Source organism: Paenibacillus sp. D51F, from assembly GCF_053345695.1.
Map to the genome: position 1 here is coordinate 57,672 of NZ_JBKFAO010000008.1, position 57,182 is coordinate 114,853.

Genomic DNA, 57,182 nt, shown 5'->3' on the forward strand with positions numbered 1-57,182 from the left:
GCAGTGGACGGCCGATCGGAGCTTCTCGTCGCCCGTCAGCTCGTAGAGCAGGCCAGGCGTCTTGATTCCCATCGCCACGTTGACGACATGCGTGCGGTGATCCCAGTGCTCGACCTTCCGCCAGAACGGGAAGCGTTCCAGGATGGCTGTCCAGTCCGTCGTCTGTTCCGATACCGTCTGCGACAGCTCCAGAAGAAAAGGCTCCGGGCTCCTTCTGTATGTCCAATGAAGCGCCAGCATCAGCTCCGCACCGCGCGGAACGGCCCAGTCCTTGAGCGGATGGTCTTGGATGTTCCTATGCATATACCGGAAAAATCGGATAAGGAAAGGAACGATGCGGCTGTCGCCGGTCGCTTCCTCGTACTGGATCATGACCTTCATCATGATCATGTAATGCCACCAATCCTGGCTCTTGTCTATATCCTGATTGACAGACTCGATCCGGTCCGGGCCGAAGGAGCCGTCCTCCCTCTGGCTGGCCAAAGACCATTCGATCCAGCGCCGGGCTTTGGCGATGAGGCGCTCGTCCTGGAGCAGATAGGCGAGCGGAACGAGTCCGTCCAAGTAATAGGGTCCTCGTTCCCAGCTTTCACCCGAGCCTCCGATCCAGCCGTTGCCCGGACCGACATCGTCCCAATGCTCCTCCAGATGACCTGTCAGGCCATCCGCTTGCAGCAGCAGCTGATCCTTCATCCAGCCAAGCGGCACAATGCGGCCAAGCGGCAGCGTTTCATAAGCCGATCCGTTCAAGCTCATATCCGATTCCCCTTTCGGTTGCATTACCCAGGGAATATATCACGGCCGGCGTCATGCGGATAAGATCGAATCACGACCTGCTTTTGTCCGATCTGGACTTTAGCGCATCCATAATGTTCTAATAGAATGAGACTTCAATTCTAAGAATTGATTAAACCGTCAGGAGCCGAACCTAAATGTCGGAAATACGTTTTGTCGCGCCTCCGCTGCCTCATTACATCTTCAGCGGCGAAGATACCTACGGATCCGGGCGCACGCATCCCGCGCGGAGGGACATCGGCGTGTTCGACCTCCTCGTCGTCACGAAGGGCTGTCTCTATGTTGCCGAGGAGCAATCGACGTTTGATGTCGGTGCCGGTCAATACTTGCTGCTGAGGCCGGATCGCGCTCACCGCTCCTATAAGCCGTGCAGCAGCGATACCCATTTCTTCTGGGTCCATCTGCATACGCTGGGTGCCTGGAGCGAGACGGCGGACAGTGCGGAGCCGCATGCCCGGACGGCCGACGATCCGTTCATCCGCATCCATCAATTCGCCTTTCAGCTTCCCCGGTTCGGCAGCATCGTCCAGCCCGATTCCGTCTACAGCCTGCTGCGCCAGCTGAACCATCTGCTGGACGCGCCTTCCGCGCTCGACCGTCTGAAGCAGCAGAACCTGTTCCAGGACATGCTGCTGACGCTGCTGCAAGGCGCCGTTTTGCAGCCGCCCGCGAACCCTCGTCTTGCGATCGCGGAGCATGCGGCATCCTATCTTCGCCAACACTACCGTGAGCCGATCTCCTATGCGGATCTGGCGGAGGCGGTCCACTTCCACCCGAACTACATTTCCCGCTGCATGCGCAGCGTGTTCGGCTGCACGCCGTTGTCCTATTTGACCCGGTATCGGATCGAGCAGGCCAAGCTGCGCCTCATCCATACCGACGAGCCCATCGGCTCCATCGCCGAGGAAGCGGGCTTCGGCTCCTTCCCCTTCTTCGTGCGGACTTTCGCCAAGCATACCGGCTTTCGGCCTCGGGAATTCCGCAGGAAGCACCGGACGATCGACCATAGCTGAGCCGCAGGCGCACGCCGTTTGCCGTCCAGCAGGTAGCAGTTCTCCTCGAGCTTCTCGATTTCCCGGAGTTCAGCTGCCGGGCGCAGCAGCGGTCAAGGTCTCTTTTCGAGACTGGATACCCTGTATCCCCGCGGAGTGACGCCGAAGAATTTCTTGAACTGGCGCATGAAGTGGGTGTCATTGTCGTATCCGCATATTCCCGCTATCTCCGCTACAAGCAGGCTGCTGTTCACGAGCAGATACTGGGCGTACTCCAGTCTTCCTCTGATGATGTCGGCCATGACCGACACCCCGAAAAACTGCTTGTACACATGCTGGAAGTACGATTTGCTCATATTGACGCGCGCTGCGAGCTCTTCCACGGAGACTCGCGTCTGGGGAGAATTATGGAGCTCGCTCCTCAGCTCGACAAAAGCGCCGTAGTAATGGTTCTGCCCTTCGGGAAGCGTCCATGCTTCCTTGGAATTGCAGATCTTCATGAATAGGCTTCGGAGTTCAAGATCCAGTATGGACGCTGCGAGCTGACCTCCGTGGCTGCTGATTCTCTGCAGCTCGATGATGCATCTGGAGATGAGATGGGCATCCATCGCCTTTACGGGCTCGTTGATCGGGTACTGGATGTCCCGCAGCCAGTCCTCCATCCCCGCGCCCTCGCAGTGGAGCCAATCGTTGACGAAAGGCGGCTCGATTCCGGCATAACGATGGGAAGATGCGGGATGGAACAAAATATGGGTGCCGGACGGCACGACTGTGCGGACTCCTTCCACGATGACTTCCGACTTGCTGCGGAAGAAGACGAACGCGAAATTGCCCGCTCCGCGAGGACGGTCGATGGCGAGCCCGCCTGGATGAACGTAATGGTATCCGCAGCTGACCAGATGGAACAAGGCTGGCATTCTCCTCTCTCAGCACGATAGGTCAGTTTTTTGAAGATTTTAATGGATGGATTGAAGCCGCTCGGGACCGATATAATCATACCAGAACGGTTGAGAAAGCGCATACAGAAAGGGAGGCTGGAAGCTTGTCGGAGAGCTTGTACGCCAGGGACCGAAGCATCGCCCGAAAAGCCGATAGAGCAGCTGGCAGCGATAATCCGTGCAAAGGCTGCCGCGAGAGCGTCGCCGTTCCGGAATCGCAGCTGGCGAGGTTCTTGTCCAAGATTCGTCCTGAAGACAGCGTGTCCGACCGCCTGTACGAACAGCGGCTGTCGGCTTGCGGCTCATGCGAGAGCTTGTCCTACGGCACGACTTGCATGCACTGCGGCTGCCTCGTCGCCATCCGGGCCAAGCTGAAGTCCAGTCATTGCCCGCACCCTTCGGCCGCCAAGCGCGCAAGCTGGGAAATTGCCGTTCAAGCAGGAGCAAACGCTCAAAATTGAGAGGAGAATCCGCATGTTGAAAGCCGTCGTACATACCGATTGGACAACAGGCACGATCAACCGCAATCTATACGGGCATTTCGCCGAGCATCTCGGACGCTGCATCTACGAAGGCCTCTGGGTCGGAGAAGACTCTCCCATCCCCAATACGGACGGAATCCGCAACGATGTTCTGGAAGCTCTGCGGGAGCTCCATATTCCAGTGCTGAGGTGGCCCGGAGGCTGCTTCGCCGACGAATACCATTGGCGGGACGGCATCGGTCCCCGCGAGTCGCGCAAGCGGATGATCAACACCCACTGGGGCGGTGTCGTCGAGACCAATCACTTCGGGACGCATGAATTTTTCCGTCTATGCGAGCTGATCGGAGCCGAGCCATATATATGCGGCAATGTCGGCAGCGGCACGGTTCAGGAAATGTCGGAGTGGCTGGAGTACATGACGTTTGACGGCGAGTCCCCTCTCGCCAACCTGCGCAGGCAGAACGGCCGGGACAAGCCTTGGAAGCTCGCCTACTTCGGCGTCGGCAACGAGAACTGGGGCTGCGGCGGCAATATGCTGCCGGAGCATTACGCCGACCTGTACCGCCAATACCAGACGTACTGCCGCCAATACGGGGACAACAAGCTGTACAAAATAGCCGGCGGAGCGAATTCCGACGACTACCGCTGGACCGAGGTGCTGATGCAGAAAGCCGCCGGTCACATGGACGGCCTCAGCCTGCATTACTACACCGTTCCGGGGACGTGGCAGGAGAAAGGCTCGGCAACCGAGTTCGGCGCCGAGGAATACGCCCGTACTCTCGGCAGGGCCTTCCATATGGATGAGCTGCTGACGCGCCACAGCACGGTAATGGACCGATACGATCCGCAGAAGCGGGTCGGTCTGATCGTGGATGAATGGGGCGACTGGTTCGATGTGGAGCCGGGAAGCAATCCAGGCTTTCTCTTTCAACAGAATACGATGAGGGACGCTCTCGTCGCCGCCATACATTTTCACCTCTTCCATAAGCATTGCGATCGGGTCCAGATGGCCAACATCGCCCAGATGGTCAATGTGCTGCAGGCCGTCGTTCTGACCGAAGGCGAGCGCATGCTGCTGACGCCGACTTATCATGCGTTCCAGCTGTATGCCGTGCACCAGGATGCCGAAGCGCTCGCCTTGCACGGAGAGTTTGGATCGTATGAGGCGGGCTCCAATCAGCCAGCGATGCCGCAGGTCGGCGCAACGGCTTCCCGCAAAGACGGCGTCATCCATGTGAGCCTGTACAATCTCCATCCGGAGAAGCAGGCGGACATTGCGCTGGAGCTGCGCGGGTCGAGCGGTCGGTACGAATGCAGCGGACAGCTTCTGGCCGGAGACTCCATCCATGCCGCCAATACGTTCGCCAATCCCGGACAGGTCGTCCCGAAGCCGCTCGACAGCATCGAACAGGATGATTCCGGCTTTGCGGTGAAGCTTCCCCCTGCATCGGTTGCGACGATCCGGTTCACGCTGTAAACTCGGAGCAGCAGCTCGTGAAGATGGAAACGCCAATAAAAAGCGAGCCGCGCCTGCGGCTCGCTTTTATTTTTGCTCGGCAGCATTCATCCTTAATCCCGACAAGCCAGGAGGTATCGAACCATGATCATCCAGATGAAATCGGAGCTGCCCATCTCCCCTGACGTCTTATGGAATCATTTGAAATCCCCTGCCACCTTTCAACTCGTCGCCTCTCCATTCATGGGCTTCAAGCCGCTGGGCAAGGATCGGCTGCCCGAACAGTGGTCGACGCGGTCATATCCGCTCCGAATGGATCTGTTCAAGCTCGTTCCGCTCGGCCGCCATACGATTTCGTTTCTCTCCATCGATGACCGCAGCCGGGTCCTGTCGACGGATGAGACGGGTACGATCATCAAAACATGGAGGCACACGATGATCGTGCAAGCCGGTTCGTCGGGTACAACAGCCGTTTTTCAAGATAGCTTCATTTCAGAAATGGCCTTCTGACTTGGCCTACCTATATCGGCGTGTATTTGTTTTTCGTCTTCAGACATGCGCGCATGGGGCAGCTGATCCGCAGCGGGAGGCTGAATGAACTCTCCTCTTCCCGCGGTTAGAAATGGCGTTGCTTCCACCCGCTCAGCTTGGCGAGAGCCTCCACGAAGAAATAATCGCCGTAGATCAGGCCGACCCGGATGTTCTCGCCATTCGGCTTATGTCCGGTCCCATCCCGTAAAATCGCTTCGTTCGTCGAATCGAACGAAGCGTAGTTCCGTGCCAAGGAATCCAGGATGCGGATGGAAGCCTGCTTGTACAAGCCGGCATACGCGGCAGGAACGAGCGCGGCGATCTCGAGCAGGCCGGATGCCGCGCAAGCCGCTGCCGAAGTGTCTCTAGGCTGCTCTTCATCTTGGCCGGTGCGGAAATCCCATAACGGAACGTCATCCTCCTCCAGCGAAGCGATGAAATAATGAGCCACGCGCTGTGCGGCATGCAAATACCGTTCGCAGCCGGTATGCCGGTACACATTGGCCAAGCCGTACAGCGTCCATGCCTGACCGCGGCTCCATGCGGACTCGGAGGAATGCCCTTGTCCGCCGAGCGCCTCGAGGAAAGCTCCCGACTCCGGATCAAAGGACACAATATGCCTGACGGAGCCGTCCTCGCGTATGAAATGCTCCAGCACCGTGTCCGCATGAGCGGCAGCGACATGACGGAAGCGCGGATCACCAAGCTCCTCCGACGCCCAGAGCAGCAGCGACAAGTTCATGCAGGAGTCGATGATGGCCCATCCCGTCTTGTCTTGATTCCAGGCCCGCAGAAACCGGCCGGCCGGGTTGAACCGTCCCGCCAGGAAATTCGCGGCGGCCAGTCCCCTGCGGCGCCCGTCGGGATCGCCCGTCAGCTTATACTTGGCAACGGCGGTAGGAAGGAACTGAAAGCCGACATCATGATGCAGATTCGACTCCTGGACCATGCACCGTTCGATTTTCTCATCCCAATTCCAGGCCTGATCCCGAAACTTCCCGTCCCCGGTCATCCCGTACATGATCCAGAGCATGCCCGGCCAAAAGCCGGATGTCCACCAGTCAAGCCGCTTGTCGTCATATATTCCGTCAACAGCGACATGAGGCGACCTCTCCCCGATCCTCTCCAGCATGAGATGAGCTTTCGCCTCGACATCACGCCAGATGTTGACTAGATCCAATGCAACCAATGAAACCGACCTCTCTTCTGCCGGGGAGGATTCAGCCTTTGACAGATCCGTTCGTAAGCCCCGAAATAAACGATTTGTTGGTAAAGAAATAGACGATCAGGATCGGCAGCATCGACAGCATCGAGCCCGCCAGCATCAAGTTCCATTCCGCGGCCGCGTTGGCGGAATACTTGAGCGCCACGACGCCGACCGTGAGCGGCTGCTTGTCCGGCTGCGTCATCGTGAAGATAAGCGGCAGCACGTACTGGTTCCATGACTCCCGGAACGAAAACAGCCCGACGACTCCCAAGCCCGGACCGAGCAGCGGCAAAATGATCCGCCAGTAGATGCCGAAGAAACCGGCACCGTCGATCGTAGCCGCTTCGTCCAGATCTTTCGGAATGGAATGGACGAACCGCTCCAGCAGGAAGATATTGAACGATAAATGAGTGCCTACGAATATAAGCACGACGCTCCATAGCGACTTGTGCATATGGATGTCCTTCATCAGGTCGTAGAGCGGACGGAATGTGATCGCCCCGATCGTGATGAACATCGTGGCGGCCAGCAGAAATAGAATCGCTTTGCGGCCGGGGAAATGCCTGCGTGCCAGCGCGTAGGCGCCCATCGAGCATACGAGCAGATTGAGAGCCGTCGAGGTGACGGACAGGAAGACGCTGTTCCACGTATAGCGGGAAAAATTCGCCCTCTGCCAGGCTTCCGCGTAATTGCCCCATCTCCAGTCCGCCGGAAGTATGCTCGCGCTGCCCAGCAGCTCGTTGTTCGTCTTGAAGGAACCGAACCCGGTGAACAGGACCGGATACAACACACAGACAAGGACGGCGATCAAGAACAGCCAGACAACGGCCCACCCGGCCAACGAGCCGAGCTTCAGAGGCCGCCTAGCTTCTTGTCGCGTCGCAGTGGCGCTATTCATGCGTCAGCCTCCTCAATGGACCTTGCTTGATTGGCGGGACCCGTACAGATAGAGTCCCGTAATGATTCCTACAATGACTGCGGATACGAATCCCGCCGCTGCGCCATAGCCATACTGCTGGACGACCGCCTCCCCCTCCGATACCGGGAAGAACAGCCGGAACAAATACAGATACATGACCTCGGTCTTGCCTGCAGGCCCGCCGGCTGTCAGCACCATGATGCTTTCGTAGCTTTTGAGCGTGTTCACAATCGCCAGCATGACGATGATTTGCATGACCGGCCCTAGCAGCGGGATCGTGATGTGGACGAATTGCTGCCTTTTGTTCGCGCCGTCGATGGACGCGCTCTCGTACAGGTCGTTCGGTATGCCTTGCAGTCCGGCCAGGAACAACACCATATAATTGCCGACGGCTCCCCATATCGCGACCATGATGACGGTTACCATCGAGTATTTGACGCCCAGCCACTCGATCGGCGACTGGATGATGCCGAGCTGCAGCAGCATGTTGTTCACGATTCCGTTATAGGAGTTGAACATCAAGTAGAAGACGAGGGAGATGACCGCGGTGCTGATGATCGTCGGCATGAAGATGACCGCCCGGAACATATTGCGGCCGATGATGCGATGATTCAAGATGAATGCGAGCAGCAGCGCGAGCGGGAGGGTAACGACGAGCTTGCCCACGGTGAAGATCAAGGTGTTGACGACGGAATCCCAGTACTGGGTATCCCGGGTAAACAAACGGACGAAGTTCTCCAGCCCGATATATCGCGCAGGCGTAAATCCGTCGTAATCGTAGAACATATACTTGAACGCCCAGCCAAGCGGATAGATGGCGAAGACAGCCAGCATCGCGACGCATGGGAAGACCATCAGATAAGGGCCGGCATAATAGCTCCATTTCTTTTTACCAGGCACGCAGCCCAACTCCTTTCCCGGCGGACGAACGAGAGGACAGGCTGCTCCCGGATTGACGGATGCCGCCTGCCGTCTTCGGCCGCCTATTCCTCCAGATCGTTACTTCTTCAGCTGGCTGGCTGGATCCCAATCCGGAATGACGATTCGTTTCGTTCCTCCTGCCTGGTCTTCCTTGTCGAGGCTGTCATTGTAGCGCTTGTTCAAGTCCGCGATGGCCTTGTCGATGGGCTGGAATCCGAGGATCGATTCCGCGATCACGTTCTGCCAGGCTTTTCCTTCCACATTCAGGGCGAGATACGGCGGCCACATGACATCCTCTTTAGGCGCGAACTCCTGGAAGTTTTTCAGCTCCGGAGCTTTGGCCTTGCTGATGACGCTCGGCACGACGCTTACCCCTTTGCCCTGCTCGTAATAAGGAACGAGAACCTCGTCGCTGTACAGGAATTTCATCACTTCCCAGGTTTCTTTCTTGTGCTTGCTTTGGGAAGACATATAGAGCCAGGATGCGCCGCCGTTGATATAGTTGGCTCCCTTCGGCGCTCCGCCGTCCATGGTCGGCACCTGGGCCACTCCCCAATTGATCTGGGTCGGGAACTGCGACTTATAGACGCCAGGCTCGGCCGACAGGGAGAAATACATGCCGATTTTGCCCGCCGCGAACTGGTTGCGGAGAGGATCGATATCGAGGGATTCGAAGCCGGGCATCATGCTCTTGCTGTCGACGATCTTTTTGAGAGCTTCCACATAGGGCTTCAACGATTCGAACGTATACTTTCCCGTGCGCCAATCGTAAATATCCTTGCCGTCGAGACGAACCATAGGCAGCAAGCCGCGCTCGAAGGCGGACGACGGCGTTTTCATATTGATCGCGAATCCATAAGCTCCGTCCGCTTTTCCAGCCTCCGTTATTTTGCGGGCGTCATCGACCAGCTCGTCGAGCGATCGGGGAGCTTCCTTGATTCCCGCTTTGTCGAACAAGTCCTTGTTGTAGATGAGGCGCCATGTCGTCCCGTAGTTCGGCAAGCTGTACGTCTTGCCGTCGAGGAAGTTTTGCCGATCCATCTTCAACAGATCGCCGAAGCGCGCTTTCTCGTCGTCGCCGATGTAGCTGTCCAGCGGTTCGATCGCTTTCATCTTGATCAGATCCTCGAATTTAAGCTTCATCTTGGCATTCATGATGTCCGGCGCTTCTTCGGCCTGAATGGCCGTCTGCACCGCTTGTTCATAATTGTCCGTCATGATCTGGTATTCCACTTCGATATTGCTTTTGTTGCTCTCGTTGAACTGCTTGATCTTTTCCTGCATCAGATCCGCATCATGCCGGGCATTGGTCCAGAAGGTGACTTTCACCTTCTCCTTCGGCGTGCTGGCAGCGCTTCCATTTGAAGCCGAGGAAGACGGAGCCGGCTCCTCTCCGTTGTTGCTGCTGCATCCGGCCATGACGGCGGACGATAAGGCTCCGAACAGAAGCAGCGACATGTAGCCCTTTCGTTTGGTCAATGGAATGATCCCTCCAGGGTAGAAGTGAGTGGCGATGTTGATACAAGAAAAGTGTATCAAGCTCCGATGGAAGGATTAAGGGTGGCAAATCTCTTAAAGAGGAGGGAAAATTCTACACTTGGCCCCCATTCGGCGCTGCTAGCCGGTCGCGGTATTCGGAGGGCGTCATGCCTGTCTTTCGTTTGAACATTTCGCGGAAATACTTTTTGTCGAAGTACCCGAGCCGCTCGGCGATTTCACTGACCGGCTGATTGGGGTTGTCGAGCCACTCCTTGGCCTTCGATATTTTGCGATCCGTCACATACTCCACGAAGGAGACGCCTGTGTCCTTCTTGAATACGCTGCTCAAGTAGTTCGGACTGACATCCGCCTCCTCCGCGACTTCCCGCAGAGAAAGAGGCATCAGCAGCCGTTCTTCGATGATCGCCTTCGCCAGATCGGCGATGGATCGGGATCCTGCCCGCATGGAAGCTCCATTCTGTTCCGTCAGCTGCTGGATCCATTTTTGAATATGGAGCTGCAGGTCATCCAGAACCATGTTCTGGCAGGCATCGAACCAGCTGGACGCGATCCGCTCCATTCCTTGCTCGGCCCAATCGATGGCGGTCAGGCTGCTTTGTAGGTCGACGAGCAGCTGGATGCAGGAGATCCGGATCGCCTGGGGCGTCCACCCTTCTTGCCGGAAGGAGGCGAAAAATACGTCCGCCGCTTCGCCGACGGCTTCCGGCTGTCCCTTTTTCACGAGAGAAAGCAGGCGGCCGGCGGCTTCCGCGGGATAGGAGATCCAAGTTTTGCTGGCGGGAAACACATCCTCGCAATGCACGATCCGGTTGGGACCGAAAAAGGAGGTATGCTCGATCGCTTCGCTTGCTTGCCGGTAAGCTTCCGGCAGATTGCCAAGCTCCGGGCATGCCGAGCTTACTCCGATCGACACGGTCAGCTTCGAGTGGAGATGGACAGCCTCCCGGCAGCGTTCGGCCAGCACTAACAGCTCGTTCTTGATTTCCTTTTCCGGCTTGGCTGGATCGCAGTTCACCAACACCGCCAGCTTGCCCCACTCCGTATAAAAAGGAAGTCCGTCGATGCCCTCGGAAAGGCAATCTCCGATGATATTTTCGACGATGAACCGTGCCAATTCGATTTCCGCAACAGGCAGCTTGGAAATATCGGAGAACCGGTCGATGGTCAAGACAAGCAGGCCGAATCCGGATGCGCGCAGGGGAAGCTCCGCAAACTGCCATTTCTCCTTCAGCCGATGCTCGTCATGGCTGCCGAACAGCATCATCTCGGTCAAATATTGCTGTCTTAGAGCAGGAAGACTCCGCTTGACCGTCTGCTGAAACTTCAGCTTCTGCTCCTCTTCCCGCTGCTCTTGGCGCAGATCCTCAAGGACGTCCGCGATGAGCTCGGACAATTGCCGGATATCTACGGGCTTCAGCACGTAGCTCGATGCTCCAAGCGCGACCGCTTTCCGAGCGTACTCGAACTCCTCGTATCCGCTCAGGACGATGAAGCGGATCGGACGCTCCTCTCCCCGAAGACGCTCCATCAGTTCGATTCCGCTCATATTCGGCATTCTGATATCGGTGATGACCAGATCGGCAGGAGCGGCCGCATGCTTCCCGATCGCTTCCTTGCCGTCCAGCGCCGTATCCACGTTCTGGACGCCAAGCTGCGCCCATGCGATATGCCTGCGCATGCCTTGCACGACGCTCTCCTTGTCATCCACGAGCAGCACTCTCAAGTCCACTCCTCCTTCCCATCGATGGGGTTGATCGGGATGATGATTTCAATGACGGTTCCTGCAGAATTCGCGCTCTTCATCCTGAATTCTGCCCGGTCGCCGTAGCAGGTCTTCAAGCGCTCCTTGATATTCCGGATCGCGTATCCTCCGTCGGAGACCGGCTCGCCCGACCCGGAATCGTCTAGCCTGTTGATCCGCTCCAGAAGGTCTGCGCTCATCCCACTCCCATTATCTTCTACGCGCAAAACAGCCGTATCGGGATGCCGCCATTCGCCCGCGACCTTGATGAAGCTGTCCTTGTATTCATTTCGTTGGAAGGCATGCAGGATGCTGTTCTCCACTAGGGGCTGAATAATGATCTTCGGGACCGTGCATTCCGTCAGCCTGGGATCCAGCGCCACTTCGTAGGAGAACTGCTTTTGATATTGGTAGTGGACAAGCTTCAGGTACTGCTCGGCATGCTCGAATTCCTTCGCCAGCGTCGTCATCTCTTCCCCTTTGTTGAGACTCAGCCGGAAAAATCGCGACAAGGACAAAATCATTTCGCTGGCGGACTTGTCCTCGACCTCGAGCAGCTTCCAGTACAGCTCATCAAGGGTGTTGTAGAGAAAATGGGGGTTGATCTGCGCCTGCAAGGCGCGCATCTCCGCTCTCTGCTTCGCCTCCGTCTCCTCCACGACCTGATGCAGCAGCTGCTGGATCTGGTGGAGCATGTCGTCGAACCTGCTGCCGAGAACCCCGATCTCATCCTGGCTGCTGGATGAAAAGCGGACGTTCAGGTCCCCTTGCTTGACGCGGTTCATCAGCTTCATGAGCTTGCGCAGCGGCCTGGTGATCAGACGCACGAACCATCGGTTGAGGAGAAACGACGTGACGAGCAGGATGGCGGTCAAAATGACGGTGAAGTATTTGATATAACTGATCTTCTCGAACAAGCGGTCCTTCGGCTGCACCACCACGGCTTCCCAGCCTGTGAACGGAATGCTGCGGTGGTTGACCAGCAGCGAGGCGTTGTCGACCTTCGCGTCGAAGCGGGATGGCTGCTCTCTTATCCGATCCAGAGGAACGGCGTTCAGGAACGACTGCATGACCGGCGTCGACGACGAAGCCAGGACAGGCTGTCCGGAACGGTCGACGATCATGGAGAAGCCGCTCGGAACGAGCTTGATGCTCTGGAGGTTCTTCACATATTTCTCGGCGGTAAGCGTAATGGCTAAGTAGGCGTTCTCGTCCTGTCCGCTGAAATCGCCGACAGGGCGCGTCACCAGCGTGATGACGTCGCCTGTGCCCTCGAACATCGGATCTTCGCGGCTATACACCCATTTGTTCGTAGGAGAGCTCCGGATCGCCTCGTAATAGGGGGTCTCGAGGAAGGAGACGTTCTTCTTCTCGTAGGGGATGCCTTCGTAGAACTCTCCCTTGGGCGTATACATATAGATCGTCCGAATGCTGCTGGAATTGACGCGCATGCGGGAGAACAGAGAGAACATCTCGTTGAACAGGACCGCATACGAGACATCGGACTTGTTCTGGCTCCAGTCCATCACCCTTTTCATCGACTCGCTCGCATTCATGACGTACAGCTTGTCGCTTACGTTCTTCAGTTCGTTGTTCATATACCCGCTCAATTGCGTGACGGTCTGATCCGCCGCGTTGTACGCATAATCCTCCAATATTCTTGAAGCCTGGTAATAGGAGAACGTGCCCGTAATCGGCACGGCCAGGAAGATGACGATCGAAGTCAAGAGATAGAGCTTGCGCTCGAGCGTAAAAGGGCGAAATCCGGCGGGCAGCCCGAAAAATCCGTTCATCCGGGTATTCTTCCGTACGCCACAGGTCAGGCTTTGCCGAGAAAGCGCCAGAAATTCTGATGGAACAGGTCGTTCAGATCCCTTTCGATCTCCTGCTCGCTGAGAGTCCAGCCGCTGTCTTGCAGCCGTTCGTATTTATCGGCCATAACGTTCCCGATGATCGTTCGGGAATATCCCCACTTGTAGATCAGCTGCTCAAGCACCCGGCAATCCGAATGCTGGGGGATGACGGAAGTGCCCAGCAGCTCGATCCGCATCCGGGTCATCTCCTCCACCATGGAGTCGATATGGAGGAACCACCAGCATCCGAATATCATCAGGTTTCTGAATTTGCGGGCCAGCACGGCAAGCTCATGCTGATTTTCCCTTGCGAGCATCGTGACGAGAAACTTCTGGCGGGGATATTTCCGGCATAACGCCTCCACAGCTCCGCTGTCGGAACGCATGCTCATGTCGCCGGCCGACTGCAGCTGCGGATTCACCCGTCTGCGGACACCGATCATGAGCGCGAACGGAATGCCCTTGTCCGTGCAGACCGGAATCATCGCTTCATCGATCATCCGGCTGCGATGATCCTCGGCAGGATAAGCGAAATCGCCCGGCATGGATACAGCCAGATACAGCGCGCTCATCCGGTCCACCCATTCCGACAGGAAACGTCTGGTCTCCTCTTTGGTCCGCTCCGTCCATTCCTCCTGCACGTCATAATCGAGACTGCGCAGCTGGATCACCGCATTCGGCCAATCATTGAGCAGAGTGTCTACCCGAAGGGCGGCCAGGAAGCGGTCATCCTCGGCGCCCTTTCCGGCAAGCCACACCTCCCGTTCGACCGGGTCGAACGGATCGTTGGTCATGACGATCTTGCTGATGCCGGCAATCCGCATGACGATGTCCGTCTGCTCACTCGCCGTCCGGTCCGCGAAGGCTTGCCTATACTCGTCCAGATTGCGGGAAGCGACCGGGAGGCCAAGCTCATGCAGGACAGAAACGACTCCGCTGGCGGCTTCGCTTACGGGCGAATGATCGACGAACAGATGCTGCCAGATAAAGTCGGCCTGCTCTTTCTTGGACTTGGACCAGAATGCGTCGTAGTCTTCATCCGACCAGCGGAACGATTCCGAGATCAGGTAATGATAGATCAACAGCTCGTCGATACCCCATAACAGCAGTTCCCCGAATTGAGGTGCGTATAGATGCGTGTGCATGTCCGTTACCGGCATCGTTCGGGCCAGCCGCATGACGGTGGCGCGCACGGAGGAAGCTTGCTGCTGAGATGCAGTCGTCATCGTGGTCGCTCTCCTTTAAATTAGAAATCTCTCGCATTATGGCCAGTGTATCATTGCAAGCGCTTGCCAGGCATGTTCTTCATTGGCTTGCTCGGCTCATCATTTATACCTGATTGGTGTCATGAGACGGAAACTATGCTACGTTAATAGGAAACTCTCCACATAAGGAGCCGTCCAAAAATGACGCTGAGCGAGCAATTCCAGCTTCCTATTGAAGCGCTTCATAATACTTCGAGAATACCTGCCACCTTCCATTCCCATCTGGATTACGAAATCTATTATTTCCACAGCGGCAAATGCACCTATCTGATCGGAGACAAAATCATTGATCTGGAGCCCGGGGATCTGATTCTTCTCAACGGCACGACGCTGCATTATCCGAAAGTGGATCCGCAGGTCGACTACGTCCGGACGATCATCCACTTCAATCCTTCGTTTGCCGGCCAGCTGCTGCGGCCTCCATTCATCCAGAGCGACATTCTGAAGCCGTTCGAAGAGAGCGACAACATCCGTCTCTCGCTGGAGCGATCCGATCAGGAAAGGCTGGAGCCGCTGCTGCAGCGGCTCTGCCTGCTCTATGCCGCCAGCGATACGCTCTCGCATGACCGGTTTCTCGTTTCCTTCACCGAGCTGCTGCTGCTCATCCATGAAATTTCCTTGAAGCCGCAAGCAGAAGGCTCCTTTTCTTCCTCGGCCAAGCAAGCCAATGCGCAGCGGGTCATCTCGTATATCGAGGCGAACTTCGCGGAAGACATCACGCTGGACGGCATGGCCGCGGAGCTGCATGTGAACAAGCACTATTTGGCGAAGCTGTTCAAGGAAGTGACGGGCATCACCCCGTTCCACTATTTGTACCAACGACGTGTAAATGAAGCCAAGGTGCTGTTCGCCTTGAACGGGGAGCGGCCGGTCACCGATATCGCCTACCGGGTCGGCTTCAAGCATGGATCCCACTTCAGCAAGACGTTCAAGAAATACACGGGCATGTCTCCCGATCTGTACCGGAAGGGGATCCGCCCCGATTATTGATGGCAATCTACTTCATAGGGAAGAGAGCCGCGTCTCTATGGACTGATTCTATATTTCTTCGTTCCATCTAGTTATATGGTCCAGGTCAACCTTTTCTATCGCGAATATAGTTGAGTTGAAGACAATCTGCAACGGAGGGATCCTGTGCCTTATTGGAACAACAAGTATGGCAAACATCGGATTATGATGAAGAAGGAAGAGCTTGCCAAGCATTTGCCGCCTACGGCAATTGCCACGAAAGAATCCGTCCGGCGAATGGCAAAACGGCATGGTTCGGTTTATTTGAAGCCCATCCTCGGTACAGGAGGCTTCGGCATCTTCAAGCTGTCCACGGAAAACGGCAAGTTCCGGCTTCAAAACGGCACGCGAAGCCGCCTATTCGGACAGTACGAAAAAGCTTATGCCGCATTCGCTTCCGCGTCGCAAAAAAAACGGTATCTGGCCCAGAAAAGCATTCCGCTTCTGCGCGTTGAAGGAAGGCCTTTCGATCTTCGAATCATGGTGCAGCGCAATCCCCGGCATGAATGGGAAGTAACGGGAACGGTCGCACGGCTTGCCCTTCCCCGCAAAATCGTGACCAATTATCATAGCGGAGGCAAGCCGATGCCGCTGTGGAATCTGCTCGGTACCCAGGTGCCAAAGGCGGACCGCCCCGCATATGAGAAGCGGCTGAAGCAGCTCGCTCTGAAAGCAAGCAGCCATATTGGGACATACTTTCCGCGCTTCCGTGCCTATGGGGTCGATGTCGGCATCGACAAGGAGCTGCGGCCTTGGATCATAGAAGTAAACTCCAAGCCGGACAAATCCATCTTCAATGCGCTGTCGGACAAACGGATGTACCGCAAAATACTGCGGTACGGCCGCCTCGCAGGAACGTCCCGAAAACAACGGTTCACAGTGAAAAAATAACGAAACAGATTGATGGTGTTTCCGTTTCCATTTCTGCTGACGTCTCCGGACATGGTCCCAACACAAAGCCCCTGTGCAAAGTACGGTTGTACCTTGCACAGGGGCTTCGTGTTGAGCGGATCAATTGTAGAACTGCTTGTCCACATTGTATTTCGACTTGAACTTATTGACGATGTAGGTTTCGTAGATGTCCCGGTCGACCGCGTCTTCCACGACGCAGACCGAGATTTTGGCCACTTCTTCGCGATGCTTCTTCATGGGCGAGACGGAATCCTCGAAATGCTTCTTGATTCTAGGCCGCAGCTTCCGCGCCTTGCCGACGAACAGCAGCTCGTCCTGGGCATTGTAGAACATGAAGATGCCGCCTTTTTCTCTCGTGATCAGGTGGAAATCCGTAAACCCGAAAATATGGCTTTGATCGGGATTACTCTGTTTGGTAATGGTCACTTCCGGTGTCGGAATGGTGATGCTTATCAAGGCTGTTCACGTCCTTTTTCCTATCTATCAGAAGGATTATACCATGGATCATGAAGGAATTCCTTATCGGTCAGCTGCCGACGGCAATGGCTTCGATCTCTGAGACGTAAACGGTTCTGCGGGGAGTCGTCTCCTCCGTTTAAAGAGGAATCCACTCTCTGAATGCGTCATTATAGATATCCGCCCAAGCCCCGGCATCGGTCAGCAGCGGTGATTGCAACGTGCAGACTGTAGATGGATGCACTGGGAGCGGCTTGATGCATGGCTTCCGCAGAATCAAATATGCATGTTCAGGAATCATGCCGTGCTGTTCTCATTGCAGATTGAAACGATCTCGATTGATGATAACTGCAATGGCATCGGCGTCGGAAGGCTCGTACAACCGTATAGTCAGACTATCATAGGTCTGTTTCCCCTTTTCAAGGCTAGGCGTGAACTCTGTTCTATTGGGCTCGTCCAAAAGCAATATTTTCTCCTTCGGCCGCCATTCTCCCTTCCTGCCTGGCCTATCTTTCTCCGGCCAGGGGCTCTTGAACACCTTGGTTCATAGATTAAGATGATTATAGACAATGAAGATGCTATGATAGATCCATATCTGTCCTAAGATCATTAACTTGCATCCGCATAGAGAGAATTGAGGATCCGTCTTGAAGAAATTCAAAAAGTTCTATATTGAAATTACGAGCGTATGCAACCTCGCATGCACGTTCTGCCCTCCGACCAAGAGGGAGGCCAGCTTCATCAAGGTCGACGACTTCGTCAAGAGACTGGATGAAATCAAGCCCCATACCGACTACATCTATCTTCATGTGAAGGGCGAGCCGCTGCTTCATCCCAAAATCGATCAGCTGCTTGATCTCAGCCATGAGCGCGGCTTCAAGGTGAATATTACGACCAACGGAACGTTGATCATGAAAAATAAAGCCAAGCTGCTGAACAAGCCGGCGCTTCGCCAGATGAACTTTTCCCTGCACAGCTTCGATGGCCATATCGGCTCCACGAACAAAGAAGCGTATGTAACGACGATCCTGTCGTTCATCAAGGAGGCTCTGGAGTCGACGGACATTCTGTTCTCGCTCCGGCTCTGGAATCTGCGTACGGACAACGCGACCAACCAAGAGATCAAGCGCAACCGCCAGGTGCTTGAGATCATCGAGCGGGAGTTCGGTCTGGACTATCAGATCGAAGAGCAGTTCAAGCGCGGGTCGGGACTCAAAATCGCCGATCGGCTCTATCTGAACCAGGATCACGAATTCGAATGGCCGGATCTGGACGCCGAAGAAGACGACGGCAAAGGATTTTGCCATGGCCTCCGCAACCAAGCCGCGATTCTTGCCAATGGAACGGTCGTTCCATGCTGCCTGGATGGCGAAGGAGTCATCAACCTCGGCAACATCAACCAGAAGCCGTTCGCCGAGATTATCGAGGGCGACCGCGCGAACAGGCTGTACGACGGGTTTTCCCGCCGGGAAGCCGTCGAGGAATTATGCCGCAAATGCGGCTACCGCAAGCGGTTCGGAACGTAGGGATACTAATAACGTTACGTCCAGCTCCAATACGTTCAAACGGCAGCCAAAAAAGCTCATCCCCATGCAGCCGCCTCAAGCGGGCACATGGGGATGAGCTTTTGATGTTCATGTGATTTGTTTCGCCTTGGAGGAGCGGGTCGGTTCGTAATGGACATGAACCTCGAACACATCCTCGGTGCGGATCAATTCCTCTTCCACTTTCGTCGCGATATCGTGCGCCGCCTGGAAATCCGAATCCGCAGCTACGAGAATGACGATGTCGACGACCGCGTTGCTTCCGTAGTTTCTGGCCCGGATGCTCTTGACTCCGCGAACGCCTGCGACGTCAATCACGATGGCCTTGAACGATTGGATCCGGGTTTCGTCGAAGCCGTCGGATAGATGATGCGAAGCTTCGCGGAATATATCCCAGGCCGTCTTGCAGATGATGAATCCGACCAGAACGGCTGTCACCGGGTCGAGCCATGGAAGATGGAACTGGGAGCCGATAATGCCGATGACTGCGCCGATGCTGACGAAAGCATCGGACATATTGTCCTTCGCTGCCGCCATGACGGCTTGGCTGTTGATCTTCGTCGCCAATTTCTTGTTGTACCGGTACACGAAGTACATGACGGCGGCGCTGGCAAGACCTGCCCATGCAGCAGCCAGATCCGGAGATTGCTCCTTGCCTTGGAAGATCGACATGACCGCTTCGTAGAGCACCTGCAAGCCTACGGCCATCATGATGAACGATGCGACCAAGGAAGCGATCGTCTCCGATTTCCAGTGGCCGTACGGATGATCCTCGTCGGCCGGCCTTTGAGCGAGCCTCAGTCCGATCAGAACCGCGATCGAGGCGACGATGTCTGTCGCATTGTTCAATCCGTCCGCGCGCAGCGCATCCGAATTCGATGCATACCCTATGATCAGCTTGAGCGCCGAAAGGCACATATAGGCGAGGATGCTGACGATGGCCCCGCGTTCGCCCAATTTTAGATTATCGTATCTCTTATGCAGCTCTTCCATCCGTATTTATGACTCCCCTCGACTCCTCTTCCAACCAATCTGGTTATGGTAACAAGAAAAGAGCAAGTGGGTCTAGAGAAACGTTTTTTCTTAGCGCTCAATTAATTTAGGAATGTAAATAATGTTTCTTCCACGCCACTCTTTAGGACAGGTTCAAATATGCCTCTGAAAAGCATGGAAATAAAAAGAGCCGCTTCGCAAGCGGCAAAATAATGGTACCCGTAATGGGCGGCCACCTGGATCAGCAATCGGCCGATCTCTCTCGTCTCCGCTTAATTGACAGCCCAGATCGTCGCGGTCACTCTGGCTTCGCCGGTGCTGGTAAGCGCATCCGACCAGGTGACGACTTGGCCTGGCTGAGGCGAAGCCGTCAGCGAGCCCATCGCATCGTCGCCGCTCGTTCCGTCGGAATCGTTGATCTCGATGGAAATGGCGCTGCCGGCAGGAACATTGACGTAGCGGTCGTTATAGGCCGAGCTGTATTGGTTCGGGAAGGCAGCGTCCAGCGTTCCCCATGCCACGGAGAAGGATTGGCCTATCGGCGCATCGTTCTTCTTCCATAACCGGTCGTCGGAAACCCCGCTTCCGTTGGCGCGGATTTTGACATAGATGTCGCTGCTTCCTCCGAATGGATCGCGATTCGCCAAGCTGGTCATTTTTTGGACTTGAATTCGATGGGAATAATACGGATGGCGCACATATACATGCGAGAAGGTGCCGAGCCCGTTCAAATGCGTGTCCACCATATGGGCCGGGTCGCTGAGAAAATCGCCTGCGAACGTCGGGCCGTCATCCAGATCGTCCCAAACCCAAGGCATCGCGGCCGAGTCCGCCTGATAATTGTCGCCGTCGAGCTTGCCCCAGTTGCCGAAGGTGCGGCCGTCTCCGATGTCATAACGGCGGTTCCAGAAGTCGTCGAAGGAAAGCAAGTCATAGCTGTAGCGTTTGGCATAGCTTCCCGAAGCGTCCGTGACGACATCGGCTCGGGCTCCGTAATAATAGACGATGCCGTCTCCGCCAGGAGCGCCTGTGCCGTCGTAAGCGTGGTTGCCGTGTCCCCCGACCGGACTTTGGCCGTTGGATTGAATGAACACTTTGGGATGGGAGCCGTTGAACAGGACGCCTCCGTCCAGGTTGTCGGATCCGTTCGTCAAAGGAAGATTGCTGTACTGATACATTTGGTTGTGCGCCACCGTCTCCATGAGCTGGAAGGTACCATACGCGCTTCCATCCTTGCGCACGACAACCATCAAGCCCTCAAGGTCGTTTTCGTGCTTGTCCAGGCTCAAGGGGCCGTCATCGCGGGCATGGTAGTCGTAATACCCGATGAAGTAATGGGTCTCCGTCTCCACAAGTGAATAATAGATGTACGATTTCAAAGGAAAACGGTCGATGTTCTCCCAATTGTTGTTCCCTACTCAATCTCCGTCATAATTGAAATTGGTCACATAATCGGCCCGGTACCCATACGTGTCATTGACGTCCTGGTAGAACTCCGGCGCCCAATAAGCGGCAAGCTCCCGCTCCGAGGCCGCATGAGCCTTGCCCGGATTTCCCAATCCCGCCGCCGTCAAGCAAATGATGCCAGCCAATACCAGTCCTAGCCATTTGCGAAGCTGCTTCATCCCTACTACCTCCCAAATATTCTATTGCTGTCTGACATCTTGGTGTCAGACAGCTTACTCATCATAAAGGGCTTTTGTAAGGTTCGCGTTATCGGCTTCTCAAGCTTGTGTAAACAGAAGCGAGAGCAGGCTGGGCTGCAGGCTCGGGTTGGAAGCGATCAGCGTCTTGTCATGCAAGGCAAAGGGCTCGCCGCTCGCATTCGTCACGACTCCCCCTGACTCCTGTACGATCAGCAATCCCGCAGCCACGTCCCAAGGGTACAGTCCGTCATGCCAAAATCCTGTCAGGCGGCCGCTCGCAACGAGGCATAATTCCAGGCTGGCAGCGCCCAATACCCTCACGCTGCGAGAAACGCCCGCTACCCGAGCGACCTGGGAAGCGGCTACGGAATCCTTCCTCCAATCCGAGGCTTGGAATCCGGTAGCAAGCAGCGAGCAGGCCATGTCCCCTTCAGGGTCGGCTTGAAGCTGATTTCCGTTGAGATAAGCCCCTCCGCCCCTAGAAGCTTGGTACAGCTCGTCCGTCGCCGGATTGTACACAACTCCGTGAAGAGGGCTTCCGTCCTTGACGATGCCGATGGATACGGCGAAATGCGGAATTCCGTGGACGAAATTGACGGTTCCGTCGATCGGATCGACGATCCATCCGTACCCCGGCGGCGGATCGGCCATGAAGCGGAAGCAATCCCGGGATCCATCCAGCTCCTCCGAGAGGATCCAATGGTCCGGATAGCGGCAGCCGATCCTTCTCCTGATCAGATTCTCGCTCAGCAGATCGACTTCCGTCACCAGATCGCTCCGGTTGACCTTGTCTCCGAGCGTATAGGGTTCTTTCATGCGGCGCAGGATCTGCTCTCCGGCTTCTCTCGCATAAGCAATCGCGGCTGTCAGCAGCTGCTCCTCGATATCAAGCTCGTATACCCCGCTCATTCTCATCCTCCAATCCACGCTTCAATGGATCCGGAGGTCAGCCTCTTCTTCTCCATAGGCGCCGCTGCGCCTGTAAGGTGAACGGCGACCCCGCGCTGGGAGCATAGCCGGCTCCAGCGCTCCTCCAGAGGTTTCGAGCGGTCGGTCGAGATAGGGATGACGGCATGCGCCGGAAGCGCAGCCGACAGCAGCAGCTCGTCAAAGGCATCCTCCAAGCCATGATGAGGGACTTTCAGCACGCTGCATTTCAGCTCCATCCGTTCGGAGAGGCGCTCCCATCCGGCTGCCAGCAAGTCTCCTCCGAACAGGATGCCTTGCCCCTCGGTCCCGGCTTCCTCCAGGCGATAGACGGAGCTGTCGTCGTTGGAGCGGTCAAAAAACAGCTCCAGCTTCGCCAGTGTATCTTCCGCAGAAAGATATCCTTCCCTTGAGGCTTCTGTCAGAACTTCCAAGCCCGGAAGCGGGTCTCCCATCCACGGATACAAGTGGACCAGCCGGCAAGGGCCTTCCTCCCATACGGTCGAGCTGCCGGCGGAACTGTAATCGGATCTCCACCGGATTCTGGTTCCCTGCTCCCGGAGCAGCCTGACCAGCTCCCGGTAGCCGGCCAGTATTCCGATGACCCTCAACGCTTGCGGCCTCTCCGCGATGCGGCCGCTTTCGGCCGCCTCGGAGTAAAATTCGGGGATTTCATAAGGCAGCACGGCATGGACGACCGGAAGGCTGCGGGCAACATCCAGCAGCCCGTTCAAATGGTCTTCATGAAGATGCGTCAGGATCATCCAATCCAGGCGCCCGATGCGCTGTCTCTTCATCCAGGACAGCGGGTGATCCCTGCGGGGAGCTTGGAGGCTGTCTCCGCCGTCAATCAGCGTGACGCTTCCTGAAGACGTTCGGATCAAGTGGGCATCTCCCCATCCGACGTTGAGGAAGTGAACGGCAGTAGGCAATGGCAACGTAATTCCTCCTCTTTAATTATTCGTTCCGCTTCAAGGAAGAATATGAATGCGATCCGGATTCAGACGCAATCGGACACTGCCCTGCAGAAAGCCGTGCAGACTCGGGTTGGCATCATCCACAATAAAGGCCGTCGAACCGCAGCGGACCTCATACCGGATCATCCGGCCGAGAAAGCTGCTGCTCTGGATTTCGCCGCTCCAGCAAGGATCGGGTTCGGCCCCTTCTTCTCCTTGGACGTCGATCGAGATGCATTCCGGACGCACCACCATCACAATCTCTTCGCCAACCGCATAGTGCCGGCCAAGGGCATGAATTCGGATAACGAAGAGCTCGCAGCGGACGATCAGCTCATCCCCTTTCAACTCTGCTACCTGCCCTCGGATGAAATTGGCGGTTCCTACAAACGAAGCGACGAAGGCATCATTAGGCTTGAAATAGATTTCCCATGGAGTGCCGGCTTGGCGAATGCTTCCTTGCTCGAACACGGCGATCCGGTCCGACATCGACAGAGCTTCATCCTGGTCATGGGTGACGAACACAGCGGTGATGCCGGTTCGGCGCTGAAGCTCCCGCAGCTCTTGCCTGACCTCGACCCGCATCTTGGCGTCGAGATTGCTGAGAGGCTCGTCCATCATCAGAATCTTCTGTCCGGTTACGAGCGCGCGCGCGAAGGCGACACGCTGCTGCTGTCCGCCGCTCAGCTCTTTGGGCAAGCGGCTCCCGAGTCCATCCAGCCCGAACATGCCGAGCATTTCGTCCACTCTTTTCCTGCTTTCGCTCCGGGATATTTTTTGGAGCTTCAGGCCGTAGCCGATATTCTCTTCGACCGTCATATGGGGAAAGAGAGCGTAATCCTGAAAGACGAGCGGGGTTTGGCGTTTGAACGCCGGAATTCCGTTGACCTGGCGGCCATCGATCCGGATGCTTCCGCTGTCCGGCTCATCGAAGCCGGCGATCAGCCTCATCAGAGTCGTTTTGCCGCAGCCGCTCGGTCCGAGCAGCGTCGTGAAGCTGCCGGCCGGAATATCGAGGCTCACGTTGCGGATGGCGGCGAAGGAGCCGAACGACTTGGATATGTTGTCGATCTGAATATGGACTTGAGATGAATTCATCGTTTCCTCCGATCCTGGGTGAACGGGATAAGCCGCGACAAGGCCAGCACGGCGAAGGCAATCGAAATGAGGACGACAGTGAAGGCCGAGGCTCCTCCCCACGCCCCGCTCTGGACGAGACCGAGAATGGATACCGTGCCGACGGAAGTATGGGCGGAGTAAAGGAAGATGATCACGCTCAGGCAGGTGACGGACCGGAGAAACGAAACGGACATTCCGGAGAGAAACGGCCCCTTCAGCAGCGGAAGCAGAACGCCGAGCAGCGTGCGGAAGCTGCCCGCTCCGAGGTTATGCGAAGCGTCCTCCAGCGAACGGCCGATCTGCTGGAACCCGGCCGAGCAGGCGCTGTAGCATGTCGGCAAGTTCCAGAACATCAAGGCCAGAATCATGATCGAGGATGTGCCGCTGAGCTGGAGCGGCGGCTGATTGAAGGTCAAGGCGAAGCCCAAGCCGAGGAACACGCCGGGTACGGCTCCCGGCAGGATGGCCAGGAAATCGAGAAGCCGGTTGATGCCCATTCGCTTGCGATGGACGATATAGGCGAGAATGATGCCCAGCACGGCAGCTCCTATCGAAGACAGCAGCGCATAAGAGATGCTGTTGTACAGCTCCTGCTGTTTCGCCGTGACGTATTTCAGATTGTCCAACGTAAAGCTCCAGTCGTAACCCCAGGTTTTCGTGAAGGCGCCATAAACCAGAACCCCGTAGACCGCAAGGATGAACAAGGCGATCAACAGGCAGCACGCAAATAGAATCCACTTGACCAGCGGAGAGGCCGGATAAGCCTTGAGGCTGGATTCTCTTCCGGTGACGGTGATATAGGAGCTCCTTCCGACCCATAGACGGTTGGCGAGGAACAGGCCGAGAGCGGGCAGCAGCAAAGCCGTCGACAGCACGGCAGCCGAGGATAGATCGAACCAGCCGGACATCTGCATGTAAGCCTCGGTAGGAAGCAGCGTGAAGTTGCCCCCGATGATCATCGGGTTTCCGAAGTCCGCCAAAACGTTCATAGCCGTGATCAAAGCCCCTCCGGCGATTCCGGGCCTGCACAGCGGCAGAAAGACATGCCTGAACGCCTGCCATCTCGTCGCGCCAAGATTATGCGCGGCATACTCCAGATGGACGGCGGACGATTGCAGCACGCCATAGATGACGGCATAGGCGTAGGGAAAAAAAGTAATCGTCTGGACGAGCCAAAGCCCATGCCACCCGTAAATATCCACATTGAAGTGAAGCAGCTGCTTGGTGACCAATCCTTGCCTGCCGAAAAGCAGAATATAGGACAAAGCCACGATAAACGGCGGAGAAACGATCGGAAGCAGCGTCACGAATCGAAATAGTCCCTTGAGCGGCACATCCAGCCTGGCAACCGTAAAAGCGAACAGAAAGGCGATCGCCGTGCAGGAGAACGTGGACAGCACGGTCATCATCAGACTGTTGCGGGCCGCCTGCAGCCATCTGGAGTTCGTGAACAGCTGCATATAGTCCGCTGGATGCGGGTAACTGACCACCTTGGCGATCGGCCAAAGGACAAAAAAGGCGGTGATCAGCAAGACAGCGGTGATCACCGTCGCCAGAACGGGCTCTTGCTTCACTTTTTTCATTTGTTTCCATGCGTCTGTCAACGCTGTTGCAGCCATTAAGATTCACTCCGTTCCAGAACATGGCGGAAAAAGAGACGGGAACGCTCCGCTCGCCATAAGGCAGGAAGGGTTCCCGCTAGCCTTGCCGATGCGCAGTCCTTACTTCGTTCCGGCCATATCGGTGAACTGCTTCACGACATCGGCCTTCATGGCGGCCGCTTGGGCCCGATCGTAATCGACGAGATCCACTTCCGATACCGGAATCATTCCTTCCGGAGGCGCTACGTCGCTGCGCACGGAGTAGCGGTTCGACATCTTGGTGTTCAGCTCTCCTGTTTCCTTCGTCAGCAGCCAATCCATGAATTTCCGGGCGTTGTCCGTATTGGCTCCGCCATGGATAATGCCGGCTCCGCCGATCTCATAGGCGGTCTGCTCCGGCACGATGACCTTGATCGGATAGCCCTGCTTGGCCGACTTCACGATATCATGGGCCCAGGACATTCCGGCGATGAACTCGCCCGTAGCGGTCAGCTGGATGCCGTCGCCTGCTTTGGGAGTATAATGGTGGACGTTGGCGTTCAGTTTCTTCAGGTAGTCCCAGCCTTGCTGCTCGCCAAGACGGAACAGCTGGTCCGCTACAAAGATATAGCCGCCGCCCGCCGTGGCCGGGTTGGATGTGATGAATTGGCCCTTGTAGGCCGGGTCGAGCAGGTCATCCCAGGTTTTGGGCTCTTGAACGCCCTTTGGCTCCAGTTCCTTCTTGTATCTCTCGGTGTTCAGCACGATGCCGAGAACGCCCATGTACCAACCCTGCCAATATCCGTTCGGATCGTTGAACTTGGCATCGATATCGGCCGCATTCGGAGACGTGTATTTCTCCAGAATGCCCTGCTCGGCCAGCGGCTGGTAAAATTCCACGGAACCGCCTACGAGCACATCCGCCTTCGGCGAGCTTTTCTCGGCCTGCACCCGCGTGCTCGCTTCGCCCGCGCTGCCCAGGTTCAAATACTCCATCTCGATGCCCGTATCATCCTTGAACTTCTGCTTCAGCTGGATCATGTCGTCTTCGTTCAAAGCGGAATAAACGACGAGTTTGTCCGACTTCGGCGTGCCTGACTCCGCCCCGGCCTGGTTCGCCGCCGCAGCGCCTTTCAGAGGACTCGGCTCCGCGCCTCCCGCGTTGTTCTGGCCGCAGGCGCTCAGAACGGTTGCCGCGGCAAGCACGACCAGCCCCAAAGAATGCCTCTTTCTTTTCCCCCAACTGTTTAGCATGATCCATCCTCCTCATTCATCTGACAAGCTGTCTGACATCTATAACTTTAAAAAACAAATGTTTGCGGAACATAATCAAGCCGTTAAGATTTTATGAATGAAAACAAAAAAACCGCAGCGCCCGATGGCAGGCGATGCGGTCTCAAAACTATCCGTTCAATCCCGTTTGACATACAGCTTGAACGCACTGCTCTTCAAATAATCGAGCGAGTAGAAGACGGGACGGTCATCCTCTCCAAAATGAAGCTGCTTCAGCAGAATGAGGTCCCCTCCGAGCATTTCGGCAGCCTTAAGGTCCCTTTCCTCGATGGTACCGACAGGACAGATCTCGGTCAAGGCGTAGGAGATCCGGATTCCAAGCCTTTCCTGCAGGAAGTCGAAAATCGCGCCGGAGAAGCCATCCTCGAAATGACGGGCAGCGATAGCCTTCGGGAAAATGTTGTAATAGAAAGCCACCTTCTGATTGTCCGCCGTTCTCAGCCGCTCCAGCACGACGACCGGCTCCTCGCTTTGCAGCTTTTCGGACCAGTCCGGCTCCGGCTGCTGCGAATAGATTTTCACATAGGCTTCGCTGTCCTTGTAGCCGACCCGCTTGATCATCTCTCCGAGGCTGCTCAGCTTGTTGAGCGGGTTCATGATGAGGGAGCTCTGCTCGTTCACATAGGTGCCCACGCCATTTTTGCTTAGAAGCACGCCTTCTCTCTGGAGCATCTTCAGCGACTCCCTGAGTGTCGGGCGGCTTACTTCGAATTCCTTGGCCAAGGCGGGTTCGGAAGGAAGCTTGTCTCCAGGCATCAGTTCTCCGCTCTTGATTCTCCGTTCAATTTCTTCTTTGACACGAATATATAGAAGCTTTTTCTCCATGAAGAGTCGATCCTCTCGCCATAAGGAAATACCGGGCTATTTTGAATTAGGTTATCAAAATTCAGCGGAAACTGCCAGTATGGCGATTTTCTCCTGCTGTCCTCCTGGACGCCGTTCGCCAAAAGGCGGACAGCAGGAGCTCATTTCAGCCAGCGCCGGCGGCCAGGACGATCCACGCCAGATGATAAGCGGCAAGCAAGGCGTATACGACCGCAGCGAAAAGAATCAATCGGGACAGCAGGATAGAGCTCGTCCTTCCTCCCATGAGCAGAAGGAGCGAGGGCAGAACAATCTTGTACCCATAGAACAGCGCAGGATGCGTCTCGTACAATAAAGCCGCGAACGGATTGGCTTCCTGTATGGCATGCAGCCGGATGCCTGCATCGGTCGCGATGGCGTCGAAGACGGATAGAACGAGAAGAAGCCACTTCGCAATGGCGTTCCGTGATTTGAAGCCCGTTACGGACATCGATGTTCTTGCCTGCATAGAGAAACCCCCAATCATGATACATATTGTATCATGATTGGGGGTTTCTCTTCCAGCTGCGTCCTCTTGCTTCAAGGATTGAAAGCGCGAAGCATCGTATGAATTTCGGGTTATTTCTAGGCTGGCATCTCGACCTCTCCGGCCATTACTTGCCGTACCCATTCGTAGCACCGGAGCAGATCGCTGTCGCTGACCAGGTCGGAGCGATGCTCGAACATGATCGCTGCATCCGGATTCTGTTCCCGGATGATGTTCAAGTAATCGAGGATCGGAGCCCATCCTTCCGCAGCATCCTGCTCCGGCAGCACGGGCATCCGGTAGCATTCGATTTTGTCCGTGAATCTGAATGTCCATAGATGGATCAGCGCCGCATACTTCGCGTATTTTTTTACAACCTTAAGCGAATTGAACCGGGGATCGATCCGATCTTGCCGATAAAGACGCCCGGTATCGAGGCAGAGACGGATAGATGGATAACGCTGAAGGAGCTCTTCCAGCAGGCCGCCTTCGACCAAGTACCGATTCAGTGCGTCCAATTCGAGAATCGGCATGAAGCCGTGCCGCTCCCCCATGCCGGAGATCCGCTGAAAGAAAATCTCGCTATGCCGTCGCAGCTCGTCAGCCGAAAAATCGTCCTCGTGAATATATTCACTGGAGTCAGAAAATTTCCACTTGGTCCAGTCCACCCCTGCAGCCAAGATGACCGGCTTGGGATAATGATACAGGATATAGGCAGGCTTCACTCGAGCCGCATAATCGCGACACTCCTGCTCGATAAGCTGAAAGGATTGTTCTCGAATGGACGTAAGCAATGGTCCTCCTCAAGCTTTTTCAGGATAAGCTTCACGTTTCTCGTCGTGCAGCGCAGCGCTTCGGCCAGCTCTTCAAGGGCAACCTCGACCGGGGTACCAAGCGCGCTTCCTGTTGAAAACCTATCGTAGAGAATGAGGTAGCGCTCGGTTTCAATCATCGTTTACCGCTTCTTTCCCCGCTTCGCGTGCCGAATTCGGGTTTGGGTTACAATAGGGTAAAGAATTCATGAGGAGGTTTGCATCCTTGAATCAGACAGATCCAACGATACCTGCCCGCGACGGACAGCGCGTTTTTGTCGCCGTTCCTCTGCCGGGTCCCCTGAAAGATCGGATCGGAGCTTGGTCCGATGAGCTGCGTACTCTCTATCCCTTCCGAAAATGGACGGATGCGGCGGATCTGCATATTACGCTTCAATTCATCGGCGATACGCCGCCGGAGCGTGTGTCGGAGCTCCGTTCCGCACTGGCCGCGGCGATGCAGTCCGGCCGGATCAGGCCGTTCGTCTTGACTTTGGGCGGCATGGGCACATTCGGCATTCCCGAGTCGCCGAGAGTGTTCTGGGCAGGAATCGGCGGCGACAAGGAAGGCTTGCATCAAGCAAGGAACATCGTCGCGGAAGCGACTTCGGCTCTTGGATACAAGACCGAAGAGCGGGCTTACAGCCCACATCTTACGATCGCCCGAAACTACCGGGGAACGGAGCCGTTTCGGATGCCGCAGCTGCATCTGCATCCGGGAGCTTCGGTTGCCGGGAGCTCCAGGGAAACGGAAGCCTGGACAAGAGACGACTCCGAAGCCGAACTGTCCTGGACCGTCGACGAAGTCGTCTTGTACCGGACGCATATGCATCGGCTTCCCATGTACGAAACCGTGGCCCGCTTTCCATTTGGATAGAATGAGAGTGCGGCGGTTCTCGCTTGGGTTCAGATGCGGAACAGCCCGTAGCCGGCCAGAGGCACGATCGGATCGGGATCCGATTTCAAGCCGTCGGACCGGCCGTTCAGGGCGACGTCGACAAGCCAGCGCGTGAACGGGGCTACATGCATGGACTCCATTTCCTCCAGGCTGAAAAAGCCGGCCGCATCGACCTCGAGACCGTCCGGAACCGGCTCTCCGCCTATATAATCCATTGAAAAGGCTACATACACATTATGAATCTGCCGCGGCTGATCGCGCAGGGCCGCTACTGCGGTGACGACGGCCTGAATGCCGGTCTCTTCAAGCACTTCCCGCTGCACGGTCTCATGCAGCTGCTCCAGCTGCTCGGCGTAACCGCCGGGATTGGTCCAGTATCCCCTTCCCGGTTCCTGGGCACGCCGCACGAGCAGCAGCTTGCCGCCGCGCTCCACCAAGGCGCCGACTCCGATGCTGTAATGGCCCCAATGAACGAAGCTGCACGAAACGCAAGCCCTTCTCGGCGTTCCGTCGATATCCCTCGTCTCCATGGCATCTCCGCACGCGGAGCAAAAATTGACTTCCATATGTCCACTCCCCTGAGATCATTCGCGCGGCTGTTCTTCCGTCGCCTCTTTTGATGGTTTGACACCGAGCCTTCCATCCTTGAAATAACGGGCCGAAGACGTTTAATCCTTATACTATCGAACTATCGCTTCATCCGCCATCGGTATTTTCGGCCGGAGAAACGAATTCGGCGGCAGAGTCTGGAATAGTTCTTAACCGCAAATGCAGGCAAAATAAAAAGACATGCGGAAAGGAATTCCGCATGTCTGCCAAACCTGCCGATGCTTACTCCTGCGTCTCGAACTTCCAGTTGGGAACGCCTTGATCCTCGATGATGCCGATGGCGACATCCGCGATATCGGGATCGCTGAGCAGGCTGTCCCTGACCTTGAAGATGATGTCGTCCGCATTCGCCAGCGTAAGGCCCGGCTCCAGCTCGATCGTGCCGTCGACATGATAATAACGGCCTTCCTGAAGGATCCTCATCTGGAAGATGTCCAGAACTTGAGGATGCGCCAGGATGATGCGGGCGACCTTGTCCTCGACATCCCGAGGCGCGGCTACGCCGATCAAGCCGACCATGTTGTCGTAGCCGACCCGGAAGGCGACGCCGATCATGAGAAGGCCGATGAGGATGGTCGAGATGCCGTCCAGCAGCTCGAAGCTCGTCAGCGACGTCACGATGACCGCGATCAGCGCGAGCAATGCGCCAGTCGTGGCGACGAGATCCTCGTAGAAGACCAGCCGGGTCGGAGGGGCGGCCCTGCCTACGTTGCGGAAGGCAGCGGCGACGATTCCCGTTCCATTGGCTTCTACCCGGGCTTCGTGCACGATCTCCTTCATCGCCTTCACGAGTACGAATCCGTCTACGGCCAGAGACAGGAGCAGCACGATCAGATTGAGCCAGAAGCCGCTCGAATGCACCGGATGCGCAAGGAGATGAAAGCCTTCGCGGATCGTTTCGTACGCCATGACGGTGACGACAAGAACAGCGATCATGCAGAACAGATTGATGACACGTCCGAATCCGGTCGGGAACCGCTTGGTCGGTTTCTTCTCGGCCAGGACGCTGCCTGCGAACACGAACCCCTGATTGATTGCGTCGGCGATGGAATGCATCGTAGATGCGAACATGGCGCCGCTTCCCGTCGTGGCTGCAGCGATGCCCTTGACGATGGCAAGGCCTGTATTGCCGATCGCCGCTGTCGCTGACGAAGTATTTCCTTTCTTCACTAATTGCCAGAAGCCGGTTTTCGTCGAATCTGTGCTCATCGTATGCGTTTCCTCCTGTAAATTCCAAACTGAAGCGGTTATACGCAGATGCTGCCCGTTATGTTTCGGAATTTCGACTCTGTCATGCAGCCGGAATCAGGTTCCGCAGAATGTCCGGTAGGAGCCTGCGGACAGTCCGGATGAAGCAGCGAATTCGTCTTGCTCGGGACGATGGTCGTAGGGGTTTTCGAGCGCCGCCAACAGCTTTTCCGTGACGCTCAGATCTCCTTGTTCCGCAGCCGCCAATGCTTCTTCCACCCGATGGTTGCGCGGAATCACCGCCGGATTGCTGGCGCGCATCAGAGCGGCCGACTGCTCGTCCGACTGCGGCTGCCTCTCCAGTCTCCTCTGCCGCTTCGCCATCCAAGCCGAGAATGCCTGCGAATCGCACAGAACATCGCCCTGCATCCGCTTGCCGGTCGTCAGGTAGCGGAAAGTGTTCGTATAGTCGGCCTTATGCTCCTTCATCAGCCGCAGCAGCTCGTCCGCGAGCTCCTGATCCTCAGGCTCTTCATGGAATAGACCCAGCTTGGCGCGCATTCCGTCCAGCCAGTGCCTGCCATAGGCCTCAGCGAATCTTCCAAGCTCATGCTCGGCCAGCCGGACCGCCTCTTCCTCGTCGTCATGCAGCAGCGGCAGCAGCGACTCGGCCAAGCGGGCGAGGTTCCATGCCGCGATTTGCGGCTGGCTGCCATAGGCGTACCGTCCTTGCGAATCTATGGAGCTGAACACGGTGGCTGGATCAAAGGCATCCATGAAGGCGCAAGGCCCGTAATCGATCGTTTCCCCGCTGATCGCCATGTTGTCGGTATTCATCACTCCATGGATGAAGCCGGCAAGCATCCACTTCGCGATCAGCGAAGCTTGGCGGTTGGCGACCTCCCGGAGAAGGACGAGATGGCGACCGGCGTCGTCCGCCTTGCTGAGGCCGGCGTAATGCCTCTGCAAGGCATAGTCGGACAGACGCTCGAGATCTTCCATCGTTCCCCACTGAGCCGCGAACTGGAACGTTCCGACGCGCAGATGGCTGGCAGCCGTCCTCGTCAGGACAGCTCCCGGCAGCACGGATTCTCGATAAACGGCATCTCCCGTTGACGTCACGGCGAGGCTGCGCGTCGTCGGAATGCCGAGTCCGTGCATCGCTTCGCTGATGATATGCTCCCTCAGCATCGGTCCCAGAGCCGCCCTGCCGTCGCCGCGGCGGGAATATGGCGTCGGTCCGGAGCCCTTGAGCTGGATATCGATCCGATGGCCTTCAGGAGTGATCTGTTCTCCGAGCAGGATCGCCCTGCCGTCGCCGAGCCTGTTGAAATGCCCGAACTGATGGCCGGCATAGGCTTGGGCCAGCGGCTCCGCTCCGTCAGGAACGGCATTGCCGGAGAGGAAATCAGCACCCTGCCCGTTGCGGAGCGCCTGGGGATCCAGTCCCATGGCAGCCGCCAGCCGCTCGTTGAGCACGATCAAGCTCGGGGAAGATACAGGCTGGGGATAGAGCCGGGTAAAGAAGAGCTCCGGCAGGCGGGCGTAGCTGTTGTCGAAGTTCCAGCCATAGCTGGTCTTGCTATCGGTTTCTTTCATAACATCTCCATTGGAATTAGAATTTTGGCATCATTTCTTATTATACCCTGAGACGGCCCGCTTGCATCGCTTCATCGGGATTTAGGCGGAGTTTCAAATCCAGGCATCTCCGAGAACCAGCCATGCGGATAGAAGCAAAACAGCCGCGCATGCCGCGCGGCTGAAGAGGCTGCTCCCTTCAAGAAAAAATCAGATCCTGAACTTGCTCACGATTCCGGTCAGATTTTCCGCCATCTGCTGCAGCTGCTCCGAGGAGCCGGCTACTTCGCCCATGGCCGCGGATTGCTGCTCCGCAGCCGTGGCGATGCTGCCCGACAGCTTGGCTGCGGTAACCGCGATCCTTTCCAGCTCGTCGAGCGAGGCGGCGATCTCCTCGGTTCCGGCCGACATCTGCTCTGAGGAGGCGGATACCTCCTGCACCTGGCTGTTCACTTCCTGAATCGATTTTACGATGGAGCTGAACGTCAGACCGGTCTGCTGGGCGATTTCCGTTCCATACCTCGCTTCATGGGCCGAACGCTCCAGCGATTCCGCCGCCCCGCTCGTGCCGTTGCCGATTGCCGACAGAATCTCCGTGATCTGCTTGGAAGAGGTGACCGAACGTTCGGCCAGCTTGCGGATTTCCTGGGCGACGACCGAGAAGCCCTTGCCATGCTCGCCCGCGCGAGCCGATTCGATCGAAGCGTTCAGCGCGAGCAGATTGGTCTGGCTTGCGATATCCGAGATCATCGCCATGATCTCTCCGATTCTGCTGCCGTGCTCCTTCAGCTCCCGAATGATCGCTGCCGTTTCGTTCAAATCGATTTCGATCTTTCTCATCTGCCCGACGACGCGCTCCATATCGCCTTCTCCATCTGCCGCTTTTTCCGACGTTTCGGCGGCGAGCTCCGACACGATGGAGGTGGATGCGGCGATGCGCTGAATGCCGATCGCCATTTCCGTCATCGCTGTCTGGCATTCTCTCGTGCTCTGGAATTGCTGCTCGGAGCCCGCTGCCGCCTGGCCTGTCGAAGCGGCGATCTCATTTGTCGCCTCCACCGCTTGCCTCGAGTTGTCCTGCAGCCTGTTGGCGGAGCTGGATACGCTCTTCGCTGCCAGCTGGATGTTGCCGGTCAGCTCCCGCAGGCTGGCGATCATTCGGTTGAAGGCTGCTGCTGCCTGTCCGATTTCATTTTCGCTTTTGACCGGAATTTCTTGGGTCAGATCGCCTTCTGCCGCCAGCTTCGACACTTCGGCCAGCGTACGAAGCGGCTTGAGCGTGCGGTTCACGAAATAGATGATGAGCAGGAGCGCAGCTATAGTGAATCCGCCTCCGGCCAAAATATCCTTCCATAACATCCGGGACAGGCTCGTCTTGACGTCATCGTAATGGAAATCGACGCCGAATAAGGCGAGCGTCTTGCCTTGACCGTCCTTGATCGGGGACAAATACGATACCCACTCGCCCTCGGAATCGGAATAAGGAACCGTCAACGCGAAGCCGTCCTTCATCGCCTTGTTGAAGGCATCTTCAAAAACATCGGGCATCTCGTAGACGGAGCCCGGCTGAATCGCTTCGTCATCACTATTCTCCTGCAGACTGACAAGGGTGCGCTTGCCGCCGGCTTCCAGAACTTCGGGCAGCATCAGATAGGCGTTGCTGATGAAGAGATCTTCGGCGGACATGGCGACTAACTGTGACTTGAGCAGCATGAAGGCTTCTGTCGTGGCGGCTTCCTTGCGGTTCAGCACAGCCGATGCTTCCGCGATCTTGCCGGCATTGAGCTGTACTTGACCTTGCATGGCCTTGCCCAATTCGCGCAGCTGCTTGTGGAACTCATTTTTCTGGCTCTGATAGGCAAAGGCCGCGGTCAGGCTCATGACCCCGGTGAATAGGACAGCCAGCAGCAGCACGCTCGTTCGGATCAGACTTCGTTTGGGCAAGGACAGGTATTTTTTCATGCAGTAGGCAACCTCTCATGTTGGGATAGTATTATATCGACATTCATGAGGCTATCCTTTAGAACATTCCCGGCGGCGGACAACTCAGCCTCCGTCTCGGATACGCTCTTACCTCCTCCCCGTTAGCCCGCTTGCGAGGTGTTGTTGCGCCTCTTGCCGCATACGATCCGATCCTGGACGCGCATGGAAAAATAACCGACCTTTCTTACCGTTCCTTCTCCATTTCCCTTTCAGCGATCATCCGGTAATGCCTATCCGTCGGATAGTCGAGCCTGATGACCTTGAAGCCGTATCGGATCAGCAGTTCCTCCAACTCCTGCGGCTCGACCCGGCTCGGAGGCGGAATCCGGGCTTCATCCCGCTTCTTCATCCATTCGAGGATGAACAGCAGGGCGCCGGGCTTCATCACACGGGCTAATTCCTGAACGGGCTGCTCGACCGTGTCAGTCACGTGAAGCACCAGCGAGGCGATAGCCCGGTCGACGGATCGGTCCGGCAGCGGCAGCCGTTCCGCGGATGCCAGCACCGGCTGAAGATTATGAGCCTGTTCTGCGGCCGCCTTAGCCTGCATGTAGCCGATCATCTCTGCTTGCGGGTCAGCCGCGACAACTTGCCCGCTGGTCAGAGATGCCGCCGGAAAGGAGAAGTAACCCGTTCCTGCCCCGATATCCAGCACCGTCATGCCGTTCTCGATCTTCAGAGCTTGGAGCAGCATGCCGGGAGGCAGCTGCTCCCTCCGTTCCTCGCTCTCCATTCTTCCGATCAGAGAAGGACTGAACTTCTCTTTCATAGACAATTCTCTCCTTCGCACATCGATTGCGGATGATGACCGCTCCTCGAAGCCATTATCCCTCAACCCGCTGCGAACATGCAAAAAAAAGGAAGCTCCGAAGAGCCCCCTTTTTCCTGCAGCTTATTTGATCGTCAGGTTGAACCCGCTCTGGATGTAGTTGCCGCCTGCATAGGCGATGTTCCGGGTCACCAGATTGTTGAACGTCGCCGAGCCGTTGCCCGTGTACGTATAGATGGCTGCGCCAAGGTGAGGTCCCGAGAAGCGGGATGTCGATATCCCGTCGCGGCCGGTGCCGTCGATCGTGATGTTGTTGAACACGATGTTCTCGAAGCCGCCGCCGTAACCGATCTGAACGCCGTCGCGCTGGGCATTGATGATGTCGATGTTGGTGAAGGTGACGTTTTTGATGGCGTCGTTGGAAGCTTCCAGATCAATCGCCCCGCGCTCGCCGTTGTACAGATCCTGGCTTGTGCCGCTGTTGATGATCGTCGTGTCCGAGAAGGTGATGCCGGTGTTGTTTTGGAAGTGATAGCCCGGGAACACCGTATTCATCCGGATGCCGGAGCCTCCGACACAGTCGATGATGTAGTTGTGGTCTGCTTTGTGGCCGCTGCCGCCGAAGAAGGCGATGGCTGCCGCGCGCCAGTTGTTCTCGATCGTGTTGTAGGAGAACGTGTTGTTTACGCCGGCGGGAGCGCCGTTCGTGTTGCTCGTCCAGACGGCCAGTCCGTCATCGCCGTTGTTGCGGATGCTGCTGTTGCGGACGGTCGAATTGCTCGTTCCCTGCGCGAAGTTGATGCCGTCGGCTAGGTTGTTGCGGATGCGGCTGTTCTCGACGACAAGGCCGCTCGCATAGATCGCAGGAGTATGGGCATAGTCGCCGACCCACATGCCGCATTCGAAATGCTCGACCCAAACGTCATGGATCGTCGAATTGGCTCCGAAATTGTCCATGAAGCCTTTGTAGACGGCATTCTGACCGTAGCGGGAACGCAGGTTGGAGTTCATGTAGATGTTGCTGAAATCAAGCTTTCCTTTGATTCTCAGGGAGATGCCGCCTCCCGATGCATTGGGATTCGTGAACTGGATGTTCGTATACCAGATGCCTGCGCCGGTAACCGTGAAGTTGTCGATCATGTTCGCGGCCGAGCCGATCTCCCACATGCTGCTCAGATGGAAGGTGCCTTCCGGAATATAGAGGGATTTTCCGGCCGCTGCCGCTGCGGTCACGGCTGCCTTGAAGGCGGCGAGATCATCCTTGCCGTCATTCGCGATGGCTCCGTATTCGGTGACGGACACCGAATTGGCAGGACGGGCAACGGCTGCCGGAATCGGCTCGATCTCGATGAAGTCGACGCCGTACTCCAGACTGTCTCCGCCCTTCTGGACGCGGATCGTGTCTCCCGGCTTCAGTGCGGCATCCAGCTTGAAGTGGACTTCGTCGAAGCGGAAGAGCGGCCTGCCTCCGCCCGGAGCGTCAGCCGGCATGTCGCCGGAGAAATACTGCCAACTGTAATAGGAGGTCAGCGACACTGTTTTGGCTTTGGTTCCGTTGACATAGACGTCGAGCGAGCCGTTCTGGCCCATGCCGTCGCTGGTGTCAGGCATCGTGAAGCGCATCGTGACGCCCGCTCCGCCTTGTCCTTGACGGACTGTCCACTGCAGGCTGGAGCCATTGGACGGAAGTGCGGCGTATTTCTGTCCCGATGCTTCGGAAGCGATGAGCGATTGATCGAACGTTGGCGCCGTTCTCAGGACAGCTCCGCCGCCGAGCGCCGCATCCTCCGTGTCGTATCGGCTGTACGGCATGCTGGCGCCGCGCGCCGAGTAGACCGTGAGGCTCGCATTGCTCGTATTGTTGCTTTGCTTGGCCGGAATTTCGTTGCCGTCTGCGGCTACAGTCGTCGAGACGGTATAAGTGCCGCTCGCTGCGGTCCAGCTGCCCACGCTGATGTTCGTGGACGCGCCAGCTGCAAGGGAACCTGTGTAGGAGCCCGTAAAGGTTTGGAGCGTCGCTCCGGCGGAGTTTTTCAGCACCACGGTTACGGGATGGGCTCCGCCGGCTGAAGCAAGCGTACCCTGGTTTTTGAGGGCGACGGTAAAGGACACCGCCGCTCCCTGCGACGGCGTGCCCGGCGACCATGACGTCGTGGCGACGAGGTCGGAGCTGGACACCGGCGCTACGACGAGATTAGTCGGGTTCGCGTAGCTGTTGTTGCCTTCATTCTGCTCGATGACGGCGTTGCTCTCGTCGACCTTGGCGCTTACCGAATACGTTGCGGCAGCTTTGGCGCCTGCATTGATCGATACATTCGCAGAAGCTCCTGCCGCAAGCGCGCCTACCGGAGCGGTGCCGGCGAGCTCGTTGTTCAGGTAGAAATTGACCGTCGTGGCGCCTGCGCCTGCAGTCCCGACGTTCTTGACGACGGCGTTCAGCGTAATGGCGCCGCTCTCGACCGGAGAAGCCGGAGTCCAGGACATGCCGGCAATGGTCAAGTCCGGATTAGGCGCAGGCGTGCCGAACACTTGGAACTCGGCGATCTGGCCGGCCGGCGCGCCGGAGTTCGCCGTAATGTTCAGCTGGAGGCGCTTGACCGTCGCGGTGACCGGAATCGTCACACTGTTGCCGGTTGCGGGATTGAATGTATAGGACTGGGACGAGACGAGATTGCTGAAGGAGCTGGCGTTCTGATCCGCTCCAAGCACTTGGATCGTCTGCGTGCGAGTCCCCCATTCCGAAGCCGGATTCAGCTTCAGCACGACGGAGGTGATGCTCTGGTTGGAACCGAAATCGAGAGTCAGCGTGCTTGGGTTGCCGCCTCCCTCCCAATAGGTGGCCGTATTGTTGTCATTCGCATTCGCGGCTGCGTAGGTCTGCGTGCTGGAAGAGGCTGTAATCGATTTCCCTAAGGCGATGTTGCTGCCCGCCGGAGTCGGCGTCGGCGTCGCCGAAGGAGTAGGGGTTACCGTAGGCGTCGGTGTTGGTGTTGGTGTTGGGGTAGGCGTTGGAGTTGGCGTTGGAGTTGGCGCCGTCGCCCCGTAAATTTCAAGCTCCGACAGCTGGCCTGCAGGCCAGCCCGTATTGGCCGTGAAATTCAGGCGGACGTAACGGGTGCTGGCGGCGCTGAAGTTGATCGTGACGCTGTTGCCGGCTATGGATGGATTGAATGTATACCCCGCCGATCCGACGATGTTCGTGAACGTCGAGCCGTTCGCGCTGCCCTGGATCGAGAGCGTCTGCGTACGGGTCTCCCATCCGGACGGAAGCTTGAGGACGATCTGGTCGATGCTCGTGCTGGCGCCAAGGTCGACTTGGATCCACTGCGGGAAGGCGTTGTTCGTGCTTTCCCAATAAGTGCCCTGATTGCTGTCCTTGACATTGTCGGGGCTGTACGTCTGAGACTGGCCGCTGGCGGTGACGGTTTTGCCGAGCGTCAGATTCGCGCCTCCTGCTGCGGTGGCGGGAGCGATGGGACCGGCAGCCTGGAAGAAGCCGGCGGCGATCAGGACGAGCGCCAACAGCCAGTTCATATATTTAGTGCGGATACGCATTATAGTCCTCCTCGGGTTCGATTGGTTCGCGGCATAATCGCTTGAATACGACTGAAATCAATAGGTCGGCCAAAGATCCCTAATTCGAAGCGCTTTCAATTGTTGGGCTGCCACCACCTTCTTTGCTGGGATGATTGCTTGGCGATCCTCCTTTCGCGGACATGCATCCTCATTATAAAGGTTGATTTGCCAAATGATGGAGTGGCGATCTTACGGAAAAGAGGTGCGATTCTATGTTTTTTCCCGACGATGGCGCTGGAAGAAAACAAAAGGCCTCGATGCCTATGGCATCGGGCCTCTCGAAATCGTTTTTTGAATCCGTCTCTCTAGAAACAAGACGAAATCAGATCATGAAGCTGTGGCCGGATGCGCAGAATAGCGTCCGTGCGGCCGAAGTGGACCCGGTTGGTCAGCAGGACGATCTGCAGCTCCCGCTCCGGATCGAACCAAATGCTCGTTCCCGTAAAACCGGTGTGGCCAAAGGACGTCTGCGACAGCAGGCTTCCGGCCGAATTCGGACTGTCCGGATTGACGAGCTGCCAGCCCAAGCCGCGGAAATCTCCGGCGAAGGGAGTATGGTTCCGCCGAGCTTCAGCCAGCCATGATTCCTCCAAGATCGCCCTTCCTTCATGCCTTCCTCCGGCATGGATCATGGATGCGAACTTCAGCACATCCTCCGCGGTGGAGAACAATCCCGCATGCCCGCTTATTCCTCCCATTCGCTCCGCTTTTTCGTCATGGACGATGCCGCGCTTGTAAGCTCCTGCTTCCTCGGAGTATTCCGTGGAGGCATATCTGGAAGGATCGAAGGCCGGAAGGAACCCCGTATCCTTCATCCCCAATGGAGCGTAGATCTCCCTCTCCAGAAACGACGTGAACGGCTCGCCAGCCGCCTGCTCCGCGATAAGGTACAACAGAATGAAGCCGAGATCGCTGTAGACGACCTCCTTGCCCGGCGTGCTCAAGGGGCGTTCGCTCCGAACGCGCTCCAGCAGCTCCTCCCTGCCCATCGCCATGACTTCCTTCATAGGCAGCCCGGCTCGAAGGCCGGATGTATGGGTCAGCAGATGGCGGATCGTGATGGGATTCTCGGCGTTGTCTGCATAACCTCGGATATGGCTGGCTATCGTGTCGTCCAAGGAAAGCCTGGCCTCTCCGGCCAGCTTGAGGATGGCCGGCAGCGTGGCCAGCACCTTCGTCAAGGAGGCCATATCGAATACGGTGTCCCATTCCATGGCTTCCCTTTGCGGATAGACGGCTCGGCAGCCGTAGGCTTTCCTCAGGACAGGCTGTCCCTGGACGGCTACAGCAAGCACGGCTCCCGGCAAATGTCCGTCCCTGATCTCCTGCTCCATGAATGCATCTATGCGGGATTCGTCTCTCTCTCCCATGAACCTGCCTCCTCCTTTGGCCATTCGGCCGCCGCGAGCTGCGGCGAATGATGCTCCTCCTTTTATCTTCCACAATACGCGGCAGAAGGCAATGCCGACTCTGTTATAGGCGAATGTTCCCTGTCTGGCACGACTGAAATCTGCTAGTGTGAAGACAAATGAATGAAATAGGCGGTGAATTGGAATGAAGCAGAATGAACTCGAAAAATGGATTTCTCTTCGCGAGGAAGGCCGCGCCAATCAGGATCAAAAGCTGCTGGCGGAGGTCAGGCAAGGACTGAAAGCCCTTCTCCAAAACCATCCTGATGAAGCTGCGGTCCATTATCAATGCGGCATCGCCCACGACAATTCCGGGTTGGGCCGGGAGGCCGTTCCCTATTATGAAAAGGCTCTGGAGCTTGGACTCTCGGGGCCGGACCGGGAACGATGCTTGCTGGGACTGGGAAGCACATACCGGTATTGGGGGCGTTATTCCGAGGCTGTGCATGTCCTGCGCCAGGGAGTCGCGGAATTTCCCGGCAACCGGGCCTTGAAGGCGTACCTCTCCATGGCTCTCTACAATACCCGGGAATACAAGGAGAGCGTCGAGCTTCTCATCGCCAATCTGATGGAGTCGACCGACGATGGCATCTTGCAGTACTTCAAACGCGGAATTCTAGCTTATGCGGAAGACTTGGATGAAACAGCGGCGGAAGACCTGGATGAAACAGCCGCGAAAGACAGCCGCAAGTAATCGCCCGAAACGGCATCATCCTCCATGAAGCTCATAGGTACGGACAAAAAAGAACGCCGCAGTCCGCGGCGTTCTTTTCGGCATTCCTTATCCTGCTTATACCTTCACAAAGCGCCACTTCTGCGCTCCCGTTCCGTTGTCGGTCCAGATCTGCACGTTGGTTCCGTCAGCGGTTCCTGACGAGGAGACGTCAAGCGCCTTGTTGCTGCCGACGCCGATGACCTTGAAGCTGCCGTCTCCGTTGTCGATGATTCTCCAGTTCTGAGCGTTGTTGCCGTTCTGATTCGCGATCTGCACATTCGTGCCGTCGGCTGTCCCCGCCCCAGCGACATCGAGCGCCTTGCCGCTCGCCGGATTGATCAGCTTGAACGTTCCATCCGCATTGGCGACCGCCTGCCAGCGCTGAGCTCCGGTTCCATTGTCCGTGTAGATCTGGACATTGGTGCCGTCCGCGGTTCCTGCGGCGTAGATGTCAAGCGCCTTGTTGCTGTTGACGTTGATCAGCTTGTATACAGCTCCGGCTTCGATCGGCGAAGAGGTCGACGTTCCTTGCGTATAGACACGGACATAATCGACGGTCATCGTCTGAGGGAATACCGTCGAAGCGTTCGGGTTGCCCGGCCAGTTGCCGCCGACAGCGAGGTTCATGATCATGAAGAACGGATGGTCGAACACCCATGTCTGGCCCGCTCCGAGCTGGCTTTTGTTGAACGTATGATACAGATTGCCGTCTACGTACCAGCGGATCTGCGTCGGCTCCCACTCGACTCCGAATACGTGGAACGCGTCCGCGAACGAGCCGCTAGGAAGCTTGTAGGATTTGCTTATGCCTCCGGCGCCGGAGTATCCGGGACCGTGCACCGTTCCGTACACGGTGCTGGTGTCATGGCCCAGGTATTCCATGATGTCGAGCTCGCCGCTGCCCGGCCAGCCGGCCGTATCGAGGTTGTTGCCGAGCATCCAGAAGGCCGGCCAGATGCCTTGGCCGTAAGGAAGCTTGATGCGGGCTTCGAATTTGCCGTAAGCCTGGTTGAATTTGCCTTTCGTCAGCAGCCGGGCGGAAGTATAGGACATGCCGCCGACATTTTCCTTGATCGCTTTGATGACCAGATTTCCGCTGCCGTCCAGGTAGGAATTGTTGCGGCTGTTCGTGTAATATTCCAGCTCGTTGTTGCCCCATCCGCCGCCGCCGATGTCATAGCCCCATTTGCTCCCGTCCGGCGCGGAGCCTGACGCTCCGTTGAATTCATCGCTCCAGGACAGATTCCAGGTCGGAGCCGCTTGGGCTGAAGGCATGCGGACACCTCCCAGGCTGATCAGAAGAACCGCGGCCATCGCAAGCATCGCAATCGTTCTCATTCTCATTTTTGCTTTCATGTCATTTCCTCCTCTTCCATTCAATTATGAAGCGCTTTCAAAAAGGTTCAGTTGTTCGCCCTTTTGGGCCCTATGCACCTCCCTCTCGAAAAATGGAAACTAATAACGGGTGCTATTTAATTATGAACCTATCTCCCTAAAAGTAAATTCCCATTATTTCGGTCACTGGATTTCGGGTGCGGGATCGACACGGCATTGGATCCGTTGCCGGGCGGACGAGCCTCTTTCGGACCATGCCGGAATGGCGGTCGTCCTGCATTCCCCTGACAGCCAGGACGACGATGGCCTATGAGCTTGCCGCACGCGCCAGCCTTGCCGGGAAACCGCAGCGGGATGCCCAGTTCTTTGGCCGGCGTAGTTGCGGCCAATTACTCCAGAAGCTCCTATTACCAGAGCGACCTTGCGTTTGCTTTCAAGGGTTTCCTTCAATTTCGTTCAGCTCCTTGACTTGTCATAAGCTGATTATGGAGCTTTTCGAACGATGCCGTAAGTCCGCACTTCAAGGTCACTCAAGCACCTTCAGGTACCTGTCCCTGTCTTCAGCCTTCAGGTACCTGTCCCTGTTTTCAGCCTTCAAGTACCTGTCCCTGTCTTCGGCCTTCAACCGCCTCTCCCTGTCCTCGGGATTCAGCAGGCGCTGCCATCCGGATCGGCCAGCGCCGATTTTCCGGCAGGCCGCTTTCGTTCCGGCGAAGCAATAGCCGCCCAAACCGCGTACCCGAGCAGGCCTCCAATTCCGTTCAGGATGATATCGTCCACATCGAAGGTTCCCATCATGAACAGAGCCTGGGAGCTTTCCAGCAGCAAGCTTGCCACGGCCGCTGCCGCCGCAGCCCCCAAGGCATTCAGCCTCGTTCCCTGACGGACGAACCAGCCGAGCGGCATGAAGATCGCGATGTTTCCAGCGAAATTCACGAATTGATGGCTGCTTTGAAGATGATGCAGATTTTGACGGATGGATTCGAAAGGCTTCAGATTCGCCGTCAGCATGAATCGGTTCCGAATCGATTCGGCCCGCTCCGGGATATGCATCAGCTGCTCCCCCAATAACCGGAGATCGACCGGACCGTATTTGAACAAGATGATTTTGACCAGAACGTACGCATACAAAGCAAGCAGCAAGAGCATCGGCGCTCTTTTCCGTGTTTTCATGGGCATGAGCTTCTCCTCCGTCTTCGGTTGTCCGATAAGCATAAGAGAGAAAGCTTAAGCCTTGCTCGGCAAAAGATAAGGTTTTTCTTAAATCCGGTGCCCAGGATGGACCCGCTATAAAAAAGTATAGTACGTATACCGGAGATCCTTAACGTAAAACTTCTTCACTACTACCGGAATCCGCTTCCAATGCCTATAATGAAGACAAGCTTTTGCAAGCGTTTCAACCTATATTCCAGTGCTATCAATCCAGGAGGTATCATCATGCCGAAAGTGGTCATTACCGGTGGCAGCGGAATGCTTGGTCAGCATGTGCTGCGGCATTTTGTCGATCAAGGCTACGAGGTGCTCAACGTCGATGCGGTCCGTCCCAAGGAACATATCTGCCATACCCTGATCGCGGATCTCACCAACCTTGGCGAGGTCTACAGCGTTCTGGCCGGGGCCGATGCCGTCGTGCATCTGGCCGCGATCCCGGCCGCCCATATCCGGACGGCCGAAGTCACCTTCGAGAACAACGTCGTATCGACCTACAACGTTCTGGAAGCGGCTGCGGGCCTTGGCATCACCAAGGCGGTCATCGCCTCCAGCGAGTCCTCCTACGGCATCGTATTTGCCGTCAACAGGCTCGAACCGGCCTATGTGCCGATCGACGAGGATCATCCGCAGCTGCCGCAGGACAGCTACGGCCTCTCCAAGGTCGTCAACGAGCAGACGGCGGACATGTTCCACCGGCGCACCGGGATGCAAGTCGTATCCATGCGCATCGGCAACGTCATCATTCCGGAGCGCTACGCCGATTTCCCTTCCTTCATCCATGATCCGGAGCAGCGCGAGACGATCATGTGGAGCTATATCGATGCCCGGGACATCGCCGAAGCCTGCCGCCTCGCCATCGAGACGGACGGATTGGGATCGGTCGCGCTCAATCTGGCGGCTGACGATACGAGCAGCGCCATTCCGAGCCGGGAGCTGCTTGCCGCCCGGTACCCGGCTGTGAAGGATATCCGCCACCCGCTCGACGGCCATGAGACGCTGTTCAGCAATGCCAAAGCGAAGAAGCTCCTCGGCTGGCAGCCGAAGCATGCATGGAGAACTTACGTCAAGGAATCCTGATATGAACCGGTCCGTCGCGCTGTTCTTCTCGTTTTACTTCATTCTTTTCATGGGGAACGCCCTCTACAGCACCTTCATTCCGGTCTATTTCCAGGACAAGGGCTTCTCGGCCTCCCAGATCGGCACCCTGCTCAGCATCGGGCCGTTCATCGCCGTTCTGGCGCAGCCGATGTGGGGGTCGGTCAGCGACAAGTCCCGCACCAAGAACCGGGTGCTGCAGATTCTGCTGATCGGCAGCGGCGTCTCGATGCTGCTGTACCCGCTGTCGGATTCCTTCGTCTACCTGATGATCCTGATCGGCGTCTTCACCTTGTTCCAGACGTCGACCGGGGCTATCGGCGACGCCATTACGCTCGAAGCGCTCGGCAGCCAGGCTTCCAGCTACGGCATTATCCGGCTCGGAGGAACGCTTGGCTTTGCGCTGATGTCGATCGTCTTCGGATCTTACGCCAAGTCGCATGTCGACAGCATGTTTCCGGTCTATGCGGCCGTCATGCTGATCTCCCTGCTTCTGCTGCTCCGCTATCCTACGATCGGAGGCCACCAGTTCGCCGGCCGGCGGATGCGAATCTGGGAGCTGTTCAAAAACCGCAAGCTCGTGCTTTATCTCAGCATCTGCTTCGCCGTCAACGTCACGCTGGGCTACTATTATGCGTTCTTCCCCTTGTACTACAAGGAGCTGGGCGCAGACAACGGCTTGCTGGGCTGGTCGATGGTCATTTCGGCGCTCAGCGAGGTGCCGTTCCTGCTTCTGTCGTCCCGGCTGTTCAGCCGGTTCAGCATTTCATCCATTCTGCTTGTCGCATCGGGAGCCGCAGCCGTCCGCTGGCTGCTGTTCTGGATGATCGATAATCCCTATGCCATCCTGCCCGTGCAGATTCTGCACGGCATGATCTTCATCGTCGTCTCAGTGACGATGTCCGTCTTCATCAACAAGGAAGTGCCGCAGGAGCTGCGCGCGAGCGGGCAGACGCTGAACGCCCTGCTCAATCTCGGAGCGGCCCGGATCATCGGCAGCTACGCGGGCGGCTTCGTCAGCGAAGCCGAGGGGATGAAGTCCGTGTTCCTCTATTGCGCGATCGTTACGTTTGTCAGCCTCGCATTCTTTGCCGGCATGGAGATGAGGAAGAACCGCAGCTCCGTAGAAGTCCAGCCGTAAGAGAGGCATGCATTCAAAAACAAAGGGGCTGCCCGTAGTCATGTTCATGACTTCAGGGACAGCCCCTTTTCGGTTTCAAGCCTGCTTCCTTCCCGCTTCTTGCGATCTTTGCGAAAGGAAGGACATTACGGCTCCATCGGCCTCAAATCCTTTATGTACCAAGCGTCGCAGGCATAGTGCTCCGAGCCTTCGAGAGGCGCTTTCAATCCGGCGAAGCCATGCTTTTCATAAAAGCGCGCGGCCGCCTTCATCGAGGTCAGCGTCTCGAGATAACAGCGTTCATAATGGACGCTTGCGAAGTCCAGCGCGGCCTCCATGAGCTTCGCCGCCATGCCGGAGCCTCTTGCGCCGGGCAGCAGATACATCTTCTGCAGCTCGCACACCTCGCTGGAATCCGCGAATGGAGCGATTCCGCATCCCCCTTCGATGATTCCATCCTTCTCGATGACCCAATACTTGCGCCCCGGGGCATCGTAATAACCGCTCAGATTGTCCAAGCTTTTGTCCGCCCAGGCCAGTCCTTCCCTGTTCCCTCCGAATTCGATCAGGCATTGGCGGATGATCGACGCTATGGCGGCATTGTCGCGTTCTTCAAGCTCGCGGATAAACATGAGTCCACTTCCTTCTGATCGGCTGCAAGTAGAAAACCCGCAAGGACCTGCCCTGCGGGCGGCAGCGATTATTTGGTCAGCACATCCCGGAAAAATTGGTCCAGCACTGCCGGATCCGTCAGCCGGGCATTGCAGTTGTCGCTGCTCAGGCACATATAATTGCCGATCGCCTTGTAATAATCGGGCGAAGCATGAAGCGGCCGATGCTTGGTCAGCGCTGTGAACAGTGCGACCTCGCCGTGGCCCCGGCATAGGAAGCAGGTATTCTTTTTCGTGCCTGCCGGCGAGAACCTGCCTTCGACTCCTGCCGGCTTGCCGTCCAGCTCATGCACGAGGAACATTTTGCCGCTGCTGATATCGGTCCATCCGAGATAAGTGACTTTCCGGAGATCGATCTTGTCCAGATCGGGCACTTTCAGCTTTTTCGCTTTTGGGAACAGCTTTTTCAGCTGTCCTTCCGTAACGGCGGGGAAACTCATGCGGTAAGGCTCAAGCGCCTCCACACCTTGCGCGAATTGCTGCGGAGAGCTAAGTTCCGCCAGTCCCAGCACCAGCAAGCGCTGATCGGAATCGGCAGCCTGGAAAGCTTCATCCAATAAAGTATGCACGCTCATCCGCACCGACTCCACCACCTTCGGATCGGATACGGTCGTACAAGTATTCTGCAGAAGCTTGACTTGTTTTAAAATAAGATTGAATTCATGGTTTCGAATAAATGGTTGGCCCATCGCTTTTCAGCCCCTTATTTTTTGGATTCAAGCAAATAAGGTGCAAAGCCCATTTATGGAAACGATCGATCGGGCGATTGGTATTCGTTCCTTCCTCAATAGCCCCATGCAAAGAATCGCCCCTTAAACAGGCTCTGCATGGGTGAAGCTATTCCCGGCAAAGTGATTTGCCATCCCTACCAGCCTCCCTTTAAAACCAGTATAGGCGATAGCAGGCGGCCGGGGCAATGCCGCAATCGGTTAAAAAACGGCTGCAGCAATGCCGCAATCGGTTAAAAACGGCTGCAGCAATTCAGAACGGCTTGTCCACTCCGAGCAGCACATACAGCTCATTTAGCTCGCGGATGTCGTAAGTCGGTACGATGCCGGAGCCTGCCGGCTTGCCTTCCGGATTGAACCAGCAAGTATCCAGGCCGGCGTTCTGCCCTCCCTTGATGTCCGCGCTGAGCGAATCTCCGATGATCAAGGCCTCGTCCGGAACGAAGCCGGGAATGCGCTCGAACACATAATCGAAAAAAGCCTTCATCGGCTTCTGGAACCCGGTGTCTTCGGAGACGAAGACGTTGCGGAACATCGGGAACAGCCCCGAGGCCTGCAGCCGCTTGTGCTGGGTCGCAGAAACTCCGTTCGTGACGATGAACAGGTCGTACCGGGGCTCAAGGGCGGTGATCAAGGCCAAAGCGCCCTTGACCTCGTCATGGCCTTGCTCCAGAAGCTTGCGGTACTGCGCTTCCAAGGCGACCCCGTCCACTTCCCGACCGTATTCCTTGAACAGCAGCGAGTACCGCGTGTTCAAAACTTCATCCCGGGAGAGCTTTCCTTCTTCGAATGCCCTCCACAAGCCGCCGTTGATTTCCTTGTAGCGGAAATGAAGCTCCTCATCCAGCGCAAGGCCGTGCTCGGAGCATAAGAGGCCCAGAGCCATCCTTTCGGCGGCGCCGAAATCGAGCAAGGTGTCGTCCACATCGAAAAGCAGCGTTTTATATGCTTTCAATTTCAGCCCTCCATTTCGGCGGGTTCACGAACGGCGCCGCGAACGTTCCGTTTGTTGCCCGACAGCTTGAATACGGCAGCGCCTCCGATGACGACAAGCACTCCGATGAGCTGCTTCATCGTGAAATCCACCTTTTCCAGGCCGAGCCAGCCGAGCGAATCCAGCATGAGCGCCAGAATCAGCTGGGAGCTGAGAGCGACGAGCACGCCGTAGGTCGGGCCCAAAAGCTTGATTCCCTGAACCATGCAGACGACGACGCCGACTCCGAGCAGACCGCTGAAGGCGAACCAGGTTTCCATATTCCCGAGATGGAACATCTTCGTTCCCTGAGACAGCAGGCCCAGCGTCAAGGAAGCCGCGAAGCCGAGGCCGAGAACAAGCGCCGTCGTCACCCAGGTGCCTGTTTTTTCGCTGACTTTGCTGTTGAATATATTTTGCAGGCTGAGCAGGCAGCCGGCCAAAATCGACAAAGCGATTCCCGTCATCATCTTGAGTCAGCTCCTTTCATACAAGTTGCGGCTGGCGAGAGCCTCGAGCTTCCCTCGATCCAGGATCGAGATCAGACCCTTGGAGCGCTGGATGCATCCATCCGCGGCAAACTGCTTCAATACTCGGTTCACATGCCGGTAGCTCGTTCCGATCAGATTGGCGGCATCCCTCAGCATCGAAGCCCGAAGCTCCCCCTGGAACAACGGATCGGTTTCGTCGTACGATACCGAGAGCAGATAGCTGGCAAGCCTGATTTCCACCGGATACATCAGATTGAAGCTCAAGGAATTCGACTTGGCATAAAACTTTTTGGTGATGATATCGAGGAGGAACCGCAGAAACGGCGGATGATCGTCTCCATGCAGGACAAGCCAGCGGTGATGGATGCCGATCATGGCGACGGGCGATACCGCTTCGACCGTATTGAGGAAATCCGCCTTCTGCACATACTCGAGATCTCCGATCACCTCCAGCGGCGTTTTGAAGGAAAGAATGAGCGACTTCCCTTCTTCGGACGTCGTGAAGATTTTCACCTTCCCCTTGACCAGCACATATACGGTGTCGGCGGCATCTCCCTGGCTGCAGATCAATTGACCTTGATCGAACCGGCGCAAGGTGAGATGCGGCAGCAGCGGCTTGCCGAAGACGGCTTCGAGGCCGTGAAGCTTCAAGTATTCATCCAGCAGCTGCCGGTCGGGTTGTTCATGTTTCATTCCGTTGTCGTTCCTGCCTTCCATCGTCATGCTTTGTCCTTTCATTATACCCTCAAGATGAGGACGCCGGCGATCATCATGGCGATGCCGAGAAACTGGGGCAGGCTCATCGTCTGCTTCACGACGCCGAACCATCCTCTGCCGTCGATAAGGAAGGTCAAGCTGAGCTGCGCGATGAGCAGCACGGCTACTGTAATCGTAATGCCGATGGCATGGATCGCCTGCACATTGCTGAATACGATGACAGCTCCCATCGCTCCTCCGGTCAAGTAGAGCGGTTTCACTCCGCGAAGTCCAGTGCCTGCCGAGCGGCGGAAAAGGCCGAGCAGCAGCAGCGCCGCGATGAAGCCCGTCAGCTGCGTCAGCGCAGCCGCCTGCCAGGTGCCGATCGCGGCGCCGATTCTCGAGTTGGCTACTCCTTGCAGCGTAATGAACATGCCTGCGCCTGCGGCGAACAGAATTCCCTTCATCTGTATCTTCCCCTCGTGTACTCATGGCTTTCTTCCCCATTACACGATATCAGGGATGCATTTGAAAAGGACATATGTCCTTTTTAACGAGCTTCTTCGCTTTTCGGAGTCCGGAACATCGAGCAGGACGAAAAAAGCTTTTATCGGAGTGCTTCCAGGTCCGTCAATCGAACAAACGAAAACCAATCTTCTCGCGCATCTTTGATCATGACAAAAAAGAGGACGGCTTCGCCAGCCTGTCCTCTTTCGTTTTGCCTCATGCTTTGGGCAAAGCTGTCAAGCTCGGAAGCCGCTGCGCTGCTGCAGCCGATCGAGGACCCTCTCGACGGGAAACGCATGGACCTTTCTTCCCGATCTTCCGCTCGTATCCGTCCCTGCGAACAAGGAGTTGTAGACCGCTTCCTCCGTCGCATCCGCTGCGGCACGGAAGCACTCGGAGATGAGCGGACCGTCTTCGCGGACGGCTTGGACGGCAAGCAGATCCTGCTCCGGATCATGGGGCGTCAGCATGCCGTTGCTGAAGGCGATGACGATATCGCCGCTGCCGTGGTGGGCGATCGAGCCGGTTCGTCCAAGCCCGAAGGCGGCGCGCTTCGCCACCCGCTTCAGCTGCCGCGAATCGAGCGGCAGATCGGTCGCAACCACGATGATGACGGATCCGTCTTCCTTGCGGTTGTCAGCCTCGGTCTCAGCCAGCAGCTGTCCGATCGGCTCGCCCAGAATGGAAAGGTCGCTGCCGCTGCCGTAGTTGGTCAAGACGAGAACGCCGATATGGTACTCGCGCCCCGCCGCAACGACCGCCCGCGAAGAGGTCCCGATTCCTCCCTTCCAGCCGAAGCACACCATGCCGGTGCCGGCGCCGACGGCGCCTTCTCCGACCGGACTCCTCTCCTCCCAGGCTACCTTGGCCAGACGGATCGCTTCCACCGCATGCTCCGGCCGGACATGCAGGCCGCGCATGTCGTTCAAGTAGCTGTCGTTGCATTCGCCCGTTACGATATTGATGGAGCCGGCATCGGCGCCGATTCCATCGTCATGCTCCATCATGTGGCGCAGCGCGCCTTCGGCCGCGGCGGGCACGCCGAACGTATTGGTCAGCATGATCGGTCCCTCCAGCGTGCCGAGCTCGTCGACCTGGACGAGTCCGGCCGTTTTGCCGAAGCCGTTGATGACATAGGATGCCGCAGCGGCCTTCTCCCGGAACAGATTCCCCTGATGCGGCAAAATAGCGGTGACGCCCGTCCGCACGACAGGCTGCCCGCCGCCGTCCGAGCGCAGCGTCACATGGGCCGCGCTCACTCCCGGGACGTCCTCGATGCTGTTGAGAGGTCCCGTTCTCATCCGGCCGACCTTCAAGCCATAATCCTGAAATCTCCGCCGGTTCATTCCCGTCCCTCCTTCGTCCTTGCCGGAAACAGCTTGGCGAGCAGGCTCGACATCTCAGCCGGCGATTTTCTTCTCAGCACCTCGGAGTCGTACCACTCGACCTTCCCGCACTCCTCGCAGCTTGCATACATCAGGTGGATGTAATCGAGGTCGAACAGCCTGCTCAGCCCGGTCCCGTTCATCGCCGCTTCCTTGACGGAGCAATCGCGGCTGCCGCAGCGGCCGCATCGGAAGCTCGCAGCCAGCAGCTCCTCAAGCGTCATGCTTTCAATCTCTTCTATGGACAGCATGCCTGCATGGATGGCCCCTTTGTCTCGCACCATCTTTACCGAATCTTCTGCGGACAACAAGCCCGCATCAGCCGAGTGGAATTCCGGCTCCGGCACTCCGTCTTCTACAATGCCTTCCAAATGCCGAGGCAGCACTTCGTGGAGGCAGGAGGGGCATACGCGCTGTTCAAGCAGCATGTCGTTTCCGCACCAAGGACAGCTATGTTGGATTCCATCCCGCTCATTCCTTTCCGGATCGGCTGTAGGAGAGCAAAAGAAAAACCCCAGCTTTTTTCGAAATGCTTCCGAAATGCTGAGGCTGCGCTTAGCTGCTGCCGGGATTGTTTGCTTCGGCTTTGGCGGCGAGCCGAGCCGTCTTGGCCTCTTCCGCTTTTTTCTGCAAGCCTTTGCTCACATACGGCTTCGGTTTGCTTGCGGCCCGCTTGGCGCCGGCCTGCCAGCGGTTCCAGCCCTTCTTGCCCGTACCCCGGCCGGTGCCTCCGCCTTTGGATTTGCTCATGCTTCCTTCACTCCAATCGTGCTTCTATCATACTCTGTCAATCTGTTTACGGCAAATCAGCGCCTTACCAATATTTAAGCATGGGGCTGCTCTCTCTTTTTGTTTACGATGGGTGATAGACCGCCCGAAAGAGAGTTGAAGACCGATGATGAGCCTACATATACGACGATTAGCCCGAAAAGGGGCCTTCCTCCTGCTGGGAGCGGCCATAACGGCGCCGCTCTTCCCTTCCGCCCAAGCGGCTGCCGCATCTCCAGCCTTCAAGGACATCTCCGGCAGCTATGCGGAGAGCGCCATCCTGCGCCTGGCCAAGCTCGGAATCGTGTCCGGCACTTCTGCCGACCGCTATTCTCCAGCGCGAAGCGTCACGAGAGCCGAGCTTGCGACCCTGATCGCAAGAACGCTCGATCTCGAGCCGGTTCAGGCCGCCATCCCCGCATTTCGCGACTTGCCCCGCTCCTCCGCCTTCTATTCCATGATCCAGGCCGCGGTCAATCTAGGCTGGATCGGCGGACGTTCCGCCGACCGGTTCGAGCCTTCGGCAAGCGTCACCCGCGAGGAAGCCGCCGTCATGCTGCTGCGCGCCTTGAAGCGGGGCGCTCCCGTCAGCGGCCAAACCGTCTACCGGGATCAAGAGCGGATCTCCCCTTGGGCGGAAGCATCCGTACTGGAAATGAACCGGCTGTCGCTGATGGCCGGAGATCAGGGCTACTTCCGCCCCAAGGCTGCGATCAGCCGGGCGGAAGCCGCTGTGCTGCTGGACCGCATCCGAAGCCATGCGGTATGGTCGCAGCAGTTCGAGGCCGAGCCCGCAGCACCCGTCCAGATGGGCTGGCAGTACGGCTCCACGACGGAACAGTTCAAGCAGCAGGCATTGTCCAGCGGGATCAACACGCTGTCGCCCCGATGGCTGTTCGTCGGTCCGCAGGGCTTATCCTCCGATGCCTCCGATGCCAAGCTCGTCCAATGGGCCCATTCCAAAGGCAAGAAAGTATGGGTCATGGTCGGCAACCGATCCAGGCAGGAGGATACGCATACCCTGCTGAGCCAGCCGGCAAGCCGCTCGGCCGCCGTCAAGCAGCTCGCCGCCAGCATCCGCGCGAGCGGAGCGGACGGCATCAACCTGGACTTCGAGAATGTCGCTTCCGAAGACCGGCAGAGCTTGACGCTGTTCGTCTCCGAGCTGGCGAAGGCTCTTCATGCCGTCGGCGACGTGCTGTCCGTAAGCGTATCTCCGGATACAAGCAGCGATTGGACCGAAGCGTTCGATTATGCCGCCTTGGGTTCAAGCGCAGATTACATCGTGCTGATGGGATATGACGAGCATTGGAGCGGAGGCCAGAATGCAGGAGCTGTCGCCTCCCTGCCCTGGGTGGCCAGAGGGCTTGGCAAGCTGCAGGGCGATGTGCCGGCCGCCAAGACGATTCTCGGCCTGCCGTTTTATACGAGGGATTGGAGTACATCCGCGAGCGGCATCGTTGCATCGGCCGATCTCAGCCTGCCCCAGCAGAACGGCATCGTCCAATCGCTCAGCCTGCGTCCGGCTTGGAGCTCCAGCTTAGCGACATACAGCATGAGCTATTATATCGGCGTCGTGCGCCATCAGATCTGGCTTGAAGACAGCCGGTCCTTGTCGGCCAAAATGAGTCTCGCCCTGCAGAGCGGCGCTGCCGGATTCGCCTACTGGTACATGGGCGGAGAAAGCTCGGATGTATGGGCTGCCCAGCGCAATGCCATCCGTTATGCCGGGTATATATTCCCTTGAATTACAGACAACTATGCACTCTACCAGATAAAAAGGCCGTTCCAGGCGATTGACGCCGGAACGGCCTTCTTTTGGTCTTGCTGAGTTGCTGAGTTGCTGATCTCATCCTCCGAATGAATGAACGCCTCTTGAAATCCTGTCGACAGTTCCTTTACGGGCCTGATGGATAATTCGCTTTAATTAATGTCCATACATATTAATGCCATAAATAGTTCATTCCATGTATTCATTGCGGTCCGATCTGCTGATGAACCGGCATGACCCACGCGTTTCGAAAATCGACCCATCCTCTATGGCTGAGCCGGACATCCCGAAGCGAGGGATGCGTCATGGCGCTCACCGCTTTGGCGTTCAGAAAAACGATATCCCCTTCGCTTTTCAGCAGGCGTTCGATTTCATCCAGGCAATTCCAGCGCGCTTCTTCCGAGTCCGCGAGCTTGAATCGGCCGAGAATTTCTTCCGTCCGCATCCTCGTTCCCGGCGACATATGGCTCGATATGAAGCCTATCGAGGATTGCAGGTATTCCAGCAGGCGGATCGGGCCTTCGCTGAGAACCGCTTCGAACAGGATCAGATCTGCCTCGTCGACGGATCGCTGCAGCAGCATGTCGGCCCATGTGTGAAGAACGACCTCCACCCGGACTCCATATTGGAGCAGGCGGCCGGAGATCCATTCCGCATCGGGCTGATGCCTGGGGAATGTCGCCAGAAGGATGGTTTCACCGGCATAACTTGATTTTGACAGCAGCTCCATGCCGGCATCAGGATCGAATTCATCAACTCCCTTATCGTCGTTGAACCATACAAAGCCCGATGAGGGCGATATGCGCGGAAATCCGAGCTCTCCGGCCATAGCCCCCCTGTCGATCAGGACGTTCAGCGCTCTCCGCAGAAAAGGATCCTCGAGAAGTCCCGGCTTGCTGCGGTTGATCGTAAGCAGGCTCGTTCCGCTCATCATCCCGGTGTGCTTCCAGCCGATTTTCTCAGCGAGTGTCTGCTCGCCGGTCATGACATGAACGAAGCCGGCATCGTCGTTCTTTTCCAGGCTATCCGCATTCGGAAGCACGATCAGCTCAAGCTCGTCCAGATGCGGCCTATACCCGAAGTAGGAATCGAACGCTTGGAGCAGCAGGCTCCCTCTTGTTCGGCGTACCGCCTTGAACGGCCCTGTTCCGACCGGCAGCTCCGGGCTGCCGCTGCCATCGGCGCGATATAGATCCCTCGGAACGATCGAGCATGTCGAATAGCTCAGCATGCGCAGGAAATATCCGTTCCGCTCCTTCAGCGTTATCCGGATGGAATGCGACGACAAGGCATCCATGCTGCCGATGCTGCGCACGGCCCAGGCGTGTCCGGTATGCTGGAGACGCTCGTAGCTGAACTTGACGTCCTCGGCATCGAGCTCCCGGCCATGGTGGAAGCGAATGCCTTTGCGCAGATAGAAGGTCCAGGACATGCCTGCCTCATCGAACTCCCAATGATGGGCGATTCCTTGGCTGATCATTCCGCTCTCGTCATCGTCGCAAGCAACGAGCGTCCCGAAGATCAGCTCCACCAAATATCCGTCCAAAGCATAAAAAGCCTCTCCCGGGTCCAAAGCTACGATTGGCCTATAGATGGGCAGCCGCAGCTTCTCCACGATCCGGTTCGGACCGTTGTCGCTTTGATAGCCCAAGTACCGGTAAAACCAATCCATGAACTCCCGCTTGACGGAGTCCGTCTCCCCATACTCTCCGATCAGCCTGAAAGCAGCCTCGGCATCTCCGCCGCGGACCTTGTCTTCGGCCTCCTGAAGAAGCAGCGGAGCGGGATCCGTGTCCAGATACAGCCTGGATTTGTTTCCCCTGCCTCTGCCCGGCTCGAAGCGGATCCAGCCCATGGCGGCCAGCTTGCCGATGATGAGCTTGGCGTTCCGTTCGCTGCAGAACAGCGCTTCGGCCAGCTCCGCCTTCGACACGAGAACCGGAGGCAGCTTCCTTCCCCCCGGAAATGCGCGCGTCAAAAGCAGGTAATCCTCCGTTATTTTCATGCTTCTCTCCAAAAGATGAAAAAGTAGGCCTGATAAATGACCTTTTTGGCTCATTACGATGCCCCTATACTCCATTCATAAAGGATTGAGGGAGAGATGGCAAGTGAAAGGATCTGCAACCGATCGATCGAGGGATGTGCCGCTAGGCCGGAACGGGGGATTTCGGATCGTTCTGGCAGCGACCTTGCTCATGACCGCGGGGAACAAGCTGTACGAGCTGATTTTGCCGCTGATGATGTACGAGCTGACCCACTCATCCGTCGCTATGGCCACGATGAGAACCGCCGAGCTGCTTCCGAATTTGTTTTTCGCCGTCATTATCGGGGTTCTCGTGGACCGCAGCGACAAGAAAGCCTGGACGATAGGCATGGTCGCCATCCAAGGGCTGCTGCTGCTCATTCTGGTCTGGCTATACCGTACCGGCACCGTTTATTTGCCCGCCTATTATGGCATCGGTTTTTTGCTGATGACGTTCGGGTACGGATATTTCAATGTCCAAGGCAGCTTGACGAAGCTTGCCGTTC

At 56.9% G+C, this 57,182-nt stretch carries 54 protein-coding genes (2 of these 54 cut by a window edge); 13 read left to right on the forward strand and 41 right to left on the reverse strand.

Features of this window, described 5'->3' with window-relative positions:
- Positions 1-756, reverse strand: partial view of a beta-L-arabinofuranosidase domain-containing protein gene (locus ACLBWT_RS15600; protein ID WP_447664049.1) — the 5' portion only. The gene continues 1,107 nt to the left of window position 1, outside the view; the window shows 756 of its 1,863 coding nt (coding positions 1-756); its start codon is at positions 754-756; its stop codon lies beyond the left edge, outside the window.
- Positions 757-932: 176 nt separating this feature from the next.
- Here ACLBWT_RS15600 and ACLBWT_RS15605 point away from each other — a divergent pair, with 176 nt between their 5' ends.
- A complete protein-coding gene (locus ACLBWT_RS15605) occupies positions 933-1,808 on the forward strand; it encodes a helix-turn-helix transcriptional regulator (RefSeq protein ID WP_447664050.1) in 876 nt (291 codons plus the stop codon).
- Between the two features lie 92 nt (positions 1,809-1,900).
- Here the strand turns inward: ACLBWT_RS15605 and ACLBWT_RS15610 are convergent, their stop codons facing one another.
- Positions 1,901-2,704: a helix-turn-helix domain-containing protein gene (locus ACLBWT_RS15610; RefSeq protein WP_447664051.1), complete on the reverse strand. Its 804-nt coding sequence runs from the start codon at positions 2,702-2,704 to the stop codon at positions 1,901-1,903.
- 125 nt (positions 2,705-2,829) lie between these two features.
- Between ACLBWT_RS15610 and ACLBWT_RS15615 the strand changes: the two genes are divergently transcribed.
- The 3 genes from ACLBWT_RS15615 to ACLBWT_RS15625 all read left to right on the forward strand — a co-directional run bounded on the left by ACLBWT_RS15615 (position 2,830) and on the right by ACLBWT_RS15625 (position 5,173).
- Positions 2,830-3,186 carry a DUF6171 family protein gene (locus ACLBWT_RS15615; protein WP_447664052.1) on the forward strand — a complete coding sequence of 119 codons (357 nt, stop codon included), beginning with the start codon at positions 2,830-2,832 and terminating at the stop codon, positions 3,184-3,186.
- Positions 3,187-3,199: 13 nt separating this feature from the next.
- Positions 3,200-4,684 (forward strand): alpha-N-arabinofuranosidase, encoded by a 1,485-nt coding sequence (locus ACLBWT_RS15620; protein ID WP_447664053.1) that lies wholly within the window; start codon positions 3,200-3,202, stop codon positions 4,682-4,684.
- A 123-nt stretch (positions 4,685-4,807) separates the two neighbouring features.
- Complete coding sequence (locus ACLBWT_RS15625) at positions 4,808-5,173, forward strand: hypothetical protein (RefSeq protein WP_447664054.1); 366 nt, start codon at positions 4,808-4,810, stop codon at positions 5,171-5,173.
- Between the two features lie 106 nt (positions 5,174-5,279).
- Here ACLBWT_RS15625 and ACLBWT_RS15630 read toward each other — a convergent pair whose 3' ends face one another.
- The 7 genes from ACLBWT_RS15630 to ACLBWT_RS15660 form a co-directional block, all read right to left on the reverse strand.
- A complete protein-coding gene (locus ACLBWT_RS15630) occupies positions 5,280-6,326 on the reverse strand; it encodes a glycoside hydrolase family 88 protein (RefSeq protein WP_447664242.1) in 1,047 nt (348 codons plus the stop codon).
- 88 nt (positions 6,327-6,414) lie between these two features.
- Positions 6,415-7,299 (reverse strand): carbohydrate ABC transporter permease, encoded by an 885-nt coding sequence (locus tag ACLBWT_RS15635; protein WP_447664055.1) that lies wholly within the window; start codon positions 7,297-7,299, stop codon positions 6,415-6,417.
- 12 nt (positions 7,300-7,311) lie between these two features.
- Positions 7,312-8,175, reverse strand: coding sequence for a carbohydrate ABC transporter permease (locus ACLBWT_RS15640; protein ID WP_447664243.1), 864 nt, complete (start codon positions 8,173-8,175; stop codon positions 7,312-7,314).
- Positions 8,176-8,319: 144 nt separating this feature from the next.
- On the reverse strand, positions 8,320-9,720 hold the full coding sequence (locus ACLBWT_RS15645) for an ABC transporter substrate-binding protein (protein ID WP_447664056.1): 1,401 nt from the start codon (positions 9,718-9,720) through the stop codon (positions 8,320-8,322).
- 112 nt (positions 9,721-9,832) lie between these two features.
- On the reverse strand, positions 9,833-11,458 hold the full coding sequence (locus ACLBWT_RS15650) for a response regulator (RefSeq protein ID WP_447664244.1): 1,626 nt from the start codon (positions 11,456-11,458) through the stop codon (positions 9,833-9,835).
- 2 nt (positions 11,459-11,460) lie between these two features.
- Positions 11,461-13,275, reverse strand: coding sequence for a cache domain-containing sensor histidine kinase (locus ACLBWT_RS15655; protein WP_447664057.1), 1,815 nt, complete (start codon positions 13,273-13,275; stop codon positions 11,461-11,463).
- Positions 13,276-13,301: 26 nt separating this feature from the next.
- Positions 13,302-14,561, reverse strand: coding sequence for a glucuronate isomerase (locus ACLBWT_RS15660; protein ID WP_447664058.1), 1,260 nt, complete (start codon positions 14,559-14,561; stop codon positions 13,302-13,304).
- 180 nt (positions 14,562-14,741) lie between these two features.
- On the opposite strand from ACLBWT_RS15660, the gene ACLBWT_RS15665 reads away from it, so the two are divergent.
- Positions 14,742-15,590 carry an AraC family transcriptional regulator gene (locus tag ACLBWT_RS15665; protein ID WP_447664059.1) on the forward strand — a complete coding sequence of 283 codons (849 nt, stop codon included), beginning with the start codon at positions 14,742-14,744 and terminating at the stop codon, positions 15,588-15,590.
- Between the two features lie 144 nt (positions 15,591-15,734).
- A complete protein-coding gene (locus tag ACLBWT_RS15670; protein ID WP_447664060.1) occupies positions 15,735-16,499 on the forward strand; it encodes a YheC/YheD family protein in 765 nt (254 codons plus the stop codon).
- Between the two features lie 120 nt (positions 16,500-16,619).
- Here ACLBWT_RS15670 and ACLBWT_RS15675 read toward each other — a convergent pair whose 3' ends face one another.
- Complete coding sequence (locus tag ACLBWT_RS15675) at positions 16,620-16,976, reverse strand: nucleotide excision repair endonuclease (protein WP_447664061.1); 357 nt, start codon at positions 16,974-16,976, stop codon at positions 16,620-16,622.
- Positions 16,977-17,623: 647 nt separating this feature from the next.
- Here ACLBWT_RS15675 and ACLBWT_RS15680 point away from each other — a divergent pair.
- On the forward strand, positions 17,624-18,502 hold the full coding sequence (locus ACLBWT_RS15680) for a radical SAM/SPASM domain-containing protein (RefSeq protein WP_447664062.1): 879 nt from the start codon (positions 17,624-17,626) through the stop codon (positions 18,500-18,502).
- 108 nt (positions 18,503-18,610) lie between these two features.
- On the opposite strand, the gene ACLBWT_RS15685 is transcribed toward ACLBWT_RS15680, so the two are convergent.
- From ACLBWT_RS15685 to ACLBWT_RS15740, 12 genes are all read right to left on the reverse strand, one after another.
- Positions 18,611-19,513, reverse strand: coding sequence for a cation diffusion facilitator family transporter (locus tag ACLBWT_RS15685; protein ID WP_447664063.1), 903 nt, complete (start codon positions 19,511-19,513; stop codon positions 18,611-18,613).
- A gap of 272 nt (positions 19,514-19,785) precedes the next feature.
- On the reverse strand, positions 19,786-20,892 hold the full coding sequence (locus ACLBWT_RS15690) for a hypothetical protein (RefSeq protein WP_447664064.1): 1,107 nt from the start codon (positions 20,890-20,892) through the stop codon (positions 19,786-19,788).
- Between the two features lie 39 nt (positions 20,893-20,931).
- Positions 20,932-21,138 (reverse strand): hypothetical protein, encoded by a 207-nt coding sequence (locus ACLBWT_RS15695; protein WP_447664065.1) that lies wholly within the window; start codon positions 21,136-21,138, stop codon positions 20,932-20,934.
- A gap of 99 nt (positions 21,139-21,237) precedes the next feature.
- Complete coding sequence (locus ACLBWT_RS15700; protein ID WP_447664066.1) at positions 21,238-22,068, reverse strand: inositol monophosphatase family protein; 831 nt, start codon at positions 22,066-22,068, stop codon at positions 21,238-21,240.
- A 2-nt stretch (positions 22,069-22,070) separates the two neighbouring features.
- Entirely contained in the window at positions 22,071-23,024 is a 954-nt protein-coding gene (locus ACLBWT_RS15705) for a ComEC/Rec2 family competence protein (protein WP_447664067.1), read from the reverse strand.
- A gap of 33 nt (positions 23,025-23,057) precedes the next feature.
- Entirely contained in the window at positions 23,058-24,140 is a 1,083-nt protein-coding gene (locus tag ACLBWT_RS15710) for an ABC transporter ATP-binding protein (RefSeq protein ID WP_447664068.1), read from the reverse strand.
- On the reverse strand, positions 24,137-25,780 hold the full coding sequence (locus ACLBWT_RS15715) for an ABC transporter permease (RefSeq protein WP_447664069.1): 1,644 nt from the start codon (positions 25,778-25,780) through the stop codon (positions 24,137-24,139). The genes ACLBWT_RS15710 and ACLBWT_RS15715 overlap by 4 nt, the downstream gene beginning before the upstream one ends.
- 102 nt (positions 25,781-25,882) lie before the next feature.
- Positions 25,883-26,995: an ABC transporter substrate-binding protein gene (locus tag ACLBWT_RS15720; RefSeq protein WP_447664070.1), complete on the reverse strand. Its 1,113-nt coding sequence runs from the start codon at positions 26,993-26,995 to the stop codon at positions 25,883-25,885.
- Between the two features lie 156 nt (positions 26,996-27,151).
- Positions 27,152-27,859 carry a GntR family transcriptional regulator gene (locus tag ACLBWT_RS15725; RefSeq protein ID WP_447664071.1) on the reverse strand — a complete coding sequence of 236 codons (708 nt, stop codon included), beginning with the start codon at positions 27,857-27,859 and terminating at the stop codon, positions 27,152-27,154.
- Positions 27,860-28,004: 145 nt separating this feature from the next.
- Entirely contained in the window at positions 28,005-28,346 is a 342-nt protein-coding gene (locus ACLBWT_RS15730; RefSeq protein ID WP_447664072.1) for a DUF5658 family protein, read from the reverse strand.
- Between the two features lie 116 nt (positions 28,347-28,462).
- The gene (locus ACLBWT_RS15735) at positions 28,463-29,089 is read right to left on the reverse strand and encodes a hypothetical protein (protein WP_447664073.1); all 627 of its coding nucleotides are present in this window, start codon (positions 29,087-29,089) and stop codon (positions 28,463-28,465) included.
- Complete coding sequence (locus ACLBWT_RS15740) at positions 29,086-29,316, reverse strand: SgrR family transcriptional regulator (RefSeq protein ID WP_447664074.1); 231 nt, start codon at positions 29,314-29,316, stop codon at positions 29,086-29,088. Before ACLBWT_RS15740 ends, ACLBWT_RS15735 begins: the two co-directional genes overlap by 4 nt.
- 86 nt (positions 29,317-29,402) lie before the next feature.
- On the opposite strand from ACLBWT_RS15740, the gene thpR reads away from it, so the two are divergent.
- A complete protein-coding gene (gene thpR / locus ACLBWT_RS15745; protein WP_447664075.1) occupies positions 29,403-30,053 on the forward strand; it encodes an RNA 2',3'-cyclic phosphodiesterase in 651 nt (216 codons plus the stop codon).
- Between the two features lie 29 nt (positions 30,054-30,082).
- On the opposite strand, the gene ACLBWT_RS15750 is transcribed toward thpR, so the two are convergent.
- The 7 genes from ACLBWT_RS15750 to ACLBWT_RS15780 form a co-directional block, all read right to left on the reverse strand.
- The gene (locus ACLBWT_RS15750; protein WP_447664076.1) at positions 30,083-30,640 is read right to left on the reverse strand and encodes an NUDIX domain-containing protein; all 558 of its coding nucleotides are present in this window, start codon (positions 30,638-30,640) and stop codon (positions 30,083-30,085) included.
- Between the two features lie 265 nt (positions 30,641-30,905).
- Entirely contained in the window at positions 30,906-31,892 is a 987-nt protein-coding gene (locus tag ACLBWT_RS15755; protein ID WP_447664077.1) for a cation diffusion facilitator family transporter, read from the reverse strand.
- A 96-nt stretch (positions 31,893-31,988) separates the two neighbouring features.
- On the reverse strand, positions 31,989-33,470 hold the full coding sequence (locus ACLBWT_RS15760) for a protein adenylyltransferase SelO (protein ID WP_447664078.1): 1,482 nt from the start codon (positions 33,468-33,470) through the stop codon (positions 31,989-31,991).
- 189 nt (positions 33,471-33,659) lie between these two features.
- On the reverse strand, positions 33,660-35,411 hold the full coding sequence (locus ACLBWT_RS15765; protein ID WP_447664079.1) for a methyl-accepting chemotaxis protein: 1,752 nt from the start codon (positions 35,409-35,411) through the stop codon (positions 33,660-33,662).
- A 205-nt stretch (positions 35,412-35,616) separates the two neighbouring features.
- A complete protein-coding gene (locus ACLBWT_RS15770) occupies positions 35,617-36,201 on the reverse strand; it encodes a class I SAM-dependent methyltransferase (RefSeq protein ID WP_447664080.1) in 585 nt (194 codons plus the stop codon).
- Positions 36,202-36,324: 123 nt separating this feature from the next.
- On the reverse strand, positions 36,325-39,735 hold the full coding sequence (locus ACLBWT_RS15775; protein WP_447664245.1) for a discoidin domain-containing protein: 3,411 nt from the start codon (positions 39,733-39,735) through the stop codon (positions 36,325-36,327).
- A 347-nt stretch (positions 39,736-40,082) separates the two neighbouring features.
- Entirely contained in the window at positions 40,083-41,147 is a 1,065-nt protein-coding gene (locus ACLBWT_RS15780; RefSeq protein ID WP_447664081.1) for a serine hydrolase domain-containing protein, read from the reverse strand.
- Positions 41,148-41,331: 184 nt separating this feature from the next.
- Between ACLBWT_RS15780 and ACLBWT_RS15785 the strand changes: the two genes are divergently transcribed.
- Positions 41,332-41,880 carry a tetratricopeptide repeat protein gene (locus tag ACLBWT_RS15785; protein ID WP_447664082.1) on the forward strand — a complete coding sequence of 183 codons (549 nt, stop codon included), beginning with the start codon at positions 41,332-41,334 and terminating at the stop codon, positions 41,878-41,880.
- A 96-nt stretch (positions 41,881-41,976) separates the two neighbouring features.
- Here ACLBWT_RS15785 and ACLBWT_RS15790 read toward each other — a convergent pair whose 3' ends face one another.
- Positions 41,977-43,257, reverse strand: coding sequence for an RICIN domain-containing protein (locus ACLBWT_RS15790; RefSeq protein WP_447664083.1), 1,281 nt, complete (start codon positions 43,255-43,257; stop codon positions 41,977-41,979).
- A 627-nt stretch (positions 43,258-43,884) separates the two neighbouring features.
- On the reverse strand, positions 43,885-44,409 hold the full coding sequence (locus ACLBWT_RS15795; protein ID WP_447664084.1) for a VanZ family protein: 525 nt from the start codon (positions 44,407-44,409) through the stop codon (positions 43,885-43,887).
- A gap of 264 nt (positions 44,410-44,673) precedes the next feature.
- On the opposite strand from ACLBWT_RS15795, the gene ACLBWT_RS15800 reads away from it, so the two are divergent.
- The gene (locus ACLBWT_RS15800) at positions 44,674-45,525 is read left to right on the forward strand and encodes an NAD-dependent epimerase/dehydratase family protein (protein ID WP_447664085.1); all 852 of its coding nucleotides are present in this window, start codon (positions 44,674-44,676) and stop codon (positions 45,523-45,525) included.
- A 1-nt stretch (position 45,526) separates the two neighbouring features.
- Positions 45,527-46,684 carry an MFS transporter gene (locus ACLBWT_RS15805; RefSeq protein ID WP_447664086.1) on the forward strand — a complete coding sequence of 386 codons (1,158 nt, stop codon included), beginning with the start codon at positions 45,527-45,529 and terminating at the stop codon, positions 46,682-46,684.
- A gap of 125 nt (positions 46,685-46,809) precedes the next feature.
- On the opposite strand, the gene ACLBWT_RS15810 is transcribed toward ACLBWT_RS15805, so the two are convergent.
- The 9 genes from ACLBWT_RS15810 to ACLBWT_RS15850 all read right to left on the reverse strand — a co-directional run bounded on the left by ACLBWT_RS15810 (position 46,810) and on the right by ACLBWT_RS15850 (position 52,864).
- Entirely contained in the window at positions 46,810-47,295 is a 486-nt protein-coding gene (locus ACLBWT_RS15810) for a GNAT family N-acetyltransferase (RefSeq protein WP_447664087.1), read from the reverse strand.
- Positions 47,296-47,363: 68 nt separating this feature from the next.
- A complete protein-coding gene (locus ACLBWT_RS15815) occupies positions 47,364-48,023 on the reverse strand; it encodes a FusB/FusC family EF-G-binding protein (RefSeq protein WP_447664088.1) in 660 nt (219 codons plus the stop codon).
- A gap of 292 nt (positions 48,024-48,315) precedes the next feature.
- Entirely contained in the window at positions 48,316-49,017 is a 702-nt protein-coding gene (locus ACLBWT_RS15820; RefSeq protein ID WP_447664089.1) for a YjjG family noncanonical pyrimidine nucleotidase, read from the reverse strand.
- A gap of 2 nt (positions 49,018-49,019) precedes the next feature.
- Positions 49,020-49,505, reverse strand: a complete 486-nt coding sequence (locus ACLBWT_RS15825) for a DMT family transporter (protein ID WP_447664090.1) — start codon at positions 49,503-49,505, stop codon at positions 49,020-49,022.
- Positions 49,506-49,511: 6 nt separating this feature from the next.
- Positions 49,512-50,219, reverse strand: a complete 708-nt coding sequence (locus ACLBWT_RS15830; protein WP_447664091.1) for a Crp/Fnr family transcriptional regulator — start codon at positions 50,217-50,219, stop codon at positions 49,512-49,514.
- A 44-nt stretch (positions 50,220-50,263) separates the two neighbouring features.
- Positions 50,264-50,689, reverse strand: coding sequence for a DMT family transporter (locus tag ACLBWT_RS15835; RefSeq protein WP_447664092.1), 426 nt, complete (start codon positions 50,687-50,689; stop codon positions 50,264-50,266).
- Between the two features lie 276 nt (positions 50,690-50,965).
- Positions 50,966-52,075, reverse strand: a complete 1,110-nt coding sequence (locus tag ACLBWT_RS15840; RefSeq protein WP_447664093.1) for a DmpA family aminopeptidase — start codon at positions 52,073-52,075, stop codon at positions 50,966-50,968.
- Positions 52,072-52,542: a zinc ribbon domain-containing protein gene (locus ACLBWT_RS15845; protein WP_447664094.1), complete on the reverse strand. Its 471-nt coding sequence runs from the start codon at positions 52,540-52,542 to the stop codon at positions 52,072-52,074. Before ACLBWT_RS15845 ends, ACLBWT_RS15840 begins: the two co-directional genes overlap by 4 nt.
- Positions 52,543-52,669: 127 nt before the next feature.
- Positions 52,670-52,864, reverse strand: coding sequence for a DUF3934 family protein (locus tag ACLBWT_RS15850; protein WP_021881569.1), 195 nt, complete (start codon positions 52,862-52,864; stop codon positions 52,670-52,672).
- 145 nt (positions 52,865-53,009) lie between these two features.
- On the opposite strand from ACLBWT_RS15850, the gene ACLBWT_RS15855 reads away from it, so the two are divergent.
- Positions 53,010-54,629, forward strand: coding sequence for an S-layer homology domain-containing protein (locus ACLBWT_RS15855; protein WP_447664095.1), 1,620 nt, complete (start codon positions 53,010-53,012; stop codon positions 54,627-54,629).
- Between the two features lie 226 nt (positions 54,630-54,855).
- Here ACLBWT_RS15855 and ACLBWT_RS15860 read toward each other — a convergent pair whose 3' ends face one another.
- Positions 54,856-56,658: an ABC transporter substrate-binding protein gene (locus tag ACLBWT_RS15860; protein WP_447664096.1), complete on the reverse strand. Its 1,803-nt coding sequence runs from the start codon at positions 56,656-56,658 to the stop codon at positions 54,856-54,858.
- Positions 56,659-56,761: 103 nt separating this feature from the next.
- Between ACLBWT_RS15860 and ACLBWT_RS15865 the strand changes: the two genes are divergently transcribed.
- Positions 56,762-57,182, forward strand: partial view of an MFS transporter gene (locus ACLBWT_RS15865; protein ID WP_447664097.1) — the 5' end (the start) only. It continues 839 nt past the right edge of the window; only the first 421 of its 1,260 coding nucleotides appear in the window; the start codon lies at positions 56,762-56,764; its stop codon lies beyond the right edge, outside the window.

What these genes read in the sequence shown, in the direction of transcription:
- ACLBWT_RS15605 (WP_447664050.1), top strand. Translation starts at nt 933, where the DNA reads ATGTCGGAAATACGTTTTGTCGCGCCTCCGCTGCCTCATTACATCTTC.
- ACLBWT_RS15610 (WP_447664051.1), bottom strand. Translation starts at nt 2,704, where the DNA reads ATGCCAGCCTTGTTCCATCTGGTCAGCTGCGGATACCATTACGTTCAT.
- ACLBWT_RS15620 (WP_447664053.1), top strand. Translation starts at nt 3,200, where the DNA reads ATGTTGAAAGCCGTCGTACATACCGATTGGACAACAGGCACGATCAAC.
- ACLBWT_RS15625 (WP_447664054.1), top strand. Translation starts at nt 4,808, where the DNA reads ATGATCATCCAGATGAAATCGGAGCTGCCCATCTCCCCTGACGTCTTA.
- ACLBWT_RS15630 (WP_447664242.1), bottom strand. Translation starts at nt 6,326, where the DNA reads ATGCTGGAGAGGATCGGGGAGAGGTCGCCTCATGTCGCTGTTGACGGA.
- ACLBWT_RS15635 (WP_447664055.1), bottom strand. Translation starts at nt 7,299, where the DNA reads ATGAATAGCGCCACTGCGACGCGACAAGAAGCTAGGCGGCCTCTGAAG.
- ACLBWT_RS15640 (WP_447664243.1), bottom strand. Translation starts at nt 8,175, where the DNA reads ATGGTCTTCCCATGCGTCGCGATGCTGGCTGTCTTCGCCATCTATCCG.
- ACLBWT_RS15655 (WP_447664057.1), bottom strand. Translation starts at nt 13,275, where the DNA reads ATGAACGGATTTTTCGGGCTGCCCGCCGGATTTCGCCCTTTTACGCTC.
- ACLBWT_RS15660 (WP_447664058.1), bottom strand. Translation starts at nt 14,561, where the DNA reads ATGACGACTGCATCTCAGCAGCAAGCTTCCTCCGTGCGCGCCACCGTC.
- ACLBWT_RS15665 (WP_447664059.1), top strand. Translation starts at nt 14,742, where the DNA reads ATGACGCTGAGCGAGCAATTCCAGCTTCCTATTGAAGCGCTTCATAAT.
- ACLBWT_RS15685 (WP_447664063.1), bottom strand. Translation starts at nt 19,513, where the DNA reads ATGGAAGAGCTGCATAAGAGATACGATAATCTAAAATTGGGCGAACGC.
- ACLBWT_RS15695 (WP_447664065.1), bottom strand. Translation starts at nt 21,138, where the DNA reads ATGAAGCAGCTTCGCAAATGGCTAGGACTGGTATTGGCTGGCATCATT.
- ACLBWT_RS15700 (WP_447664066.1), bottom strand. Translation starts at nt 22,068, where the DNA reads ATGAGCGGGGTATACGAGCTTGATATCGAGGAGCAGCTGCTGACAGCC.
- ACLBWT_RS15710 (WP_447664068.1), bottom strand. Translation starts at nt 24,140, where the DNA reads ATGAATTCATCTCAAGTCCATATTCAGATCGACAACATATCCAAGTCG.
- ACLBWT_RS15715 (WP_447664069.1), bottom strand. Translation starts at nt 25,780, where the DNA reads ATGGCTGCAACAGCGTTGACAGACGCATGGAAACAAATGAAAAAAGTG.
- ACLBWT_RS15720 (WP_447664070.1), bottom strand. Translation starts at nt 26,995, where the DNA reads ATGCTAAACAGTTGGGGGAAAAGAAAGAGGCATTCTTTGGGGCTGGTC.
- ACLBWT_RS15725 (WP_447664071.1), bottom strand. Translation starts at nt 27,859, where the DNA reads ATGGAGAAAAAGCTTCTATATATTCGTGTCAAAGAAGAAATTGAACGG.
- ACLBWT_RS15730 (WP_447664072.1), bottom strand. Translation starts at nt 28,346, where the DNA reads ATGCAGGCAAGAACATCGATGTCCGTAACGGGCTTCAAATCACGGAAC.
- ACLBWT_RS15740 (WP_447664074.1), bottom strand. Translation starts at nt 29,316, where the DNA reads ATGATTGAAACCGAGCGCTACCTCATTCTCTACGATAGGTTTTCAACA.
- ACLBWT_RS15750 (WP_447664076.1), bottom strand. Translation starts at nt 30,640, where the DNA reads ATGGAAGTCAATTTTTGCTCCGCGTGCGGAGATGCCATGGAGACGAGG.
- ACLBWT_RS15755 (WP_447664077.1), bottom strand. Translation starts at nt 31,892, where the DNA reads ATGAGCACAGATTCGACGAAAACCGGCTTCTGGCAATTAGTGAAGAAA.
- ACLBWT_RS15760 (WP_447664078.1), bottom strand. Translation starts at nt 33,470, where the DNA reads ATGAAAGAAACCGATAGCAAGACCAGCTATGGCTGGAACTTCGACAAC.
- ACLBWT_RS15765 (WP_447664079.1), bottom strand. Translation starts at nt 35,411, where the DNA reads ATGAAAAAATACCTGTCCTTGCCCAAACGAAGTCTGATCCGAACGAGC.
- ACLBWT_RS15770 (WP_447664080.1), bottom strand. Translation starts at nt 36,201, where the DNA reads ATGAAAGAGAAGTTCAGTCCTTCTCTGATCGGAAGAATGGAGAGCGAG.
- ACLBWT_RS15775 (WP_447664245.1), bottom strand. Translation starts at nt 39,735, where the DNA reads ATGAACTGGCTGTTGGCGCTCGTCCTGATCGCCGCCGGCTTCTTCCAG.
- ACLBWT_RS15780 (WP_447664081.1), bottom strand. Translation starts at nt 41,147, where the DNA reads ATGGGAGAGAGAGACGAATCCCGCATAGATGCATTCATGGAGCAGGAG.
- ACLBWT_RS15785 (WP_447664082.1), top strand. Translation starts at nt 41,332, where the DNA reads ATGAAGCAGAATGAACTCGAAAAATGGATTTCTCTTCGCGAGGAAGGC.
- ACLBWT_RS15790 (WP_447664083.1), bottom strand. Translation starts at nt 43,257, where the DNA reads ATGAAAGCAAAAATGAGAATGAGAACGATTGCGATGCTTGCGATGGCC.
- ACLBWT_RS15795 (WP_447664084.1), bottom strand. Translation starts at nt 44,409, where the DNA reads ATGAAAACACGGAAAAGAGCGCCGATGCTCTTGCTGCTTGCTTTGTAT.
- ACLBWT_RS15800 (WP_447664085.1), top strand. Translation starts at nt 44,674, where the DNA reads ATGCCGAAAGTGGTCATTACCGGTGGCAGCGGAATGCTTGGTCAGCAT.
- ACLBWT_RS15805 (WP_447664086.1), top strand. Translation starts at nt 45,527, where the DNA reads ATGAACCGGTCCGTCGCGCTGTTCTTCTCGTTTTACTTCATTCTTTTC.
- ACLBWT_RS15810 (WP_447664087.1), bottom strand. Translation starts at nt 47,295, where the DNA reads ATGTTTATCCGCGAGCTTGAAGAACGCGACAATGCCGCCATAGCGTCG.
- ACLBWT_RS15815 (WP_447664088.1), bottom strand. Translation starts at nt 48,023, where the DNA reads ATGGGCCAACCATTTATTCGAAACCATGAATTCAATCTTATTTTAAAA.
- ACLBWT_RS15825 (WP_447664090.1), bottom strand. Translation starts at nt 49,505, where the DNA reads ATGATGACGGGAATCGCTTTGTCGATTTTGGCCGGCTGCCTGCTCAGC.
- ACLBWT_RS15830 (WP_447664091.1), bottom strand. Translation starts at nt 50,219, where the DNA reads ATGAAACATGAACAACCCGACCGGCAGCTGCTGGATGAATACTTGAAG.
- ACLBWT_RS15835 (WP_447664092.1), bottom strand. Translation starts at nt 50,689, where the DNA reads ATGAAGGGAATTCTGTTCGCCGCAGGCGCAGGCATGTTCATTACGCTG.
- ACLBWT_RS15840 (WP_447664093.1), bottom strand. Translation starts at nt 52,075, where the DNA reads ATGAACCGGCGGAGATTTCAGGATTATGGCTTGAAGGTCGGCCGGATG.
- ACLBWT_RS15845 (WP_447664094.1), bottom strand. Translation starts at nt 52,542, where the DNA reads ATGCTGCTTGAACAGCGCGTATGCCCCTCCTGCCTCCACGAAGTGCTG.
- ACLBWT_RS15850 (WP_021881569.1), bottom strand. Translation starts at nt 52,864, where the DNA reads ATGAGCAAATCCAAAGGCGGAGGCACCGGCCGGGGTACGGGCAAGAAG.
- ACLBWT_RS15855 (WP_447664095.1), top strand. Translation starts at nt 53,010, where the DNA reads ATGATGAGCCTACATATACGACGATTAGCCCGAAAAGGGGCCTTCCTC.
- ACLBWT_RS15860 (WP_447664096.1), bottom strand. Translation starts at nt 56,658, where the DNA reads ATGAAAATAACGGAGGATTACCTGCTTTTGACGCGCGCATTTCCGGGG.